We start from the raw sequence: 57671 nt of genomic DNA on the forward strand, positions 1-57671 counted from the left end.
CTAAATCAACTTTTCCTAACTCCCAACAAACATCAATATCTCCAGGATTTTCTTTTGAAGTTGAAAAACTACCATCTAAATATATAGTTTCACAACCAGCTCTTTTTAAACTTACAATTGCCTGTTCAAGACCAAAAACTAATTCAATCCTTTTATCTGAAAAGCACAATTTTTCTTTAATTTCTTCCATTGTGGCCCAATGGACACCTGAAGGCAAAACTCCGTTAGATTGAAAATTTGGTATCAAACAATAAATTAGTTGTGTTATTATATACACAAAGATAATGATGTGTTTTGAATAAGCAATGTAAAACTCTCTATTTAACATCACTTTATTCAATATCAAAAAACAATACAATCACAGTTTGTTGATTGGAAATAAGTTTTAGAATCCGTTTTGTTTAACACAAAACGGATTTTTTTGTGTAATCTAAAATGTAATAGATTTAATACTTGTTTTTTGGTCAAAACCAATTTATTCTATAAATTTACTAGGAATTTAAATAAAAATGTAGTTATGATTTGCAACAACATACTCGAAACAATTGGTAATACACCCCATGTAAAAATAAACAAACTATTTGGAGAAAAAACTTCGGTTTGGATGAAATTAGAACGTACCAACCCGGGGGCAAGTATTAAAGATCGTATTGCCTTAGCCATGATTGAAGATGCCGAGCAAAAGGGAATTTTACATCAAGGTACCACAATCATTGAAGCCACATCAGGAAATACTGGTATTGGGCTTGCCATGGTTGCAGCAGTAAAAGGCTACCGAATTATTCTCGTTATGCCAGAATCGATGTCAATAGAAAGACGATTACTGATGAGTATCTATGGTGCAGAATTTGTGCTCACTCCTCGCGAAAAAGGCATGAAAGGCGCTATCGAAAAAGCGCAAGAACTAGTCAAGGAAATCTCTAATTCTTGGTCACCGCTACAATTTGAAAATCCTGCAAATATAGAAGTGCACAAGCAAAAAACCGCACAAGAAATCATCAATGACTTTCCAAACGGAATTGACTATCTCATCACTGGAGTAGGCACTGGCGGGCATATTACAGGCTGTGCCGAAATTCTAAAACAACACTTTCCCAATCTAAAAGTATTTGCGGTAGAACCCGAAGCTTCTCCTGTAATTAGTGGCGGTGCGCCAAGTCCACACCCTATTCAAGGGATTGGTGCTGGTTTTATACCCACCAATTTACACACTGAAATACTAGATGGCACCATACAAGTGAGCAAAGACGAGGCCTTTTCTTATTCACAAAGAGCCGCTAAAGAAGAAGGAATCCTATTAGGCATTTCATCTGGTGCCTCTTTAGCCGCTGTAGCCATAAAACTAAGCGAAATCCCAGAAGGGGCAACGGTACTTACTTTTTGCTACGACACCGGGGAACGCTATTTGAGCATCGAAGGATTGTTTGAATAACAATTACCTACTAAGAATTAAAAACAAAATAGTTTTCTATTTTTTATTAATTGCTCGCAAAGCCGCAAAGTCGCAAAGAAAGCACTGTGAATACTGCGCCTTAGCGCCTTAGCGAGAAAATTGTTTAGTAAATTGCAAGTAAAATCTTGTAAGTCAAAATCAGAATTAAATAGAATAATTTATATTGCCAGCAACTTACAATACTTTGAATAAAAACAAAAATTAACCTCTATGTGGTAAAAAAAGTTTAAACAAATAAAAAAACCTGACAACTTTACAATTGTCAGGTTTTGCATTTTTATAAGAGAGCCTTAAACGCCTTTCAACGCCTCAATCAACAAATTTACTTCTTCTTGAGTAGATAAATGACTGAACGATATTCGCAAACTTGGTTTTTTCAAATCCTCTTCCGAGAGCATTTCAGCCAACACATGCGAAGGCTTCACACTTCCCGACTGACAAGCACTTCCTCTCGAAACAAAAATCCCTTTCATATCCAAATAAAACAAAATCATCGCCGTTTTATCCGCTGCAAAAGGCAATTGTACATTCAAAATCGGATAAAAAGTAGCACTTCCATTTTCTCTCACTCCAGGAAAGTGCAACGCTAATTGTTCCAAACAATACTGTTTTAGAGCACTGATTTGCTGCTGTTCTGCTTCTAAATTAGCATAAGAAATCTCCAAAGCCTTTGCCATTCCTGCAATTTGATGAATTGCTTCCGTTCCAGAACGCAGTCCTTTTTCTTGCTCGCCACCAAAAAACAAAGGCTGCAAACCCGAATTTTTTCGAATAAAAGCAAAACCAACCCCTTTTGGGCCGTGAAATTTATGAGCGCTGCTCACTATAAAATCAATAGGGACTTTTTGCAAATCCAAAATCGCTTTTCCTACAGATTGCACCGTATCCGAGTGAAACAACGCATGATGCTCTTGACAAATTTGTGATACACGTTCCAAATCCAAAATCACGCCCGTTTCGTTGTTCACATGCATCAAACTCACCAACGTTTTTTCTGTAGATTCAGAAAGAAGACTCACTAAATGCGTCAAATCAAGTACACCATCAGCCGAATTTTCTATATATTCCACTTGAATACCAAACTCCTTTTGCAATTCCAAAATAGGATACAAAACGGCATGATGTTCCATTTGGCTCGAAATAATTCGCCTCACTTTCAAATCCTTCACTGCCGAACGCAACATCCAATTATTGGCCTCTGTCCCACCCGATGTAAACAAAATCTCTTGCGCCGTAGCGTTCAAAGCCTTGGCAATACTCTTTCTAGACAGTTCCAAAATACTTTTGGCGTGACGCCCCAAACTATGCGTAGACGACGGATTTCCGTAATCTTGCGCCATACAATCCACCATCACCTGAATCACTTCGGGACGCAGCGCAGTTGTAGAAGCATTGTCGAGATATACTTTTTTCATAATTAAATACTATTCATTTTTATTTGGGCGTGCCCCGCCTGATCCTTCGACAAGCTCAGTAGTCGGGTCGGGCATCCGTTCCCGCTTTTTTTAGAGCCAAAAAAGTCTCTAAAAAAGAGCTCCACTTCTACCCTCACGCAAACCCTGCAAAACCAAACGTTCTTTACAGGAAATTCGCTTTTAAAATTTTCGCCACAAACAACACTAAAATACACTAATTTACAACGGTTTTTTATTGAACGAATACTTAAGATCTATAAAATTTGTGCCATTCCATTTTAAAATTTATAAAAAATTAGTGACTATTTGTGCTATTCGTGGCTTTTTTTTAAATGCGAATGCCTTGCGTTCTTTAGGCAACCCATCGTTTTTCTTTTGATTTTTTCAATAATTCCAAAATGACTTTCTTATTAAAAATCACAACAGAAATCAAAATCAGTACATACGAAAAGAGATGAATTCCGGTTATTTGCTCTTTGAAATACAAAAAGGCAATAGCAAAATTAATCATCGGATTGATATACATCAAAATTCCAACTGTCGCCGAAGGAATTCCTTTTAGGGCAAATAGATTTAAAAACAAAGGAATAATGGTGAAAACGATTACAATACACAATAAACAGCCATAAAACAAAGGCGTTGTAGGCAACGGACCACTATAAATAGGATAAAATGGCAAAATCAGTAATGCAATAAATAGCAGTTGCATATTGAGTACCAAAAGTTTATCCATTTGATTGTTTTTCCGTTGGCTCACCAAATATAAAGCATACGTTGTCGCTACCAATAAGCTATAAAAAATATCATGTAAATCATTCATCGATAACAACAAACAACTCACCACGCTTAAGGATACCGCAAACCATTGCGACTTGGAAAGGGTTTCTTTTAAAAGGAAAAAGGCGAAAACAGTCGTTAATATCGGGCAAATTAAGTACGCCAAGGAACCCGCTTTTACACTCACATGATTGACAACATAAATAAAAATAAACCAATTCGAAGCCAATATCAAACTTCCTCCTAGCGTCAACCACAGTATAGTTTTCTTAACCTTGGGTTCAAAATTTTGAAAAAGAAACCAATTCGCTCGAATTACCCTTTTTCTAAAAACCACATTCAAAAGTGTTAATAGAAAAACACTCAGAAATACACGATAAAATAGAATATCTAAAGAAGGGAAATCAGCAATAGGTTTAAGAGCTAAACTGAAAAAGCCCCAAATGAAAAAGGCTGTAAATGCAGCCAAAAAATAATTGTTTTGTTTCATTTTATCTAAAATAGTAGTGCAAAGGTAACAATTTCATAGTGTCAAATTTTCATGCTTTTAAAAACAAACTAGATTAACAGCAATTTAGAAACTTCTATGAAGTAGAAACAAATTAAAAATTCTATTTTTGCTTAAAATAAAGTAAAAATGAAACGAGTATTTGGAATCCTATTCTTAGTAGTAATGGGGATTAGTTGTGATGACGGCAATCTGATTTATGAAGAATTTGACTTTAATGACGGTACAGTTGCCGCGTGTACCAACAATAAAATTCTATACAAACTAAAAGAAAAAGAAGCACTAATTCTTGAACTTCCTCAATTAGAATTCCCTAATGAAAGTAAGGTACAAACTATTACTATCTCTGGCGCTAATCGATTAGTGTACCGATTCTACAATGGCAAAATTGCAGCAGACAACATCTGTGAAACAATTCCCCCAGCTACTCCTTTGGTAACTGATCAGTGGATTGCTGAAGGTGGTGTGGTAGAAATTACCTCTAAACCAGAGAAAAAGATTGATCCAACCAATAACAGTTCCAGAATTACAGGTTACAATCATTCTATTATTTTTAAAAATATTACTTTTTTAAAATCCGATGGCACTAAGCAGTCATATCCAGAATTAATTTTTGGAGATTACAAAACCACAGTGACCTCATTACCCTTTGCATTTACACAAGCCTTGAATCAATGTAGCAATTCAAAGCAAATTTATAATTTCATCAACAGTGAAGCTCTAACGTTAAATAATGTTGACCCCACTTTGATAAAGAACGAAATAACCCCCTTAAACACACCTAGAAAAGGGCTTATTGGTACTAGCACCAACCGTTTAGTATACCAATCTTTTAGTGGCATTTTATCCAATGATTATTTCTGTAATGCAAGTACTCCCATCCTACCGACCATCCTTCAAGAATGGAAAGCCGCAGCAGGAATTGCCAACGTGGAAGGTATCATTGAAGTAACCACTACCAGTTTTGGCAACGCCTTCAAGCACACGATAGTGTTGAAAAAAGTTAAAATGACGAGAGGGAGCGATGATTTTCTATTAGGCGACAACTATAGCTACGGAGAATTAATCACGAATTAATCCCCTATTCTTCAAGCATAAAAAAGGTCAATTCAGGAGTGAATTGACCTTTTTTTTTAGGATAGCTTCCTGGATCTCAATTTGAACCTAATTTTGGCTAAAGCCTTTTAAAACCTTCCAATTTTAATCCCTCCAACTAAAGTTGGAGGCAATTGATGTCTAAAAAAACAGGAGAGGTACAAGAAAACAATTTTGGATTTTTATTGGATTATGAGTTGCTCACTGTGTGGCCCAAATACGGAATTGAGTGGCTTGCTTGAAGTTTACGCTGTACCCCACCGCAATATTAGCATCGAGGTTGTAAAAGGTTGTAAGTTAGTTTTTGCCATCGGCGGCAGTTGTTTCCATTTTGGAAATAACTGCATTTTCGGCTAACTCTCCACTTTCAAAAATATTTTTTAAATGCTTGCTTATAGCAGGCACAGCAACCCCAAACAACTGTGCGATTAACTTTTGGGTGAGCCAAAAGTTCTCGTCTTTGAACGTTACATTTAAGTTTACTTTTCCCTCTTGATTTTGATAAATAAGTATTTCGCCTGTATTCATAATTGCCGTATTTTACTACTGCAAGATACACTTTCCACTCAAAGTAAACCAAAAACTTGTGTTTCGCAGGGAGAATGGAAGTTTTTTTTTTGTGGATTGATACTTATTAGGATTAAATCAAATGCCTTACCATTATCTTCTTGAACTTCTTACCAAAACCTAATATTGGGTATGCTTTTTTATAGGATGGGATTAAATTTATCATTCATTATTGTGCGGATTAAAATCCGTTGCTTTCTTGCAAAACAGTTGTTATAAGCTGCCCTTCTGTCTCTCGTGGTTGTTTCGGTCATTGTTTGTCTGTCGTTGTGTGTTTGCTTGGTAGCTCTTTTGCATTTTTTAGCTTGGGTTTGTGCGTTGGTAAAAATGCAAATATTCTACCAAAAGCGTTGGGTTACCAATTTAATATTTTCTTATAAATTCCAATTACTTTAAAATCTATTAATTCGTCTTCAAAGAGTTCAATATCTTCAAAAGAATCATCATCACTTAACGGTTTTAGTGTAATAGATTTATGATGATAAGTCTCTTCAGTAACAACTTTAACACTATTGTATTCTTTAATAGTAAAACCTGAGCCATAATTACCATCTTGAATATTTGTACATTGTACCAGAACAATTTCACCATTTCGGCTGCCAGCGATGTTATTATATTCTTCAAAAAGACAGAAGGAGCCATTTGGTATTTTTTTATTCATAGATTCACCAATTACTTGAGCAATAAAATAACCTTCACGAGGGCTAACTTGCATTGGCAATTCTGCCCAACTAAATTCATCATAAAATTGAGGATCAGTAAAATTAGTTGCAGCAATTTTGTAGTCAACAAATGGAATAGCATTTACATATGGCTTGACAGATTCAAAAGGAATTATTCTAGGCGTATTAGCTTTTGAATCATTACTTAAAGTCAAATTTGTATTGCCAACTAAGTGCAATTTTAAATATTTTTTCAAGTTCTCATTACAAGCATAAATATAAACTCCTTTAATACCTCTGTAAAGAACTGTTTTATAAATATTTAATATAAATGCTTTTAGTTCATTGATGTCCGTTACTCCGTTTTTACCATACTTATCAAAATACTTTGTTTTATCAATTACAATTTCATTACGAATTGGATCATAATCTATTTCTAACCCAAAAATGATTGCTGCGTAATTTAAGTCATACCCTTGTGTCGTATGAATACAACCAATTTGTTCAAAAGCGTTATCAGATGTAATCCAATCATTGTAAGTTTTATTCCATTGAAAATCCATGCCATCAATACTAATATCAATTGCATTTAAGTCTAGATTTTCTTTTCTTTTAGGGTCTGATTTCCATTCCCAAGAATACCCTGCAATCATTCTACAAAGGCCATTTTCTTTCTCTTTAATTTTTAATTTGTTGTAGAGGGATCTGAAAGAATCGAAATATTCCAATTCAAAATCTGAAGGTAACTCAGGTTTTTTATTTACACTACAGTTTAAAAGACTGTCGATAAAATTAATGTAATCGTTTCCTCCTTTAGTTCGCATTTGAGATTTGAGACTTAGCTTTAAAGTATCTGGCTTATTTTGAAGTGCAGTAAATTTAAATTCATCTATATCAGAAGGTTTTACTGATTGTGCAGCATCATAAAAGAAAATTTGATTACGACTATTGGCTATTATCCAATCCAATTCTGTTCCATCATCTCCTAGATTTAATAACTCGTTTTTTTTCTTGAATTCTCCTCTCCAACTAATATTTCGATATTGTCTAAGTCGATGTGCTTCATCTACAATTAACAAATCATATTTATGACCTAATTTAAAAGTTTCCGAGGGTGACATAACCATTTGTTTTTTCAGACCGGGAACATTATTAAACACTTTTTTGATGGTTTCTCTTAATGGAGTCATAGCAATCACAAAACCAATCCTCGCTTTAGGATATTTTTTTTGGAATTCTTTGATTAAACTAATTTCATAAATATCATCCTCTTTAATATCAGCATCCTCAATGTCATTTACATCACTTACCAATAATTTCATAAGGTATGTTGCCAAAATTGTTTTTCCCGTACCTGCACTTCCGCTTACAAAAATTGAATTGCCTTGTGATTTGTTTATGTTAGTGAGTATTTCTAAAACTGACTTATATTGATCATCATTCAGTGCCTTGAAGGGTGAGTACTTGAATAGTTCAGAATTTTCAATTTCCGCAAGTGACTTTGAAACAATTTTTTTTTCAATTAACTTTTCCCAAACTGTATAAAATAAATTTTTATATAAATCTTGTTGATAATAATTGTGATTTTGATGCCCAAGATTTAAATTTTCAGTTGTAAAAGTACCTTCTGCGTTGATGTATTGTATAAGTCTTGATTCTAAGTCTAGCGTAGCTGATTTATTAAATTTATCGCTACCAATTATATTAACTGTTTGAAAAAGATTCGCCTTTTTGGGATTTGCTAAGTGGTTCTTTAATCTTAGAGATGCATTATTTGATTCGCCTATATATGCTTTATTTACGCCTTCATTTTTCAAAAAATATACAAGAGGCCACTGGTTTTTGACCCATTGATTTGTTTCAATTTCCTTTAATGATTGAAGGTTAAAAGGAAATGGCTTTGATACCTGAATTGATAATTCAAAATCTTTATAGTTCATCATACTTTTTAGCTGTTCCCTTAGACTTATCTATAGGATATTTTTCACCATTTCTTTTAATCTTATCCAAAACAATCTCCTTTACATCAAAATTGTATTTTTCTGCTAGCAAAAAAGCATAGGCAAAAACATCCGCTAATTCTTCTTTAATTTTTTCTCTATTTGCCTCTTCTGGGTTTTTCCAAAGAAATAATTCCAGTAACTCACCTGCTTCAATATTTACAGCTAGTGCCAAATCTTTAGCATTATGAAATTGTTCCCAATCTCTTTCGTTTCTGAACTTGATAAGCTCCTGAATAATTATTTGAAAGTCCGTCATTTTACTTAGTATTATACATCGACAAGGCTAATTTGTACTCAGCTTCAAAAGGTAATTGTAACTGCGAAACCATTTCTGGAATAGCAATAGACCAACTCACAAAATAGTAGGCTAAAATTTGATATCCAGAAAACTCTTTATTGGGTATAGCACTTAATTTGTAATTTTTAACATTTGGATCATAGCCCTGTGTGCCCTGCATTGCTATTTCAAAAGCAATTTTTTTGATGTCTTCTTTTGACTTTCCTTCAAAGAATTCTAAAGCGCCTACCATGAACATCACAACGGCACTGTTTAAACCTAGTGCTTCTTGATGCTCCAAAAAGGTTTTCATTTTTTTCTCCTTAACAGGATCTTTTTCGTCTGAGCCAAAAGGATTTTTCTCTAAATCATGAATAAAATCATCAATATTGCTTCGCTTTCTGTATTGATTTTCTCCTATTAACTCAAAGTAGTCGCTTAGTTTCAAATCATCAGCCCAATGTTGAACTAGTTCATATTCTTCAGCCGGTTGTTTGTCATCTTTGTATTCCAAAAACTCTTCATAAAACTTATTTGCGGTTTCAAGCTCTATTTTGGAAGCTTTAAATTCACTAATAAAATCTATTGCATATAGATTTTTTAATTGCATAGCTCCCACAAGGTTATAAATTTTGTTACAAGAAACTAATTCAGAAGGAGTGATTTCTAAAACCTGTTTGTCTGTAACCGCCCTTAACCCATCTTGCACAATAGTTAACAAGGAAACAAACTGATAAGGTCTTAGCTCAGGATATTTGCTATGCAAAAAGTCTTCTATAAATAAGTCAATAGGAGCATTAAAAATTAAAGAATTGATTCCAGAAAACAAACCTGTAGTATAACCATTTATAGCTTCAACTGAAATTCCTTTTTGCTTTAGCTTATTAATAGATTTTTCTATTTTCTTTAAAAAAATATTTTTATGCTGTTGTGTCGTTGTGTACAATAAATTTTTCTCTAGAGCTTGAGCCTCTAAAACAAAATCTAAATGCACCAATTCATGCATAAGCAAATGCTCAAATCCAAGAACTGCATCTTTATACTTAATAACGTGCTTTGCTCTGTCGTAATTTTCGGCAAACTCGATTTTGGCTACTGTGGCTATAGTATCATCCTTCACAATATCAATTGCAATACCACCTTTTTGCTCAAGCAATACTCGATATTGTTTAAAAATAGTATTACCTATTTCTTGTTGAAAAATCGTATTCGATACATTATATGCTTCTTCGATACCTTTATTATAGAAGAAATCATTTTTTTTAGAACATTTTGAAGTTTCTATAAATCTTTCAAAAGCTATTAGAAAATCATCTTCTTCGCTTGCAATTAACCCTAAAGCGTAAAGAGTATTAGGATAACTAGCATCTAAGGTCAACGCTTTGTTAAAATATTTTTTAGCTTCCGAAAATTTATTTTGTTGAAGTAAATTAGCTCCTATATTATTAATAGTTATATTATCATTAGGATTTACAATCAAAGCCTGATCGTAATACTTCATTGCCGTATCAATATCATTCTTAAACTTTGCGAAGATATTTCCCATCATCAATAAGGCCCAATGATTTTTGGGATTCCAGCGTAGGGCATCAATTAAGCTATTGATGGCGTCGTCTTGCTGACCTTGGTCTGAGAGGATTTGTCCCATAATTCGGTGAAATTCCGAATTCGTAGGATTGTTAGCGATAAGATGTTGTAGAATGGGTTTTGCTTCTTGGTACTGACCTTTTTCACAAAGCGCCACCGTTTTTCGGTAATCTGATTCTTGGGCAAGTATTGATGAAGTGTCTATTTCAATAATAACCCAATCGTCGGTAATTGAAACTTTTGGGGGAAAAGGCCCAAAAGCATAGAATTTTTTTAACTCGTTGATTAATAAGGTATTACCCCCCCCCGTACTATTTGAGGAAAAAGAGCATACAAGAAATCGTCAATTTTATGGATGATTTGCATGAAAAGAAGTGCTTTTGATAAGTAAAACAAACTCAAAAAATGAGCTGAACGCAAATCTAACAAAAAATATGATACGAGTAGAAAAGCATCAAGGGTTTTGAAAGATTAATTGCAAAACTATAGCTATCCAATACTACCCTATTTTTCCTTCAACGTCAGCATGACAAACGAGGTAAGATAAATAAGGTCTGCAGAATAACTCAAGCGACCCCTATTTTTTTTCTCTTTTGTTTTCGAACCAAAAATAAGCTGTTGACAATATTAATTGTCGTATTTAATTCCGATTTCGACTTACACTATTTCACTAGTAATTTACCGATCAATAGTCTCGCTAAGACACAAAAGCGCAGTATTCACAGCGCTTTCTTTTCGACTTTGCGAGAAATTAATATAAAGTATGACACTATTTTATTCTAATTACTTAGTACCGCTAATCCTTTATAAATGAAGAGGTTTTGATTTTTCAGCAGACCCTGATTACTCATTTTCTTCATAATAGTATGAATAATCGATGCCTTTCATATAGATTTCTCGGCTGTTAATATCATTGGTAAGTGCTGTTTTAAGCAGAGCTTGTAAAACGCTACTATCTACCGCACTTATAACCATGGCATTCATGTAATTGCTTTTGCTTATTTTGCTCCAATCTACGCATTTTTCCATCAGGAGCTAAAAATTTCAACTGGGTAGTAGCACTAACCACTTGGCTGTTTTCTTTCTTTAGCTTAGCTTTGAGGTATTTCCAATAGTTGCGCGTTCTGCTATAGTCGCTCTGATTAGTGAGCACCGCTACAATGTCCAAAACGCTAAACCACCATTTGGCATTTTTATCATCCCAAACGGCACGTACTTCGCGATCATCAAAAAAACGTATGGAAACCTTGTTCATAATAGTTAATTATTAATGTTTACCCGTTGGGTGAAATTCAAAAAAAATAAAAAGCCTCACCACACTTCGATGCCTCAGTGCAGGCTATAGCCATAGAATAATAGCAAATGAACATAGAAACAAACAAAAATAGTACTATTTTTCACAACAGATGAGCTATGTGAATAGTAAAACGTCTATTAGTTTCTCTTAAAAACAACAAATGCTATGATTCTAGCCTGCACTGAGGCATCGAAGTGTGGTAAAAAACAATTTCACCCAACTGCAGGGTAATTTTTTTGTACTTTATAAGAAGATGATCACGGAAATAACGTTCGGTAAATTCCATTTTGGCCACCACAGCTATGTAGTCATCCTTTTCTATTTCGATATTGGTACCGACTTCGGGTTCTAGTTGGCTACGATATATTAACATTGCTTTTTCGCCTTCGAATTCTTCGGGAAGACTTGTAGCCCATTCGATTGCTTGTTGCAAAGCATTTTGGTATAATCGGTCATAGGTAATTCGCACATCATCATTGGTTTTTGCGACTAATTTTCAGTCATGCTCATTATCAAAGGAAAAAACTCAACGTAATCGTTTATAGGTCAATTTTTTCATTACATTTTTCAAATAAGCGGCGGGTCGAAATACAAGATTTGCTTTTTTAATATTGGCCTTACCTAAATCGTCAGGCGTAGCTGCGGGCGTGCCTTGCAAGGTAATTTGAAAGGTACCTAAGTTATCAATTCTTACAATTTTCCCTTGCGTCAGAGCATCCCCTACCACTTGTGTCATAGCAATAATCACCGCGTAGCAATCTGCACGACTGAGCGTGGATTGTGAGGCTACCGTCGTAGCTAAATCGTCTAAGGTTATCTCCCCATTATGTACTGCACAGGGATAATAATTAGTTTGTGGAGGTACCACCAAATTATTTTTTTTGGGCACCATTTTGAACTGTATTGACATAGAAATAAAGGAATAAGGTTGTTTTTTTGAAGTAGTCCTTACAAATTTATGGTTTTAAAAGGAAGATAAAAAAAATTTCCCTACATCTTTTGATAAAAAGATGTAGGGAAATTAGCTTTTTTCTGTACAGCACTTTCTTGAAAGCTGTACAGAAATTTAAAAAAGAAACAGGACTGAGCGAATTTAAGGCAGGGTTGCTTCGATAAAAGCGTACTGCTTATTGGTATTTCTGAATCGCTTTTAAATATAAATCCTCGTATAAGGGCAATACATTTTTGATATCAAATTTGGTAGCAACGGTTAAGGCATTTTCTTTAAAAAGCGCTAAAGTAGCATCATTCTTTAAAATTTTAATCGCATTTTGAGCCATCTCATCGACGTTCCCTACTTCACTCAAAAAACCTGAAAAACCATCAAAATTTACTTCAGGTAGCCCTCCAGAATTACTTGATATAACAGGTACACCGCTAGCCATAGCCTCTAAAGCTACTAAACCAAAACTTTCAGTTTGCGAAGGAAGCAAGAACAAATCAGTCAAGCACAAGATTTTATCAATTTCATTGCTATTTCCAAAAAAAATCACTTTTTCATGAATTCCTAATTCATAACATAAGCGCTCTGCTATTTCTTTTTCAGGTCCATCACCTACCATCATCAACTTGGAAGGAATTTCTAATTGAATCTTATGAAAAATTTTGATAACGTCAGGAATGCGCTTTACGGCTCTAAAATTGCTGATATGTGTAATTATTCTTTCATTGGGTTTAGCCATGACTGTACGATGACAAGGAACATTTGGATCTTTCTTTTCCTTATTCAAATCAATAAAATTGGGGATTACTTGAATCTCATTTTTTATAGAAAATAATGTAAGGGTATCGGCTTTCAAACTTTCGGAAACAGAAGTGACGAAATCTGATTTATTAATACTAAAAGTAACCGCAGGCTTGTAAAATGGATGATTCCCAACTAAAGTTATATCAGTGCCATGAAGCGTGGTAACCATCGGAATATTAATGCCCTCATCTTTTAGCATTTGTTTCGCCATATAGCCCGCATAGGCATGTGGTATCGCATAATGTACATGAAGCACCTCAATTTTATAAAGCTTTACCATATCCACTAGTTTACTGGAAAGTGCCAATTCATAAGGTTGATAATGAAATAAAGGATATTCAGGAACGTTTACTTGATGGTAATGAACATTCGGATTTAAAAGCGCCAAACGGACCGGCTGACTGTAGGTGATAAAATGAATTTCATGACCTCTTCTGGCCAATTCTAACCCCAGTTCTGTGGCAACAACACCACTTCCACCAAATGTTGGATAACAAACAATCGCTATTTTCATGTAATTATATTAGTAGGACGAAATTACTTAAAAATGACTAACTAAAAGTTAATAAAAAGTAAAAATCAATTAGAGGATTTCCTTCTTTTTTGTCTTTTGTAGCCACGTATTAATTTTATAGCTAAGATATGCTGATCCACTGCCTATTAGTGCTCCTGCCATTACATCTGTGGGATAATGAACCCCTAAATGCATTCTTGAATACCCAACAGCGGTTGCCCAACCAAATGACGGCACAATTACATACCATTTAGGATAGGCCATACTCAAAGAAGTAGCGGTGGCAAAAGCAATAGACGTATGTCCTGATGGCATTGAATATCCTCCGGCAGTAGTCAGTTTTTGAATTTCAGGATACGTAACAAAGGGGCGTTCTCTCTTTATCGCTTCTTTCAACGCAATGGTAATAAATACCGAGGCTGCTACAGATTCTCCAATAAACAAAGCCTCTTTTTTCAATTTTGGGTCATTATTGATTAATCCAACCGCATAAAGTGTCAAGGGGGTGCCAATACTGACAACGGCATAGCTGTGTGTGATAGTTTTAAACGTTGCATCTAAATTCTCATTTCTATATAAATTAGCTGAACGTAAGGTGTTTATATCGAAATTTTGTGGAAATACAGTTGTAGAAAATAATAAAAAAAGGAAAAGAAAGAATCGTGTCATTTGAAAAGTTGAATTGGGTTTAAAATAAAAAAAAACTAGATATAAATCTAGTTTTTGTAAATATTAGAAGAATCTTCCGTGCCAACTATCTGCAGCGGGAACTTCCCATGATTCATTAAATTCTTGAATAGTATTGACTAAATTATTAAAAACAATAGTGTTCTCAGTCACCGCTTTATCTTTGACCATTTTTTTAAAATCAATCAAAGTTTTATGTGCGATATGTTCTCCTAACTTAAACGTTACATTCATTTTATCTAACAAATCTACATTGTATTTTTTTTCCAAACCTTGAATAAATTCTACGGAACTATCAATGGAACAACCTGTAGCTGCTTGCACTTCTTGATCGACTGCAATAATAATAAATCGATTGTATTTCAATAAATAAGAGCATACCAAACTTGTACCATGAGCAGCCCAATCATTCAAAAACGATTGCAAAGCCTCTTCGATCTCGATAATTTCTGCATCAGAAAATTTTCTATTGGATTGGTAGATCCAAATTTTAGAATCTTCGGGTAAATCTTCAAACGGGTGGTACATAATTTTTTTATTTTATTCGTTATAAGTCTTGAGCATTAGCTATTAGTTCAGCGATATCTAATACTTTCACTTCCCCTTCTTTTTCTTTGTTTTTGATGCCATCAGTTAGCATGGTATTGCAAAATGGACATCCCGTAGCTATAATGTTAGGTTGTGTTTCTAAAGCATCTTCTGTACGTTCAATATTAATTTCCTTATTTCCTTCTTCAGCATCCTTAAACATTTGCGCTCCGCCGGCTCCACAACACAATCCATTAGCTTTGGAGCGTTTCATTTCTACTAACTCCGCATCTAATTTTTGAATTAAATCTCTTGGAGCTTCATACACTTTATTAGCTCTTCCCAAATAGCAAGGGTCATGAAAAGTAATTTTCTTTCCCTTAAAGTTGCCACCTTCAATAGTTAATCGGCCATCATCAAGTAAGGATTTCAAAAATTCTGTATGATGAACGACTTCGTACATTCCTCCTAATTCCGGATATTCATTTTTTAAAGTATTAAAGCAATGTGGACAAGCGGTTACAATTTTTTTAGCTTCGTATGCATTTAAAACCTCAATATTCATCATGGCCTGCATTTGAAATAAAAATTCATTACCAGCTCTTTTAGCCGGATCTCCTGTGCAACTTTCTTCTGCTCCTAAAACAGCAAAGGAAACATTGGAACGATTTAAAATACGCACGAAAGCTTTTGTGATTTTTTTAGCTCTATCGTCAAAACTTCCTGCACATCCTACCCAAAACAAAACTTCAGGTTGTTTTCCTTGTGCAAGCATCTCGGCCATTGTTGGTACGATTAAATTTTCTGACATAAAAATTCTTTTTTATTGTTGCAATAAAATGGTTTTAAATTTTAAAGCCATCTATTTTTGATTAATGATTATTTGGTACTAGTATTAGTGCTCGTTTTTCCAATTCAAACGGTCTTGTTGATTGTATTGCCAAGGTGCTCCATTGTTTTCAATATTGGTCATCATAGCATTTAATGGCATTGGAGCGGCACTTTGCTCCATGACTAAATACCTACGCATGTCCATAATAATAGATAACGGACTGATATTTACCGGACATTCCTCAACACATGCATTACATGAAGTACAAGCCCACAGTTCTTCTGCAGTAATATAATTATTCAAAAGAGAAATAGAGTCAGGAACAAATACACCTTTATTTTTGTCGATATTTTTTCCCACTTCTTCCAAACGATCTCTTGTATCCATCATAATCTTACGTGGAGAAAGTTTTTTCCCGGTTTGATTTGCAGGACAAGAAGACGTACAACGCCCGCATTCCGTACAAGTGTAGGCATTCATCAATTGAACCCAATTCAAATCCATTACATCACTTGCGCCAAACTTTGAAGGAACAACATTTTCTGTAGTAGGCGCAGCAAATGGATCTGCATTAGGATCCATCATCAATTTAACTTCATTGGTTACAGCTGCTAAATTGTCAAATTGTCCTTGTGGCTTTAAATTAGCAAAATAAGTATTTGGAAAAGCTAGAATAATATGGAGATGTTTTGAATAATACAAATAATTCATAAATATCAATATTCCTACAATGTGTAACCACCAAAATAGCTCAGATAAAACCATCACTAATTCATTTGACATCCCATTAAATATTGGAGCAATAAATTGACTTACAGGAAATGACCCTGCTTTGATAAAATGAGAAAATCCGCCAGGAACTTGTTGTAAATGAAGATCTGATGCATTCATTAACAAGAATAAAGACATTAAAACTACCTCAAAATACAAGATGTAATTGGCATCATTTTTTGGATACCCCTTCAAATCCGAACTAAGAAATCGATTGAGTTTTATAATATTTCTTCGGGTCCAAAATGCTACTACTGCTAAAAGAACCAAAACAGCTAAAATTTCGAAAGAACCAATCAAGAAATTATAGCCACTTCCTAGAAAAGCAAAAACACGGTGTGTTCCAAAAAGTCCATCAATAATGATCTCTAAAAGCTCAATGTTAATAATGATAAATCCTAAATATACGATGATATGTAAAATGCCTGCAACGGGTCTTTTTACCATTTTTGATTGTCCTAAGGCAATCATTGCCATGTTTTTCCAACGCTCTTTAGGATTGTCACTTCGATCGATAGCAGTTCCTAAATTAATGTTGCGAATAATCTTTTTTACGTTACTAAAAAAGTAGCCAAATCCTGCAAAAAGGAGTATGGCAAATAAAACATTGTCTAAAAAATTCATAAGTAGTTAGTTTTTGGCTTTTGATAGTGAATCTAATTCTGGAGCAATATAGGGTTTATTTTTCTTTCCAAAAACGGAAACATTGACATATCGAGTAGGATGTAAACGTACGTCTTGTAGCAATAGTTCCAATTCTTTTGACGTTTTAGCTAAATTAGTATAAAGGGCTTCGTCTTTCAATAATTTACCCATTGTTCCTTTGCCAGACTCCAAATTAGCCATAATTTTATCTACATTGGCTAAGGTTTTATTTAATTCAGCCACCGTTTTTCCAAGATTTGCTTTTTGTAAAGAATCGGATATTTTTGAAAAATTTGCAGACACTTTATTGAAATTAGTCACCACACCTTTTATCTGATTTTTATTTTCATCTAATAACCCATTCACACTAGCCGATGCTTTGTGAAATTGCGTCATGGTTTTGTTTAATTCTGATAAACTATTTTTTAAGTCGGCTTGTCCTTTTTGATCCAAAACGTTATTGATACCTGAAAGCATCAAATCGGCATTAGTTAATAATTTTTCAATTTTTTCTTGTAGAGGCACTAATTTTTGCCCCATACTTGCGGTTAATCCAAGTTCGACAGCACCTTTTATAGAAGCACCGTTTTCAAGTAACACTTTGTCTTTTAGATTCGGGCGAATCGCAATTTGCTTTCCACCGATTAGTCCGGGTTCATAAATAACGGCTTCACTTGACTTTGATATAGGAAAATCTGTATTTACTTGTAATTCAACCATCAGCTTACCGCTATTAGGATCAATAGTAATGGCAGCAACTTTACCAATAGACAACCCGTTTAAAGTTACGGCCGAGGAAGGCATAATACCTTCTACATTTTCATATTCTACATAATACGTTTGGTAATTAGTAAAAAGATCTCGTCCTTTTAAAAAACTATATCCCCAAATAAATAATAAAATAGCAGTGATTACTATTATAGCCGTTTTGATTTCTTTTGTTAGTTTCAAAATATAAGATTTTGCGCAAAAATAAAATAAAATAATGAACTAGTGGATTTATTTGATAGCTTCTTGTACACTAATTTTTTTTCCATCCTTGAAAGCAATCAGAAAGGCAGAAGTAAATCCTTTCGACTTAGCTAGTTTTAAGTTTTCTTTGGCTTGATTATAATCTGGGGTTTCTCCGTAAAAATATTTATACAGATTATTTTCTTTTTCAACTGAAATTGTATCTAGTCCTTTGAAATTTTTAGGTGCCAACTCTAGATCAATATAACTCGCTGATATTTGAATTTTAAAAACCGTGCCCGATACCATTTTAGGACTCTCTTTAATTATCGGACTTTCAACCTTTTTAGGTTCCGCTTTTTTTTCTTCAGGAATAGAGTTTTCAGAAAAACTGCCAAAAAAATCATTTTTGTAATTAATTATCGCTTTAGCAATGGCTTGTGCAATTTCGTTTTGTCCATTTTCAGAAGCTAACACAGCACCTTCAGCTGGATTAGAAATAAATCCCATTTCTATCAATACTCTCGGCATATAAGCTCTATGTAATACTAAAAACCCCGCCTGTTTAACGCCTCCGCCACGAATCCTTTTTCCTAATTTCTCAAATTCATTTTCCACATTTGATGCCAGTGAAATGCTGTTTTCTAAATACTCCTCTTGCATCAGTGTCATTCCAATTAATGATTCTGGAGAATTTGGATCATAGCCTTCGTATTTTTGTTTGTAATCTTTCTCAAGGGTAATTACAGCATTTTCTTTTCTTGCCACATCTAAATTTGACGCGGATTTAGTCACCCCCATTACATAAGTTTCCGTACCATCCGCAACGGTGTTTTTGTTCGCATTACAATGGATAGAGACAAAAATGGTTGCTTTGGCTTTGTTGGCTATGTTAGCTCGTTCATTTAATTCAATAAAAACATCCGTTTTACGAGTATAAATGGTCTCTATTTGTTTCGTATCTTCTAATATTTTTCCGACTTTTAAAACTACGGACAAGGCTACATCCTTCTCTATTCGCCCATTATATTTTGCCCCAGTATCATGTCCACCATGTCCTGCATCGAGAGCTACTCTAAACGCACTAGTCTGACTATAAGAAAATAATGAAAGAAAAAGGAAAGAGGAACTCAGCATTACTTTTATAGAAATCTTGATATTCATAAGTTTTAAAATTAATTTTATTAAGGGACTACAGCTATAATATTGTTAATTGATTATTTTTGCAAAAAAATATATGTAAGTTTGAAGTCTCAAAAAGCGATCCATCATTTTTACAAAAATAGCATTTAAACCTTTGCGTACAAACATATTTAATATCGTTTTAATTTCTTTACTCGTTTTGTCAGGAACAAATAGTACCTACTCTCAAGATATAAAGAAAAAATCTACTCCTATTCCCTCAAAAACTTCTGAAAGAAAACAGAGAAAAGAAAAACAAAATGCACCCATAGCAACAATCGAAACGGATACAGTTCAAAAAGATACTGTAAAGGTGAAAAAAGCGTTTTTAGAAGGAAAAGTAAATTATCGTGCCCAAAAGTATGCTAAGGTAGATCAAAAGAAGAAATTAATCACGCTTTATGACAAAGCCGAATTGTATTACCAAGACATTGAATTAAAATCAGGCTTGATTGTAATGGATTACGAAAAAGAAGAAGTGTATGCTGGGAGAATTAAAGACTCTACTGGAAAGCTTACACAATATCCTATTTTTAAACAAGGAGCCAATGTTGTTGAACCCGATTCGATTCGTTTCAATTTCAAAACTAAAAAAGCGTTGATCTGGAATTCCAGATCCGATCAAGGCGAATTTAAAATAAAGGCCGCTATCACAAAAAAAGAAAACGATTCGGTTTATTTTTTAAAAGGGGCTCGTTTTACCACTTCAAAAAACATTGATAATCCTGAGTATTATTTTCAAACGAATAAAGTCAAATTTATCCCAGGAAAAAAAGTAATTACGGGGTTAACCAATATGGTTATCGCTGATGTACCCACTCCGATAGCCCTGCCCTTTGCCTATTTTCCAATGAGTAAAGAAACTAGTGTTTCTGGTATCATTTTACCTAGTTATAACGATTCTAATGCTCGCGGTTTTTCTTTACAAAATTTCGGATATTATTTTGCATTAAGCGATCATTATGATTTAACCGTTTTGGGCGATTATTATACCAATGGAAGTTATGGAATGCGTTTTGAGTCAAGTTATGCTAAAAGATATAATTATAGAGGAAATTTCAACTTTAGATTTGAAAATTTAATTAATAGTGAACGAGGATATCCTGATTATTCTAAACAAACAATATACAATCTTCAATGGTCACATTCCAAAGATGGTAAATCTAATCCAAATTCAAGTTTTTCTGCTTCAGTCAACTTAGGAAGCAGTAAATACTTTCAACAATCTATAAATGTTCAGAATTTAGGATCAAATTTAAACAACACCTTAAGTTCTTCTATTTCGTACTCAAAAACATTTAATTCTGTTCCACAAGTTAGAATGTCATTATCCGCTACTCATACTCAAAATACCCAAACGAGCGAAATCAATATGACATTACCAACCCTTCAATTAAGCGTGGATCGAATTTTTCCATTTGCCAAAGGTGATGGAATCAAAAAAGGGTTTATAAAAAACATTAATTTACAATACAACTTAAACGGAAGAAACAGTTTTGTAACTAATGATTCCTTATTCTTCAAGCCTGAAATGTTTAAAAATGCTCAAGTGGGAATGCAGCACAGTATTCCTATTAGTACCAACTTTAAAATTTTTAAATATTTTAGTGCATCCGCCTCGGCCAATTATGAAGAAGTATGGTATTTAAAAACGATAAACCGATATTTTGACACAAATAGTAATAAAGTAGTAGATGAAACGGTCAATGGTTTTGATGCATTCAGAACTTATTCGCTTTCAAGTAGTATTGGTACTACAATATATGGAACTTTCAATTTTGGCGATGATAAGAAAATCAAATCTATACGACACGTAATGAGACCTTCTATTTCTTACGGATATACACCAAGTTTTGAAAAATACTACGATACCTATGCTGCCGATGCAAGTGGAAAAATGATCAAACAGTATACTAGATTTGAAGGAGGTATTTATGGGGCTCCTGGTTTAAACAACTCTAATTCCATTGGATTTGATTTGAGTAACACTTTTGAAGCAAAAGTGACTGATAGTGATAGTACCAAAGTAGAACCCAAAAAAATCATGCTGTTAAACAACTTTAATTTGTCAACAAGTTATGATTTAAATGCTGACGGTAAAACAACACTCGCCTGGTCACCAGTTAGAGTAAGTGGAGGAACTCAACTGTTTAAAGACAAAATGCAAGTCAACTTTGGCGCAACATTAGATCCTTATGCAATTGATAATAATGGCAATCGTATCAATATATACAACATAAACAATGGCGGAAGTTTGTTTAGGATGACTAGCGCCAACATGACATTGAATTATTCCATTGCAAGTAGTGATTTTGATAAATCGAGTGACAAGGATAGCCAAGTTAAAAGAAATGGCGGAAGAGAAGACGATTTGTTTGGAAAAAGTCAAGATGTTTTAAATCAGAAGAGTCAATTTAAAGAGACAGATGAAAATCAGGGTGAAGATGTAATCACTACCTTTTTTAGATCAAAATTACCTTGGGACATGACTTTTGCCTATTCTTTAACTTACGGTAATGCGAATCGCGAAAGAAAAATTATCAATAATTCGATTATGATTTCTGCAAACGCAGATTTAACTCCAAAATGGAAAGCTGGGATATCTACAGGTTATGATTTTGTGCAAAAAGGAATCACTTTTACTCAAATTAGATTTGAAAGAGATTTGCTAAGTTGGAGAATGGATTTCAACTGGACACCCTTTGGAGAATATTCTAACTGGAATTTTTTCATAGGAATAAAATCAGGTGTTTTAAGCGATATTAAATGGAACAAAAGAAGAGTTAACGACAAAACAGTAAAATAATCATAGATTTTAAAAACAATGAAAAAAGTAATATTTACGGAACAGGCCCCTGCTCCAATTGGTCCTTACAATCAAGCTATACTTAAAGGCGATACTCTTTACACCTCTGGACAAATTGCCATTAACCCATCAACGGGTGCACTTGTAATTGACACTATCGAAAATGAAACCGAACAAGTGATGCAAAATATGAAAGCTGTTTTAGAAGCGGCAGGAATGACTTTTGAAAACGTGCTAAAAACAAGTATATTCATTTCGAACATGAATGATTTTGCTGCGATTAATCAAGTTTATGGTTCTTATTTTAACGAAAAAACCGCTCCAGCTCGTGAAACGGTTCAAGTGGCATGTCTGCCAAAAAATGTAAATGTAGAAATCTCTATGATTGCAATGCTATAGCATTTAAAAGCAATTGTGCGGTTGCGGCATTAGTAGCTAAAGGTACATTGTGTACATCACAAACTCGAATTAGCATGTTGATATCTGCTTCATGTGGGTGGCTAGATAATGGATCTTTAAAAAAAAGGACCATTTTCGTTTTCCCTTCACCCACTCTACCCGCAATTTGAGCATCACCTCCTAAAGGTCCAGATAGCATTCTGCGAACTTTAAAACCTTCGGCTTCTGCTTTACCACCGGTAGTTCCTGTAGCAATCAAACTAATATTTTGAGAAGTAAGCAATACTTTATTTTTGATTAAAAATTCAACTAATTCCTGCTTTTTGCCATCATGCGCAATTATAGCTATTTCCATAATTAATTATTAGCTACATGATAAGCAATTAAACCATCAATTGGTCTACGTAGCACGTTACCTAATTTTAATTCATATTTATCAAAAACTACTTGTAATTCATCTTTTAAATAAAAAGCAATTGATCCAACAAAATGCACAGGTACTTCTTGATGATTCTCATATTGTTTGATATAATTTTTCACAAAAGATTTCATCCCTTTGTAAATAATTTTTTTACAAAATTCACTTTCTTTATGTTTGATTAAAAACTTTGCAAATGTTGCCAAATATGCATTTGGATTAGGTTCTTTATATAATTTATTTTTGATAAAATCAGGATCAACATTATAGTCTTTCTCAAACTCTACAGCTAATTCTTTTGGCATTTTATTGAAATAATACTTTCTGATTAATTCTTTACCAAACACATTACCACTACAATCATCCATAATAATGTAACCCAATGATTGCACTTTTTGGTGTAATTTTTTACCATCAAAAAAACTACAATTTGATCCCGTTCCTAGGATGCTCACGATAGCTTCTTCCCCTTTTGGAGTAGTAGCATACACTGCTGCATAAGTATCTTCTTGAACACTTACAATCGCATTTGGAAAATATTCTTGAAAGGCTTGTGTTAGTAATTGAATCATTCTTGCTGTACCACATCCCGCTCCATAAAAGAACAAATGAGTGGCTGCATTTTTATTCTGCAAAATATCAAAACGATCGTTTAATCGATCTACTATTTCTTTCTCATTTAAAATTTCAGGATTTAATCCTAAAGTTTGTGTGGTAAAAAGCACTTTACCTTTATCATCAATCGCAATCCAATCTGCTTTTGTAGAACCACTGTCAACAATTAATTTCATACAGTTTTTTGTTTTTAAATTTATAATAGATACAAAACACACTAGGAAAATGTACTAGTGTGTTTTGTAAAAATAGAAAAACTTTCGAAAATTTGAGATTTTCGAAAGTTTAATTTTATTTTTTTTTATTTTAAACCTGAAATATGAACAGATAAATCAATCAATTTGCTTGAATAACCATATTCGTTATCATACCAAGAAACTAATTTAAAGAAGGTTGAATTTAATCCGATTCCAGCATTTGCATCAATGATAGAAGTTCTTTTATCAGAAATGAAATCTTGAGAAACTACTGCATCTTCAGTAAAACCTAAAACACCTTTCATTGTTGTTTCAGAAGCAGTTTTTAAAGCAGCCATAATTTCCTCGTATGAAGTTTCCTTAGCAACTTTTACAGTTAAATCTACTACGGATACATCGGCAGTTGGAACACGGAAAGCCATACCTGTTAATTTCCCATTCAATGCAGGTATTACTTTTCCAACCGCTTTTGCAGCACCAGTTGAAGAAGGGATGATATTGATTGCAGCAGCACGACCGCCTCTCCAATCTTTTCTTGATGGCCCGTCAGCAGTCATTTGTGTGGATGTAGTAGCGTGTACCGTAGTCATTAAAGCTTCCACAATTCCGAAATTATCATTGATAACTTTTGCTAAAGGTGCTAAACAGTTAGTAGTACAAGATGCGTTAGAAACAATTACATCAGACGCTTTAGCTTCTGTATGATTTACTCCCATTACAAACATAGGTGCATCAGCAGATGGAGCAGAAATGATTACTTTCTTAGCGCCACCTTTAATATGTTCATTAGCAGTTTCTAAAGTGGTAAAAATACCTGTACATTCAGCAACTACATCAACATCAACTTCATTCCATTTTAAATCTGCTGGATTTCTTTCTGCGGTTATACGAATATTTCTACCGTTAACGAATAATTTTCCTTCTTTTACTTCAACAGTTCCATCAAAACGGCCGTGAACTGAATCATATTTAAGTAAATAAGCTAAATGATCTACATCTAATAAGTCATTGATTGCAACAACTTCAACATTATCTCTATTGAAAGATTCTCTAAATACAATTCTTCCAATTCTACCAAAACCGTTTATTCCTAATTTTACTTTTGACATGTTTACTAAATTTAAATTAATTTTTTTTTCTTTAGGTTATATTTTTTTTTAAATGGACATTATATCAGAAACACGAAGTAATTCCTTGTTGATTTCAGTATGTCCCTTGATCGCTTGTTCAAGTGGTGTAAGCTCAATCTTATCATTTAGCAATCCCACCATTAAGTTGGATTTACCTTCTAGTATAGATTCAACAGCTTTTACCCCTAATCTACTAGCTAATACTCTATCAAAACATGAGGGCGCTCCTCCTCGTTGCATGTGTCCTAAAACCGATACACGCACATCGTATTCTGGAAAATTAGATTCAACATAATCTTTCAATTCAAAAACATTTTTACCTGTTTTATCCCCTTCAGCGATTACAACGATACTAGAAGTTTTACCGGTTGTTTTACTTTTTTTCAATGATTCTAAGAGACGCTCTAAACCTAAATCTTCTTCAGGAATCAAAATCTCTTCAGCGCCTGCACCTATGCCCGCATTTAAAGCGATATGTCCGGCATCCCTTCCCATTACTTCAACTAAAAATAATCGATTGTGGGAGCTTGCAGTATCTCTAATTTTATCAATTACTTCTACAACAGTATTTAAAGCCGTATCATATCCTAGTGTATGACTTGTACCATAAATATCATTATCAATAGTCCCTGGAATTCCAATCACAGGAAAATCATATTCGGTGTTAAATATCAAACCTCCAGTAAAAGATCCGTCGCCACCAATGACGATAAGTGCATCTATACCTTCTTTTACTAAATTTTCGTGAGCTAGTTTACGCCCTTCAGGCGTTCTAAATTCTTGAGATCTAGCTGATTTTAAAAATGTTCCCCCTTTGTTAATGATATTATTAACACTTCGAGGTCCCAATTCTTTAAAGTCGCCTTCAATCATTCCTTGATATCCTCTATAAATTCCAACACACCCTATATTGTGATAGGCACAGGTTCGAACTACAGAACGAATTGCAGCATTCATACCAGGCGAATCTCCTCCGGATGTTAGTACTCCTATTTTTTTAATTGTTTTTGACATTTTCTAAATATTTATATGTAAATTTAAGGAACATTGATAACTTTTAATAATTTCTTATAATATTTTTAATATTTTCCCTTAAATTCAAACGTTTTCGTTGATAAGTTTTCATTTTTCAATAAATAAATGCATATATTTTAAAAATACAGCAGTTATTTGTTATATTTTTATATAATTACTAATTTTTACTTTTGCTTTCCTTTCATTTTTCTTTAAGAAATGTTCACCGAAGTGTAGCCATGCAGCAATTAAAAAACCCGCTAGATTTGAACTAACGGGTTGATAATGTGATGCTATTTCAGAAGCTATTCTTCTTCCGGAACTATACCTTCTTGATTGTTTTTTGGTTTTTCTTTAGGTGGCTTTTTTGATTTATTAAAATTGATGTAATCAGGGGGCAAGGCTGAATCATGAATGACTTCTGATGAATTTGAGGAAACTACTAGTTTGTGACGTTTGAAAATTTGCGCAACAAATTCCTTAAAAGTATCAAAATCTAGGTCGTAAGAAATACCTACTCCTTGCGTATATCCAATTCCTTGACCGATATAATTAATATCATTTTCTTTATTAAACAATCTCAAATTGAAATTTCCTGTTTCATTCACTCGATACAAGATTTCTACGTCTCCGACAATAGCAGATTCATTCACTCCGCCGAAAGGTACCCCTACTTTTCCATTAAATGTAATGCGTTCATTTAACTTAGAGGATACAGTTGCAACGAATCGCCCATCTGTTTCACGTCCTACCCTTCTATCGGCAGTGATGACGTTTACACCTACTTTAAATTTATCATCTTTTGATTGAATTAAATCTCCCAAAAGTCCTGAAGCCGTCTCAAATAAACTTGAAGAAAAATCAGATTGACTAATCCCTTCGGTGCTTAAAAAACTACCTGATGATAGTAAATATAAGGCCTGTGTATAACGAGTATCTTTGTCGTTTAGTTTGTATTGAATCTCTGATTCTAAAACAGAACTAACCGTGGGAAACAAAATAGTAAAATCAGGTTCGGGTCGCGCTAAATCTCCTCTTATTCCCACGACTACTTCCACCGGTACTTTTGAATTCAATGAAGAATTCTCTAATAAAACGGATGGATTTGCAGAAGTTTTATAAACAGCTTCTAAATTCAATTGCGCTTTCATCGGATTGCCTTCCCAAATGATAGAGCCTCCTTTTTTAACGGCAAATTTTTTATCGATAAGCCCTCCATATTTAAAGTTGTAAGTTCCTTCATAAGCCTGAAAATCTCCCCACATATTAAATTTTCCTAAGGTATTAATTTTGAACAAAAGCGACCCATACCCCTTCCCTTTCATTCCGTGGCCGGTGTTTCTATCAAGTATGACTTCTACTTCTGCATCGGGATTAATATCAAAATCAAACTCTAATTCTAAGCCGTTATAATCTTTGATTTTTTCAACAATACCAAATTTATTGTTGCTTTTTTCTTTAGCTGTAATAAAATGTATAAACCCATTTTCACTTACGCTTTCAGCATTATTAATGGGGATTTTTACCGAAGTGCCTTTTTCAGATTTAGCAACAACCTTAATAAATAAAGCATCAACAGGGCCTTTCACTTGAGCAGATCCATCTATAAAAGCTGTCCCAAAATAGGCTGCATCATCGCTATCTTTGGTATCTAATGCCAAAAATCGCTTAGAATCAATCTTTAAATCTAATTTCCAATCTGAAAATTGGTTGTGCTCTACAATCCCATTCAATAGTCCTGTAGTTTTATATTTTGTATCGAAAATAGCATTATTTCTGAATAAAAATTTCTCATTAGAAAGATCCACAATCGTCTTGTCATTTAACTCATAATCGACATTTAAATAAGGAATGTTGATCCCCGCACCTTCTAGATATAAACGTCCATTTATGTCAGGTTTTGAAGTAGTACCTTGCACTTTTGTATTACCAGAAACTAATCCCCTGATATTACTTAAGACATCACCAGCTACCGGTGTTAAGAACGCTAAATTGAATTTATCAAGTTTAATATCTAAATCTAGTACCGTCTCATTATTGACAATCTCAAAATTACCCGAAGTACTAAACGATTCAAAATTGTCATTTTCAAGATGCGATTGTAACTCAAATTTTTTAAAACTTTGATCTCCTTTTATGTCTAAAGAGAGGTTACCAAAAAAAACATTATTTACTCTTAATCGATCAACAAAAACTGCAGCTGTAGGTTTGTAAACCAATCCCTCTTGCTCAAAATTAACTTGACCACTTATATTTCCATTAAACTCAAACTTTTTATTAACAGGTGTGATTTTCTTTAAATCAACATTTTTAAAATTAAGATGTAAATCTTTATACGTTGTGCCCTTTATTAAACCACTTAAATCGATTTCCTGACTTTCATGTGTTAGGACAATATCATTTATGGCAAAATTTTGAAGTTTTTTGTCAAAAATTATTTGATTGTTTTGAGTATCATTTGCATTGATATTCCAAGTATACTCTTTAAATTTTAATTCTGATTTTGAAAATCCCAAAACATTATTATTGTTTTTATCAATAGTATGAAACAAATTCAAATTATAAATATCTTCACCATTATTTCCGCCTTTAAATTCCGTTCTGATTTTTAAAGAATCTTTCATGGTTACATTAATCAAACTAAAATCTCTGATTTTATAAAATCCTGTTTTAATACTATCTAATTCAATATAGGCATTGTAAAGCGGATTATTATTATCTACCGCAACTCTAATATTGTCCAAAGTAGTTCCAGAGGCTTGAATCGTATTTGATAAAAAATTCATTTTAAAAGCATTTTTATCAGCATCGATATTTCCTTTAATTTTCAAACCCTCCTTCATACTTATCGCCGGAAAAACGGCTTCTACAATTTTATCGTGAATGGTCAAATCAAATTTCAAATATTGTCCTTTATCCACTTTTATCGGCTTATAATTACCATAGAGACTACCTAATGAATTCTGAACAAGGGCATATAGCTGATTGAACTTATATTTACCCACCACTTGTCCTTCCCCTACATCTGTTGAAGCAAGCGTTATCGTTCTGACTTTGGCTTCATCGAATTCTGAAGACAACTGTATGTCATCAAAGGAATAGCTATTTTTGGTGTTTTGATAATTGACATTGCTAACCAATACGTTCCCGTAAATGTTATCAATTGAATTGCCAACAGCTTCCACTTTAATTTGTCCCTTGAAGTTAGAAATTTTTTCGCTGTCGAAATGAAGCTGATGTAAATGGGCTTTTTCTATATCAATATCAAAATCATACCGATTTTGCGTCCCACTTAAATCTACAATTCCTTCAAAATTCATTTCTAAATTTGGATCATTTACTGCCAATTTTCCTTTATAGAAAGGCATTTTAAAGAGTCCATCCAAACTTATATTCTGAAAAGTGTAATTGTTATAATTAAAACTAGAGACCGAACCAGAAACATTTGTATGTAAGCTTTTATTAGTGAAACCTACACCATCCACTTGTATGTTTGCATCTGTTTTTCCTATTGTTTTTTGGTCCAAAAGCACTCCTAAATCAAATCCACTAAGCGTAATGTTTCCTTTGTATTTCGCTTTTTGCGATTGGTTCATATTTAAAATAACAATGTCTGAAGCAACATCGCCAATATCAGTTTTCATTTTAAAAGTGGCTGAAATATTTTGCCTAGTCAGTTCTGTTGAGCCCAAAAATGCAACATTCCCCAATTTTTTTAATTCTAAAGGAAGAGTTTTACCTAAAACGTTTGGTAAAATTGTAACTAAATTATCATAGCTAGTCAGTAAGGATTGAAATTCTCCCTTCATAAAAAATTGCTGACCAGGTGATGGAAAAAGATTTCTAAAATTTAAAGTTCCCTTTATTTTTGATCCTTTATCATCATAAAGAAGCAGATTAGTGAGCTTCAAATTATTCAATGTTCCATTAATTCTTGATTTGGCAACAAAATTTAAATTACGACCTAATTCATTGTAAAAAAAGCGAATATCGTTAGATGCAACTTTTGCTGATCGCAAAGTAATATCAAAATGTACTTTATTATTAAAATCTGAAAAATCTTCAATTTTATAGTGAAGCGCTACATCACCTCTAAGTATGGATTCCTTGGTAGCAAGATCTAAATTTCGAATTTGTATCTGTTTTTTGTTGTAACTGAATTTACCACTTAACTTCTTCACAAAAACACCTCTATGATCCTTAAACGTTAATTGATTGATATTGGTTTGAACTTCAGGTCCTAAAATTTTAAAATCACTAATCTGCGCATATAGCTTCGTAAAATCGACATCTTTAGGAATCGCTCTATTTTCATCTGTCAAGATAAAATGCCCATTAGAAATGAAAGCTTCTCTTGCGGTCATCAAAAATGGTTTTGTAGCGGGTTTGCCCGTTTCGAAAGCCTCAATAAAGACATCTAGATTCGTGTTTTTTTCTTTTTTATAGGTCTTTAAATTAAATAAAACCCCCTCCAATCGAATGGAGTTAAAAACCAAATCACCCTCAATAATTTTTTTAATACCAATAATATCGGTCTTAATTCGATTTGCGAAGATTAATGTATCTTTGTGATGATCCGTGATTAGCACTTTCTTTAATTTTACACCTCCAAAAACAGAAATTGCTACTTCATCCACTACTATAGAAGTGCCATAGGAAGTGTTAATTTCAGTCATCAATTCCTTTGCTATTCTGGTTTGTACAACAGGAAATGAAAGCAAAAGTCCGAGTACTAAAATCAGAAGTAATAAAGCTAAAAGAAAGCGAAAAAGTATTTTTTTTATTTTTTTGATAATCTGAAAATTAAAATTACTTGATGGAACAAACACTGATTAATTATAGAAATCCAAAGACTTCAACGGACTTTTCATAAAAATTAGCTAATTTTGACCAAGCTGTAAAATTAAACCTTTTTGCATGCATTTATCAAATAAATTTCAAAATTAGTCTACTTTTTATGCAAAATAAAAATGTCTATATCCTTGCTATAGAAAGCTCTTGTGATGACACGGCCGCTGCAGTGCTTATTAATAACAAAGTCATTTCAAATGTTGTTGCCAATCAACTCATTCATAATCAATATGGAGGTGTTGTACCCGAATTGGCTTCTAGGGCACATCAACAAAATATCGTTCCCGTTGTAGACGCGGCTTTAAAAAAAGCAGGAATTACTAAGCAACAGCTCTCTGCTATAGCCTTCACTCAAGGTCCAGGATTAATGGGGTCTTTACTAGTGGGAAGTTCTTTTGCAAAATCGATGGCTGCTGCTCTTCAAATTCCATTAATTGCAGTAAATCATATGCATGCTCATATCTTGGCACACTTTATTGAAGAAGAAGGATTTGAGCAACCTGAATTTCCTTTTTTAGCGCTAACTATCAGTGGAGGTCACACCCAAATTGTTCGTGTAGACGGCTTTTTTGACATGACGATTATTGGAGAAACTACAGATGATGCCGTAGGAGAAGCATTTGATAAAAGCGCCAAAATTCTAGGATTGCCTTATCCAGGAGGACCTTTAGTAGATAAATTAGCTCAAACAGGAAATCCTAAAGCTTTTTCATTTACAAAGCCTAAAGTACCTGGATTAGACTTCAGTTTTTCGGGATTGAAAACGGCCATTCTTTATTTTGTTCAAAAAAATGTAAAAGAGAACAGTAACTTCATTGAGGAAAATAAAAATGATATTTGTGCTTCCATTCAAGATACTATTATCAGCATTTTGATGGATAAAATGAAACTTGCGGTGCAAGAAACAGGTATAAAACAAATAGCAATTGGTGGAGGCGTATCTGCTAATTCAGGCATAAGATCCACTTTAAAAAGTGCAGAAACTAAGTATGGATGGAAAACATTTATTCCAAAATTTGAATACACCACAGATAATGCTGCCATGATTGGAATAGTAGGTTATCAAAAATATTTATCAAACCATTTTGAAACAGCCTCGGTAGTATCAAAAGCTAGAATTACTTTTTAAGATGCAATTATTTTACAATTCAACTATTGAAATCACTTCCACTTCATTTATTTTTGATAAAGAAGAGAGCAAACACATTATTAAAGTATTGCGTAAAAAAGATGGTGACATTCTGCATGTTACCAATGGTTTAGGATTTTTATTTACTACAAAAATTACTTTAGCTTCTGATACTAAATGTACTGTTGAAATTATCTCTTTTGAAGAAAAAAAACCTTCACCACACCCCTTACATTTAGCAGTTGCCCCTACTAAAATGAATGATCGCTATGAATGGTTTTTGGAAAAAGCAACCGAAATTGGAATCCAAGAAATCACGCCAATAATTTGTGATCGATCAGAAAGAAAAGTAATCAATAAAGAACGATTTGAAAGAATAATTTTGACTGCGATGAAACAATGTAATCAATTTTATTTACCCAAACTTAACGATGCTGTTTCTTATAAAGAATTCATAAAGCAACATCAAGAAGGCGCTTTATTTATTGCTCATTGTGAAGAAACGGATAAAAAAACATTGAAGGATTCTTTAGAAATCAACACTAAAACAACAATCCTAATTGGTCCGGAAGGCGATTTTTCTGAAAATGAAATTCAGTTGGCAATTTCTAATAAGTATAGCCCTGTAAGTTTGGGCAACACGAGGCTTCGAACAGAAACGGCTGCCGTTGTAGCCTGCCATAGTGTAATGTTACTAAATGAATAAATGTAAAGCAAATTCCAAAATTTTGATAAATGATTAGATTTTTTTTATTCTTGCTGTTTTTTGTTTCTTTCGGAAATTATGCTCAAGAAATCGCGTTATTGAAATACAATGGGGGTGGCGATTGGTATGCGAATCCGACCTCACTGCCAAATTTAATTCGTTTTTGTAATACTACGATTGCTACTAAAATTAAAGCAAAGCCCTCCACAGTAACCCCTGATAGTCCAGATTTATTTTCATATCCTTACATACACGCCACTGGGCATGGAAATATTGTTTTTAATGCATCTGAAATTGAAAATATGCGAAAATATTTGGAGTCAGGTGGCTTCCTTCATATAGACGACAATTACGGCATGGATCAATACATTAGAAAAGAAATTAAGAAACTTTTTCCAAATCAGAATTTAATAGAAATTCCATCAAGCCATAGTATATTTCAAAAACCTTTTGCTTTTGCGAATGGCTTACCCAAAATTCATGAACATGATGGTAAAAGACCACAAGCTTTTGGAATTTTTATCAATAATAGATTAACCCTTCTATACACGTATGAATGTGACTTGGGTGATGGTTGGGAAGATGAAGAAGTTCACAATGATCCTTCGGAAGTACATCAAAAAGCCCTAAAAATGGGTGCTAACATCATTCATTACGCATTTAATAATTAAAACCCCTTTTCATGCAATTAACCCATGAATCTTTTCCCTTTACAAGCAAAGGATTTCCAATATATTTAATATGTGACGCTATTCACTTTCAGCCGAATATTGGATCTTTATTTAGAATAAGTGAAGCTTTTGGTGTAGAGAAAATAATATTCATAGGTATTGAAAACCAAATGAATCCTAGAAAAATCAATAAAACATCAAGAAATACTCACCTTCATGTTTCTTATGAATTGAACGACTCAAAAGAAGCTGTTTTAGCATTTTTAAAAGATAATCAATTTGAAATCATCGCTTTAGAAATTACATCAACAAGCAAGTCGCTTCATCAATGCATACTCCCTAAAAACAAAAAAATAGCTTTAGTAATTGGAAATGAAATAGACGGAATTTCTCCATTATTTTTGAAGCATAGCAATCAAACACTGCATATTGACATGTTTGGAAAAAACAGCAGCATGAATGTAGTTCAAGCTACTGGGATCGCACTTTATGAAATTACAAATCAAATTGATTCTATTTAATGGTGATACAAATAACTAATAATTAAATACTTACATGTAAAATTAACATTTCAAAATTGGATTCTAAAAATAAATGTTATAAAATTGTTAATTAATACAACTAACTGTTTTACAAAATTTTAAAACCAAAAATCATGAAAAAATTTTTAGTAATCCCTCTTTTTATACTAGCACTTTTCTCCTGTCAAAATGAAGAAACAATAAATTCAAATACTGAAAGTCAAACTCTCAAAAGAAGAATTTGTGCTTCACAAGAAGTGCTTCAAGCACAGTTAGCTGCTGATCCTACCTTAGCAATGCGGATGAATCAAATTGAAGAATTTACCCAAAAAGTAAAATTAACTCAAAAGTTAGTCAATGGAAAAGTTGTTATCCCAGTTGTAGTTAATGTTCTATATCGGACGGCTACAGAAAATATTTCAGACACTCAAATTCAATCACAAATTGATGTTTTAAATCAAGATTTTACTGCTACAAATTCTGATTTTTCAAGCACTCCTTCATTATTTACTGATGTTGCCGCTACTATTGGTATTACTTTTGAACTGGTCAAAATTAATCGTAAAGCTACGACCAAATCTTCTTGGGGTACTAAAGACGCTATGAAAAAAAACAATCAGGGTGGAATTGCTCCAACCTCTCCTAGTACAACTTTAAATATCTGGGCTTGTACTATTGGTGGAGGAATTTTAGGTTATGCTCAATTTCCTGGAGGTGCGGCAGCCACTGACGGAGTGGTTATTGATTCAAAATATTTTGGGGTAAGTAGTAATTCTGGAATAAGTTACCCTTATAATTTGGGAAGAACAGCTACCCATGAAGTTGGACATTGGATGAACCTTAGACATATTTGGGGAGATACTAACTGTGGGAGTGATCTGGTAACAGATACTCCAACGCATAATGAAGCGAATTTTGGAGTGCCTATTTATCCTCATTTAAGTACCTGTGCAGGAACACCTGTAGAGATGACGATGAACTACATGGATTATACAGACGATAGAGGGATGTATATGTTTACCAATGGACAAAAAGCAAGAATTAACGCTATTTTTGTAAGCGGCGGTGCAAGATCAAGTTTTGGAATTTAACCAACATACAATTAATTTATAAAGAGAACTCGCTAGCCTTAGCGAGTTTTTTTTTATAATTTTACCAAAAACAAAAAAAATATGATTACCTCAAAAATAATTGGAAATGGAATTATAAGAGCACTGCTAATTGTGCTCCTCTCTGTGGCAGGGGTATATTTTTTATATCAAATTCAATCTGTTTTAATCTACCTTATTGTATCCTTATTGCTGACTTTGATTGGAAATCCTTTTTTGGATTTTTTCAAAAAAAAATTAAAATTCTCCCATACTTTTGCCACAATACTCACCCTATTTATTTTTGTTATTTTAATTTTTGGTGTGATTATACTTTTTGTCCCATTGATAACCTCCCAAAGTCAAAATCTCTCGCTATTAAACACTAAAGAAATTGAAAAAAATGCATTAGAAATTTTCAATCAAATCAATGTTTTTTTAGAAAGTCACCATATTAATTCAAGAAAATTTTTTAATAGTGCTTCTATAAGTTCAAAACTTAACTTTGGTATTATTCCAAATTTTTTAAACTCAATTTTAGGAACCATTAGTAGTTTCGGAATGGGATTGGCCTCAGTATTATTTATAACTTTTTTCTTTTTAAAAGACAGAGTACTATTTATCGTTGGTGCGAAAAAACTCATTCCTGATAGCCATGAAGAACAAATTTTAAATTCTTTATCGAAAATTAACCACTTACTCTCTCGCTATTTTATTGGATTATTACTGCAGCTATTCATCGTATTTATTCTTTATCTAGTTGTATTATTTATTTTTGGAATTCCAAATGCTATAATTATTGCTTTTTTATGTGCAGTTTTAAATGTCATTCCATATATAGGCCCACTTATAGCTTCGGTTTTGGCTGGTATTCTTACTTTACTAAGCCATTTAGGTGATGATTTTCAAACAGAATCATTACCTGCAACACTATATGTATTAATTGGTTTTTGGGTTGTTCAAATTATTGACAACAATCTTTCTCAGCCCATTATTTTCTCAAAAAGTGTCAGCTCTCATCCCTTAGAAATTTTTTTAGTAATTCTTATTGCTGGCTTTTTATTTGGCATACTTGGCATGGTGGTCGCTGTCCCTTTATATACCATTCTGAAAGTTATTGGCAAAGAGTTTTTCCCAGAAAACAAACTAATCCAACTGTTAACTAAAGATATTTAACCTTGAATTTTAAAATCCTAAATACAGCTATTCAAAATTTTATCGATATTCATCTCAATCATAAAACTGCTCAATTAGCTTTACAAAAGAATCCTTTTCCTGATGTCGCTTGGCTCGATGTTTTGGAACAAATTGAAAGTAAAAATAAAGCCCAAGAAAAGTTGCCCACATGGTTTTCATGTGCTAGTATTGTATATCCTTCAAAAATCTCAATTGAACAAACCTCCTCTGAAAGTACCGCTTTTTACAAATCAAAACTAGTATCTGGAGATGCATTGATAGATTTAACAGGCGGCTTTGGGGTGGATGATTATTACTTTTCAAAAAAGATTAAAAAAATTGTTCATTGCGAGATTAATAATTCTCTTTCTGAAATTACAGCCCATAATTTCAAACAATTGAATGCAATAAATATTGAATGTCATTCAGGCAACAGTACGGAAATTCTAATGCATTTGAATCAGAATTGGGATTGGATTTATATTGATCCCTCAAGAAGAAATGAAAGCAAAGGTAAAGTCTTTATGTTACAAGATTGTCTTCCTAACGTTCCAGAAAATTTAGACTTTTATTTTACAAAAACTAAATGTATTTTGATTAAAACAGCACCTTTACTTGATTTGACAGCAGGTTTATCAGAATTAAAAAATGTCAAAACAATTCATATAGTAGCCGTAAATAATGAGGTTAAAGAATTATTATGGGAACTTCACAAAGATTTTAACGAATCTGCTTCAATTATTGCTGTTAATATTTCAAAAGACAAAGAAGATGTTTTTATTTTACCAAAAACGGATGAAAATCCAACTTTTGGTATGCCTGAGGAATATTTGTATGAACCCAATAATGCTATCATGAAATCAGGAGGGTTTGATGCAGTTAGTGTTGTTTTTAAACTTAATAAATTACATGTAAATTCACACTTATATACTCATTCGCAACTCGTTGATTTCCCAGGCAGACGCTTTAGAATTATCAAAAAACTCAATTACAATAAATTAGAACTAAAAAAGGAATTAGTTTCACAAAAAGCAAACGTCACAGTTAGGAATTTTCCCGAAAGTGTGGACACTATCAGAAAAAAATGGAAAATAAAAGAAGGAGGTGATACCTATTGTTTTTTTACCACAGATCTAAATAATAATAAAATTGTATTAATTTGCACGAAAATATAAGTCATGATAAAATATCTTTTCGTTACCCTCTTTACAGTAATTAGTTTTACATTATCAGCTCAAAAAAATTGCGAGTACAGCACAAATGTTACCGATTCATTAGGTAGTTACAAAGTGACTAAAGAATATTTAATTAGTGAAAAAAACTTTGCCGGAACCGCTAGTTATATTTTTTTTTCATTGGCACTCACAGATGGAGTACCTACTTTGAATATACAATTAATTCAAAAGAGTAAAGCTTTCATGAAAGCCAACTGTTTTGACAAAAACTCTAAGCTATATTTACAATTAAATGATGGTAGTATCATTTCATTAATTCATAAAGATCAAGAAAACTGCGGCACATTATTAAGAGACGATAAAGGGTTTGATAACCGGGTTACCAGTGGAGAATTCTATTTTGTAAAAGATGGATTTGAAAAATTAAAAAATTCTCCCCTATCAATTATGAGAATAAAATACTTGACTGATATTGAGGATTATGTAGTAAAAAAAGAGTTCATTTCAGAATTAGATGGAAAAACTTACGAACCAGAAAGCTACTTCATTAAGCATATTTCTTGTATCGAAAATTAATTACATTTCCATTTTACATTAGCAACTTTATCACCTGTTGCAGCTACCAAGTTATAATGCCACCATTCAGAATCAATAGCTGTAAAACCATTCTTAAGCATTATTTTTCTTAACAAATTACGATTATCCATAATTTCTTTATTAGAAAAGGGATAATCGTGACTTGCTTCTTTTCCAAAAAAATCAAAAGGAGTTCCCATATCAACTTCCTTTCCGTCAATTGTAACAAGAGTTATATCTACTGCTCCTCCTCTGTTATGAATAGACCCTTTAGCAGGATTGGCTACATATTTCGGATCTGAAACAATAGTCCACATCTTTTTTTGTACATCTAAAGGTCGGTAACAATCATACAATTTAATTCTATACCCTTTTTTAAGAAATTTATTATTGGCTTTTAGTAATGCTTTTACTGTTTTGAATCGTAAAAAACATTCTGCACAATCATATACATTTGATTTCAAAAAATTATCCGTTGTGGCATATTTCATATCATATATAAAATCGGCACTAAAATCTTTCAAATTCACAAAGGTAGAATCTGTATAATCAATAGAATTTTTGTAGTTACTTGATGCATTATTTGACTGAGCCAACAATGAAACAGAAAGAAACAAAAGAGAAATACTTAATAAAAAAGCTAAGCGCATAAATTATTTTTTTTTATAAATGTAAATAATTAAAACAAAAAAAAGGCTTATAAACAAAAAAACGATACTAAAAATAGTATCGTTTCTTGTGAACGCAGAAGGATTCGAACCTTCGACCGCCTGCTTAGAAGGCAGGTGCTCTATCCAGCTGAGCTATGCGTCCATTGTTGTCGGGGTGGCAGGATTCGAACCTGCGACCTCCTGCTCCCAAAGCAGGCGCGATAACCGGGCTACGCTACACCCCGTGGTGCAAAAATTGCGGAGAGACAGGGACTCGAACCCTGGCGACGGTTACCCGTCGACAGATTAGCAATCTGCTCCATTACCGCTCTGGCACCTCTCCTTTAAAACAAATAAACTTGTTTCGTTTTGCGGTTGCAAATTTAAGACATGTTTACGTTTCTCACAACTATTTTTACTCTTTTTTTTAAATAAAAATGATTTTTTACACAAACCACTTAGCAATCAATTATATAGATTTCACAAATAATCATCAATGAAGCATTTTCGCATATTATTTAAAAATTACATAAAAAAATAACAAAAAAGTTTAAATTTGCTACATAAATCAATATATTTTATAATTTATGAACAAGAAAGTAGTTATTGTATCAGCAGTAAGAACTCCTATTGGTAGTTTTATGGGAGGTCTCTCTAGTATTACAGCTCCAAAGCTTGGGGCAATTGCAATTAAAGGAGCTCTTGAAAAAATAAATCTTGACGGAAAATTAGTCGACGAAGTATTTATGGGCAATGTTATTCAAGCTGGAGTTGGGCAAGCGCCTGCAAGACAAGCTGCTTTGTTTGCTGGACTTTCGAATGAAGTAGCATGTACTACAATTAATAAGGTCTGTGCCTCAGGGATGAAAGCTGTCATGTTAGCCGCTCAAGCTATTCAATGTGGAGATGCTTCTATTGTTGTTGCGGGTGGTATGGAAAACATGAGCTTAATTCCTCATTATATGCATCTTCGTTCAGGAGTAAAATTCGGGCCAACTACCATGGTGGATGGCATGCAAAAAGACGGACTTACAGATGCTTACGATAATACCGCTATGGGTGTAAGTGCAGATTTTTGTGCTCAAGAGTATTCTATTACTAGAGAGCAACAAGATGAATTTGCTGTAGCATCTTATTTGCGTTCAAAAAAAGCTTGGGATAGCGGGAAATTTGACGATGAGATTGTTCCTGTAGTTGTACCTCAAAGAAAAGGTGATCCAATTATCATTTCGAAAGACGAAGAATTTACTAATGTTGCTATCGATAAAATCCCAACTTTAAATCCTGTTTTTACAAAAGAAGGAACAGTAACTGCTGCTAATGCGTCTACTATAAATGATGGCGCTGCTGCCCTAGTCCTAATGAGTGAGGAAAAAGCAACTGAACTCGGATTACAGCCTCTTGCTTATATTAGAGGATATGCTGATGCAGCACAAGAACCAAAATGGTTTACCACTAGTCCTGCTAAAGCCTTGCCAAAAGCACTTGAAAAAAGTGGTCTTACAATTGATGAAGTCGATTTCTTTGAATTCAATGAGGCTTTTGCAGTAGTAGGATTAGCCAATTCAAGAATTTTGAATTTAGATGCCTCAAAAGTGAACGTAAATGGTGGCGCGGTATCACTTGGACATCCCCTTGGCTGTTCAGGAGCCAGGATTATAGTAACCTTACTCAATGTACTAGATCAAAATAGCAGTAAAATTGGTGCGGCAGCAATTTGTAATGGTGGTGGAGGCGCTTCAGCTATTGTAATTGAAAAAATATAACCTTGTGTAAACAATCCTCAAATTTAATTTAATGTACGGTATCTGTAATTTAGCTATAATTCCTCAACGATTTGAACCAAGCGATAAAAGTGAAATTGTTTCCCAAGTGCTCTTTGGAGAACATTTTGAGATTATTGACACTCATAATCAGTGGTCAAAAATACGTTCGCATTTCGACCAATACGAAGGGTGGGTTGACAGCAAACAATATCAATTAATTTCAGAAAGTCAATTTCATCAACTTTCAAAAGCAGTTTGCATCATGAATGCGGATTTAGTTGAAAATGTAGTCGACTCCAACAATTCTTTAATACCAATTCCTTTAGGAGCAAATCTCTCTTTTTTAAATTTTGATGACATTAACACTCAAAAATTTTGTTTTGAAGGCACGAAGATTAGCGGAATTAAAGAGAAGGAAGCTTTAATTAAAACTGCATACATGTATCTTAATGCTCCCTATTTATGGGGTGGAAAAACACCATTCGGAATAGATTGTTCTGGTTTCACTCAAATGGTGTATAAAATTAATGGTCATGCATTATTACGAGATGCCTCACAGCAAGCTTTACAGGGAACTACTCTAAGCTTCATTGAAGAAAGCGAACCTGGTGACTTGGCTTTTTTTGACAATGAAGAGGGCAAAATTACTCATGTGGGTATTATCATGGCAGACAATTATATCATTCATGCCTCTGGAAAAATAAGAATTGACCGTCTAGACCATCAAGGAATTTTTAACATGGAAACCAAAAAACACACGCATCAACTTAGAGTTATTAAAAAGATACTATAATTTTTTTTTAATACTAATACATAAAGCCATTTAAGTAATCTTTTGCTCCAATAACAGCAAAGTAAAATGGAAATACCATGATTATTCAAGGAAGGTTTCTTTAAAGTAGCAACTTTACTGAAACCTTCTTTTTTTTAAGCTATTTTTTGATAACTACTTCTGTCTTCCCTTCAACACCTCGACTACATCATTTAACTGAAAACCTTTGGCTTGCAATAAAATTAAGTAGTGAAAAAGTAAATCGGCGCTTTCGCTCAAGAACAACTCATCGTTATCATCTTTGGCTTCAATAACCACTTCAACTGCTTCCTCGCCTACTTTTTGAGCAATTTTGTTAATGCCTTTTTCAAATAAAGAAGCCACATAACTCTTTTCTGAATCCGAATTTTCGCGTCTTGATTTTATAGTAGCTTCAAGTTCTGAAATAAAGCCGTAATTATCTGAATTGGCTTCTTGCCAACAAGTATCAGCACCCGTATGACAAGTAGGCCCCACTGGTTTTGCTTGAATCAATAAGGTGTCGCCATCGCAATCATTTTTGATGGAAACCAATTCTAAAAAATTGCCACTTTCTTCTCCTTTGGTCCATAAACGTTGTTTCGAACGGCTAAAGAAAGTTACTTTTTGAGTCTCGATGGTTTTTTGAAGCGATTCTTCGTTCATATAGCCCAACATCAAAACATTTTTGGTTTCAGCATCTTGAATGATGGCTGGAATTAAACCGTGAGCACTTTTTATATCTACATTCATTTTTGTTAGTATTAAGTATTGAGAATTAAGTAGTAAGACTAAATTCTGACTTCTATAGTATTATTTTTGAGTTCTTTTTTTAAAGTTTTAATCTCTATTTCTTTGAAATGAAATACGCTAGCCGCCAAAGCCGCATCCGCTTTTCCATCTATAAAGGTATCCACAAAATGCTGAATATTTCCAGCGCCACCTGAGGCAATTATCGGAATATTGACCAATTGTGATAGCTGAGCTAAAGCTTCGTTGGCAAAACCATTTTTGGTACCATCGTGATTCATTGATGTGAACAATATCTCTCCTGCACCGCGTTGTTCTACTTCTTTCGCCCAATCAAACAATCGGATTTCCGTTGGTACCTTCCCTCCTACCAAATGCACCATCCATTCGCCTTCTATTTGTTTGGCATCGATGGCTACTACGACACATTGGCTGCCGAATTTCTGCGCCAAATCATTAATCAATTGCGGATTTTTTACTGCCGAAGAATTGATAGACACTTTATCAGCACCATTTTGCAGCAATACTTCCACATCTTCCACTGATGAAATTCCACCCCCCACAGTAAAGGGAATATTGATGGTAGCCGCCACTTTTCGCACCAAGTCAATCAAAGTGCTTCGTCGTTCCTCGGTAGCTGAAATGTCCAAAAACACCAATTCATCTGCCCCTTCATCGGAATAGATTTTGGCCAATTCTACTGGGTCACCAGCATCGCGCAAATCGACAAAATTCACCCCTTTTACGGTTCGTCCGTTTTTAATATCTAAGCAAGGTATTATTCTTTTTGTTAACATTATTTGAAGTTAGAAATTAGAAGTTAGAAATTAGAAGTTAGAAATTAGAAGTTAGAAATTAGAAGTTAGAAATTAGAAGTTAGAAATTAGAAATTAGAGGTTAGAAGTTCTTACGAGAGAAAATCATTTTAATTTATTTTTTGCTGTATTTATTGAAGCTACTATTATTGCGACCAATTCATTCGCTTCTTTACATAATCTTTTCATTTCATCTTTTACATTAACATCATCTAAATCATATAAATCTAGCAGAATTTCAAGAAAAAAATGGCTTTCATCAGCTTCCTCTTCTACTATTTTTAATTTATTTATAAAATCAGCTGTAGACTTACCTCTTTGAGAGGCTCTGTAGTTTGCTCCTACAGAACTTGAAGATCTTATTAACTGATTAACATATGCATTATATTCTCTGGAGTGAGGAAAATTTCTACATAATTTACCGCAATCAATTGCAAATTTTTTAGTCCTTGTTTTTAAATCTTGAACCATAATTTAAAGTTAGAAGTTAGAGGTTAGAAGTTAGAAGTTAGAGGTTAGAAGTTAGAAGTTAGAAACTAGAAATTAGAAGTTAGAAACAATAGGTTGAGGCTTATAGGTTAGAAATTAGAGGTTAGAAATACGAAGTTAATAATAAGAATAATTTTCTGTTACGGAATTTAAAAGTTCTTATTTCAAACTTTTTTTACTTCTACTCTCTAACTTCTAATTTCTAACTTTCATTCACTTCTACTCTCTAACTTCTTATTTCTAACTTTCCTCCACTTCTACCCTCTAACTTCGTATTTCTAACCTTGAATAATATAGTATTCAAGTTGTTTCAGCGTGATTCTCCCTTCATAAATCGCTTTTCCGATAATGGTTCCTTCACATCCAAGTTCGGCTAATTTAGGCAATTCATCAAAAGTAGAAATTCCTCCAGAAGCAATCAATTTTATCCCTTGGGCTTGTTCCAGTATTTTTTGGTACAAATCAAAACTCGGACCTTCTAGCATTCCATCTTTGGCAATGTCGGTACAAATCACGTACTGAATACCTTTGCTTTGATAATCTTGTATAAACGGAATCAAATCCTCATTCGAATCCTCTAACCAACCAGAAACAGCCACTTTTTCGTTATTGGCATCAGCTCCTAAAATAATTTTATCAGAACCGTATTCTGCAATCCATTTCTCAAAAATGGCTCGGTTTTTTACGGCTATACTTCCTCCAGTAATTTGGTTGGCACCACTTTCGAAAGCAATTTTTAAGTCGGCATCGGATTTCAAACCACCACCAAAATCAATTTTCAATTTAGTTTTAGTAGCTATTTGCTCCAAGATTTTATAGTTAACAATTTGACTTGACTTGGCTCCATCCAAATCCACTAAGTGCAAATACTCAATTCCGTGTGCCTCGAATGATTTAGCGACTTCCAGTGGATTTTCATTATAAATAATTTTGGTATCGTAGTCACCTTTGGACAAACGCACACATTTTCCTTCGATGATATCTATTGCGGGTATTATTCTCATTTTATTTTATTAAAAGATTTAATAATTGAAAAATTTAAAGATTTCTGCTTTTTTTTAATCTTTAAATTTTTCAATCTTATAATTTTAAAAAGTTGTTTAAAATTTGCTCTCCAACATCACCGCTCTTTTCAGGATGAAATTGTGTTCCGAAGAAATTGTCTTTCTCTAAAGCCGATGAATACTCTAATTCATAGTCTGTTGTCGCAATGGTTTCCTTGCAAAGCGGCGCATAAAAACTATGCACCAAATACATATATTCATTCTCAGCAATGCCTTTGAACAAATCCGATTTTAGATTATAAATCGTATTCCAACCCATTTGTGGCACTTTCACCTTGGAAGAAAATTTGACCACATCCACATCAAAAATTCCCAAACCTTTTGTATTCCCTTCTTCAGAGGATTGACACATCAACTGCATCCCCAAACAAATACCCAAAACAGGTTGCTTCAAGGTTGGAATCAACGTATCCAGTCCGCTTTCTTGTAGCATTTTCATTGCATAACTCGCCTCGCCCACGCCGGGAAAAATGACTTTATCTGCTGCTTTTATTTCCTCAGGATTGTTACTCAAAACTGCTTTATATCCCAATCGTTCTATGGCAAACATAATGCTTTGAATGTTTCCTGCGCCGTAATTTATGATTACTATTTTCATTATTTTAAGTTAGATATCAGAAGTTAGATATCAGAAGTTAGATGTCAGAAGTTAGATGTCAGAAGTTAGATGTCAGAAGTTTCTAATTTCCCACTTCTAACCACCCATTTATTTTAAAGCATTCCCTTCGTACTTGGTAAAATCATTTTCTCTGTATCGCGTTTCACAGCTACTTTTATAGCTTTAGCGAAAGCCTTAAAAATCGCTTCGATTTTGTGGTGTTCATTGGTGCCTTCCGCTTTGATGTTGATGTTCGCTTTTGCCCCGTCAGAAAAGGATTTGAAGAAGTGATAAAACATCTCAGTTGGCATTTTACCTACCATTTCACGCTTGAATTCAGCTTCCCAAACCAACCAATTTCTTCCGCCAAAATCAATTGCCACTTGTGACAAACAATCGTCCATTGGTAAACAAAAACCATAGCGTTCAATCCCTAATTTATTGCCTAAAGCTTTAGCAAAAACTTCTCCCAATGCAATAGCCGTATCTTCAATAGTGTGGTGCTCGTCTACTTCCAAATCGCCTTTTACCGAGATTTCTAAATCCATTTGCCCGTGACGAGCAATTTGGTCCAACATATGGTCAAAAAAAGCAATTCCAGTATCGATTTTGCTTTTTCCTGTCCCATCCAAATTTAACTGAATGGTAATGTCGGTTTCGTTCGTTTTTCTAGCAATACTAGCCGAACGAGCTTCTAATTTCAAAAACTCATAAATCGCTTTCCAATCGGTAGTTTGCAAAGCAATTACGGCGTCTAATTCCTCTTTTTTACTAGACAATTCTGCGGCTCCCAACCCTTCTTCTTGCTTCAAGAAAATGGCTTTGGCTCCTAGGTTTTTGGCTAATTCTACATCGGTCAAGCGGTCGCCCAACACAAAAGAATTCGCTAAATCATAATTCGGATTGTTAATGTACTTGGTCAACATTCCCGTTCTAGGCTTACGCGTTGGCGCATTGTCTTCAGGAAACGAGCGGTCCACAAAAATATCATCAAACAAAACGCCTTCGTTTTCAAAAGCTCTCAAAATAAAATTTTGCGTAGGCCAAAACGTATCTTCAGGAAAACTAGCGGTTCCCAAACCATCCTGATTGGTAACCATCGCTAATTCGTAGTCCAATTCTTTGGCGATTTTTGCCATATATTGAAACGCCTTTGGGTAAAATTCTAATTTGCTCAAACTGTCCAACTGATACCCTTCTGGTTCTAAAACTAGTGTTCCGTCACGGTCTATAAAAAGTACTTTTTTCATCTTGTTTTATATTGTTTATTTGGGCGTGCCCCACCAGATACTTCGACAAGCTCAGTAGGTGGGTCGGGCTTCCGTTCCCGCTTTTTTGTAACTCCGTTCCTCCGTTACAAAAAGAGCTCCACTACATCCCTCACGCAATTTACGGTTCTCTACTACTAAATGGCTAATAAAGCTTCTATCAATTTCTTATTTTCTATTTCTGTACCAATCGTCAATCGCAAGCAATTGTCGCAAAGTGGTTGCGTAGTTCTGTTACGAATCACGATGCCTTTGGCAATTAACTCATCGTATCTTTTGTTCGCATCATCCACTTTAATCAATACAAAATTCGCTTCTGTAGGATAGACAACTTCAACAAAATTTACTTTAAGTAATGCTTTAAGTAAAAGCTCTCTTTGTGCAATAATAGAAGCAATTTCTAAATCAATTTTAGTTGGTTGTTGCAAACGTTCAATCGCTCTTTGCTGCGTTAATTCATTAACATTGTAAGGCGGTTTGATTTTATTCAACACCCCAATAATAGCTTCTGAAGCATAGCAAATTCCAAGTCGAATCCCTGCCAATCCGTAGGCTTTAGACAAGGTTTGTGTAATGATCAAATTAGGATATGCATCCAATTCGTTGACCCAACTCGCTTTTGTAGAGAAGTCAATATAGGCTTCATCAATAACTACTAATCCATTGAAATTATTCAACAAATACACCACACTTTCGTCCGAAAATGAGTTACCCGTTGGGTTATTCGGTGAACAGAGAAAGATGATTTTGGTATTAGCGTCAACCGCTTCCAAAATGGCTTCTACATTTGGTTGAAATTCATTGGTCAACAACACTTCTTTGTTGGTAACATCATTCAAATTGGCCAAAACATTATACATTCCGTAGGTTGGTGGTAATGTAATTATATTATCTGTTTTAGGTTCACAAAACCCTCTAAACAATAAATCTAATACCTCGTCGCTACCGTTTCCAAGTAGGATTTGTTTCTTTTGCAAGCCTTTATTTTGCCCTAAAATCGATTTTACCGATTGTTGCTGTGGGTCTGGATAGCGATTTACACCATTTTCAAACGGATTTTCATTCGCATCCAAGAAAATCATTTGGGCAGTGTCAAAATCTTCAAATTCGTCACGTGCGGAAGAATAAGGTTTCATTGCCTTGACATTGTCTCTAATTAAATTATTTACATCGAAATTCATTGTTTGTGTATTTTAATTATCTTTGTGTTATCAAAGTACGTTTTGGACGTAAGGAGTAGGTGAAATTGAGCATAACTCGTTGATATTTAAACCAACTATTTTAGGATAGTTGGTTTTCTTTTATACATTGTTGTCATACAAAGTTCCTTTCTTCCTTTTCTAACTTCCTCTACATAATAAAAAGTATCTTTTATAATTGCTTCATAAAGTATTAAATCATTCCCAATTTTATTTTTTGAAACATGGATAATATTTTGTGATTTTACAATAATTGGAACTAATTCAAAATCTTCTTCTGTAATAGCTATTTGACCTCTTTTTGCTTCTATATTCACATTTCCATGGTTTTTCAGCGTATGATTTATTCCAAATTTATCTATTATTCGTATAAAACCAATTAATTTAAAACCTGTTTTAAGTTCCAAAATTTCAGCTTCTATTTCATCAATAATACTAATTTGAAGCTTTGAATTGATTGGATTTTTACTATTTATAGCAAATTCAACTAATTGTTTTATTTCATTTTTCACTACTCAAATTATCTGGTTATTCGTTATTTTACAATCTAAGTTAAAGGCTTACAAGCCTTTAGAAGCCTCGAAGGAATGTAGTCGAAGCGTCACCGCATTTTTATGGGCTTGCAATCCTTCAGCCTCTGCCATTAGTTCAATTGCAGGACCAATGTTTTGGATGCCCTCAGCTGTAATTTTTTGAAACGTCATCGATTTCAAGAAACTATCCAAATTGACACCACTATAATTTTTAGCATAACCATTGGTTGGCAACGTATGGTTGGTTCCTGAAGCATAGTCTCCCGCACTTTCTGGGGTGTAATTTCCAATAAAAACTGACCCTGCGTTACCAATATTATTTACATAAAAATCTTCGTTTTTAGCGCAAATAATGAAATGTTCAGGCCCGTATTCGTCAATCAAGTCCAAAGCAATCTGATCATTTTCAACATAAATCAATTTTGAGTTTTCAATAGCTTTTGTTGCAATGGCTTTTCTTGGTAACACATCCAATTGCGTTTGGATTTCAGTTTCAACCGCGTCAATTAATTCTTTTGAAGTCGAAACTAAAATCACTTGACTGTCGGTACCGTGTTCCGCTTGTGATAATAAATCAGAAGCTACAAAAGCTGGAACGGCTGTATCATCAGCTACGATTAATAATTCAGAAGGACCTGCAGGCATGTCTATAGCAACCCCAAACTGAGTCGCTAATTGTTTGGCTACCGTAACAAATTGATTTCCTGGTCCGAAAATTTTATACACTTTCGGAATTTCAGCTGTGCCAAAAGTCAATCCTGCAATGGCTTGAATGCCACCAACCTTCAAAATTTTAGTTACCCCACACAATTGAGCGGCATACAAAATGGCTGGATTGATTTTTCCTTTTTTATCTGGAGGTGAACACAACACAATTTCCTTGCAACCCGCAATATTTGCTGGAACAGCCAACATCAAAACAGTCGAAAATAATGGAGCTGTTCCGCCTGGAATATACAACCCAATCTTTTGAATCGGGCGTTTTTCTTGCCAACAAGCAACTCCTGGAGTGGTTTCTACGCTAACACGAGTCGTTTTTTGAGCGGTATGGAATTTTTCGATATTGGATTTTGCCAATTGAATCGCGTCTTTCAATTCTTGCGGAATTGATGCGATGGCTTCATTGATTTCTTCTGGAGTAACTTCAAGATTGGCTACGGCTACGCCATCAAAAAGAGAAGTGTATTTGGTAATGGCTTCGTCGCCCTTTTTTTGCACTTCTTTGAAAATTTCTTTTACAGTAGCTTCTATATCATCTACTGTTTTCGTGGGTCTTTCTAAGAGGATTGACCACGTTTCGGGTTTTGGATTGTATATTTTGTTCATTTTTATATTTTTAGTAAAATTCCAATTTTTAAAATTCCAAATTCCAATCGCTAAAATTTGGAATTTGGTTTTTCAGTATTGAAATTTAAAATTTTATAGCACCATTTTCTCAATTGGGCAAACCAAAATTCCTTCGGCGCCAACTTCTTTTAATTGATCGATGACTTCCCAAAACGTATCTTTATCTATAACCGAGTGCACACTACTCCATCCTTCTTGAGCCAATGGCAATACAGTCAAACTTCTCAATACAGGAAGAATTTTACCCACAGCATCGATTTTATCATTGGGAATATTCATCAAAATATATTTGGATCTTCTGGCTCGCAACACTGATTCGATTCTGAATTTTAAGGTGTCGATGATCTTTTGAGATTCCTTACTTACTTTGGGTGAAACGGCTAAAACCGCTTCACTTTTGAAAATCACTTCTACTTCTTTCAGATTGTTTTTAAACAACGTACTGCCACTAGAAACAATATCAACAATAGCATCGGCTAAACCTATGTTCGGAGCAATTTCTACTGATCCTGAAATTTGGTGAATATCAACGGTAACGCCTTTGGAATTGAAAAAATCAATCACGGTATTGGGATAAGAAGTAGCGATTCGCATGCCTTCTAAATCTTTTACAGAAGTATAATTAAAAGCTTTAGGAACGGCTACCGAAACTTTGCATTTTGAAAAACCTAACTTTTGAATTACTTCAATGTTTTTTCCTTTTTCGACTAACAAATTATCGCCTACGATAGCAATGTCTACTACGCCATCGATAAGATATTGAGGAATATCAGAATTTCTCAAGTACAATACTTCAAGTGGAAAATTGGAGGCTTCTGCTTTTAATTGATCGATACCATTGTCTATTGATATTCCGGCATCTTTAAGGATTTGGATGCTATCTTCGTTTAATCGTCCTGATTTTTGGATAGCAATTTTTAGTGTACTCATTTTAGTTTTTTGTTTAGATTGATTAAATTTGAGTACAACTAAGAAGGTATAAAAAAACCCGTTTGATGTACTCAAACGGGTTTTAAAATATGATGATTTACAAACATACCATTAACACATCGCTTGAGAGCAATAATGTAAATGATGATGATGTAATTGAATTGCGAACATTGTATTCTTTTTTTATTTTGAATTGCAAATATAAAATAAAAGTTTTTAAAACTACAACTTTTTGAATTCTTTTTTTTGAGTATGGTATGTAATACCTTTAAATTACTACGATAAATAAAGTTTTTTAGCAAATCCTTTTAAAAAAAATGAACACCTTTTAATTGCCTTTACAACAAAAAAAGGTGTTCAATTCAATAAATAATTAGTACATTATTATACTCATCAATTTAAAATAGGTTCAAGTTGTGGTCCTGAAGCTACTAAGCGTTTTCCTTCTTCAGTATTCGTATATTGACTAAAATAGTTAATATATCGAGAGGCCAAATCTTGTGCTTTCTCTTCCCATTCTTCAGTATTTTTATAGCTATTTCTTGGATCTAAAATCCCTTCACTAATATTAGGCAATTCTGTTGGGATTGTTAAATTTAAATAGGGCACATGCTTTGTATTTACCTCATCTATTTCTCCGCTGATAATTGCATCGATGATCGCACGAGTGTTTTTTAAGGAAATTCTTTTCCCGGTTCCATTCCATCCTGTATTTACCAAATAAGCTTTAGCGCCATGTTCTTTCATTTTTGAAATCAAAGTTTTAGAATACATGGTAGGATGTAAAGTCAAGAAAGCTTCTCCAAATGCCGGTGAGAAAGAAGGTTCAGGTGCAGTAATACCTCTTTCTGTGCCAGCCAATTTAGAGGTGTACCCGCACAAGAAGTGGTATTGCGCTTGATCTTCATCTAAGATGGAAACTGGGGGCAATACACCAAAGGCATCCGCAGATAAATAAATAATTTTCTTGGCATGTCCTGCTTTTGAAGGTAACACAATTTTGTTGATGTGATAAATTGGATAAGAAACTCTTGAATTTTCAGTAATAGAATGATCGTGATAATCGATTTCACCATATTCATCTACAATTACATTTTCTAGCAATGCATCTCTTTTGATGGCTCTCCAAATATCTGGTTCATTGTTTTCACTGAGATCAATTACTTTTGCATAACAGCCTCCTTCATAATTAAATACCCCATTAGTATCCCATCCATGTTCGTCATCACCAATTAAATAGCGTTTTGGATCAGCAGATAAAGTAGTTTTTCCAGTTCCTGAAAGGCCAAAGAAAATGGCAACATCTCCTTCTTCCCCAACGTTTGCAGAACAATGCATCGAAGCCATGCCTTTTAGTGGAAGATAATAATTCATCATGGCAAACATTCCTTTTTTCATTTCTCCACCATACCACGTACCACCAATAATTTGAATTTTTTCGGTTAAATTGAAGACTACAAAGTTCTCAGAATTGAGTCCTTGTTCTTTCCAATTGGGATTTGTGGCTTTTGAACCATTCATTACGACGAAGTCAGGTTTGCCAAAATTTTCGATTTCATGAATCGAAGGTCGAATAAACATATTAGTTACGAAATGAGCCTGCCAAGCCACTTCCATCACAAATCGAACTTTTAAGCGAGTATCAGGATTTGTGCCGCAAAAAGCATCCACGACATATAATCTTGGAGAAGTAGACAATTGTTGTAATGTCAATGATTTTAGTTCATTCCAAATAGCTTTAGTAGTTGGATAATTTGGCGTACTTATTCCACTTTCTTTATCCCAACATATAGTATCTTTTGTGATTTCGTCTTTTACAATATAGCGATCTTTTGGAGATCGTCCTGTGAAAACACCTGTTTTAACCGCAACCGCTCCAGTATCCGTTATGGCTCCTTTTTCAAATCCTTTTCTTCGGTGTGACACTTCAGCTTGATATAATTCTTCATAAGTAGGATTATAGACTACTTCATGATACCCTGTGATCCCTAAATCATGTAATTCCTGAATAATTTTAATGTTTTTCATATTCTATTGATTTAAATATTTTTTAACCCGAATTATAGTAAACAATTTCTTTTAATACACTCAAATTTAAAACTGTTTTTTTGGATTTGAACTGATAAATATCATGAAAACGAAAAAAAACGATAACGATTTAGCACTTTTTTGCAATCGGATGAAAGTCGGTTTACGCAATCGTTTTCATAACAAATTTAAAGTTTTTTTTAAGAAAAATGTTGATTTACTGATTTTTATCATGCATCTTACTATTAATATTGAGTTCTTTTACATAGCTTAAAAAAAGTAATAATTAAATTTCAGTAGTATGTTTGAATGGTTAAAATTCTTGTTTACTCCGACAGAAGAACCGGAGTTGGCGCAATCCTTAATTGTATTGTTTTTAACAATTAGTATCGGTTTTTTTGCCGGGAGATTGAAAATCGGAAAAATATCACTAGGCGTCTCTGCTGTGATGTTTGTGGGTTTGTTTTTAGGTCATTTGGGTTTTAGCATGAATCCTGATTTAATTCAATTTATAAGAGAATTTGGGCTTATTTTATTTGTTTATGGTATTGGTATACAAGTTGGTCCTACTTTCTTTTCTTCTTTCAAAAAAGAAGGTTTAGTATTTAATGGCCTAGCTGTAAGTACAGTGTTTCTTGGTGGTTTTATTGCTTATTTAATACATCTTTTTGCTAATGTAAAAATTGAAAATGCTGTAGGTTTAATGTCTGGTTCTGTAACCAATACTCCTGGATTAGGAGCTGCAAAAACAACCTTAATTGAAATTCAAAAGCAATTAAATTTACCCACAGATCACTTCTCTGATCCAGCTATTGCCTATGCAATTACCTATCCAATTGGGGTTTTTGGTATTATTCTGCTTATAATTTTGGCTAAAAGCTTCCTGAAAATTGATTTACAGAAGGAAGTAAAAATGCTAAAAGAAAAAAATAAAGAGCATGAAAATGTTATTGTACGTCAGAAATGTAGAGTCACAAAGTCTGGAATTATAGGTAAAACATTCAAACAAGTATTTAAGGAAAATAATATTGAGAATGTAATTATTTCAAGACAAAAACAAAGTGGTAGTAAAGTTGTTTATTCTCCTTCATTGGAATCAATCATTCATGATAAAGATGTATTGATGGTGGTGGCCAAACAAAAGGATATTGACAGTTTTATTCATGTGGTTGGTAAAGCTTCTACCGATTTATTCATTGAATCAGAAGATGATGTAACGACAAGAATTTTAAGTGTTACACACAAAACAGCCATTCACAAAACATTGGCCGAATTGGATTTATACAATCAATATGATGTGAAAGTTACTCGTGTTATTCGTTCTGGATTAGAAATTTTAGCACAACCTTCATTGGAATTATTCTATGGCGATACTTTGATGGTTGTTGGTAATAAAGAAGCTATTCAAGAAGCCGAAAAAATCATTGGAAATTCTAAAAAAATATTGCTAGAACCCGATTTTCTTTCTTTGTTTGGCGGTTTAATTTTTGGATTAATCATTGGTTCTATTCCAATTGTGATTCCTTCATTACCCGTTCCTTTAAAATTAGGTTTGGCAGCTGGTCCTCTTTTAGCAGCTTTGTTTATTAGTAGATATGGTGGTGTTGGTGTGATTCACTCGTATATCAACAACGGAGCCATTCACTTCATGAAAGATCTTGGAATTTGTATGTTCTTTGCCGCAGTTGGAATCAAAGCGGGGCACGGTTTTTATGAAAACTTTGTAGCAAACAATGGTTGGATGTGGATTTACTACGGCTGTTTTATCACTTTCATTCCCCTAACTCTTTTGGTACTTATCAGTCGTTTTGTTTTCAAGCTAAATTTTTATCAAATGGTTGGAATTATGAGTGGTTCTTATACAGATCCTGCAGCTTTGGCTTTTAGCACCAAATACTTAGATTCTGATATCCCTAATCAATCGTATGCTACCGTTTATCCTCTAGTAACTATTAGTCGAATTCTGGTCGCACAATTGCTTATTTTACTCTTTGCTAGTTAATCCAAATCTATTTATTTCAATTTCAATAAAAAAGGATGTCAAACTAATGACATCCTTTTTTTCGTTAGTATACAATTAAAATTAATCCTTGTCTTCCATTTGAACATCAGCTGGAACCGCTACCGTCCTTATCTCTGTATGACGAATTTCTCCACCTGTTGTTCCTGTTCTTTGTCCTAAAAATACAGCTACCGAAGCAATAATAACTGCTAGATAAGTCACCAAAACTGATTTTGCAGATTTTTTATAATTCAAATACAAACCAATTACGGAAGTTAGTCCCAAAACATACAATGCGATAGCCAATTTTTCTGCCATTTCTTCGTGTTCATGAATGATATCGTGACCAATGTTAGGCATATCTTCTACCAATTCCTCTGCTCCTTCTCCAGTTGCCATACTCACTGCAGCAAAAATAGCCGCAATAATGAACAGAAAAAACGCTGTATTCTTTACCGAATTGTTCTTCAAAAACAACCCAACTACTAAAATTCCTAATCCTAAAATCGTCCCGATAATAGGAAAATGGTTCACCACTAGGTGCAAATGTGCTTCATTCATAAGTTTTATTTTTAAGTTAAATTTTTTATTCTGCTAAATCAAAAACGCCTTTGGTCAAAATTTTAGTAGAAGCGTTGATGGAAGTATTTGGAAGTATTTCACTAAAATCCTCATTTTGTTCTCCTAAAGATACAGCTAATTTCTTGAAGGCATACTCATTTTTATTGGTTACCAAAGTAAAAACGTAATACTTGTTGTTTTCTTTAATAATAGCTTCTGTAGGTACCGCTAACCCTTTTTTAGTGTCAAAAACAATGGCCGCTTCTACAAACATACCCGTAAGTAATCTTTGCTTGGATTCGTCTTCTAAATGCCCGTGAACATTAATAGTTCTGTCATTTCCTTCAATTGATTTCCCTACCAAATGCACTTCGGCATTGAACACTTCCTTAGTCGCTTCGGGAACGGTAAATTTGATTTTTTGGCCTTTAGTTACTTTCAAAATATCTTTTTCAAACACAGCTAATTCTAAATGCAAGTGGTCTGTATCTACAATTTCCAAAATCACATCTTCAGGATTCATAAGCATTCCTACATTGGCATTCATAATCACAATATCACCAGAAATAGGAGCGTAAATAGTTATTACCGAGGTGAATTTGCCTTTCTCCACCTGAATAGGGCTAATGTGCATCAAAATTAGCTTTTGTTTCAAACTCTGATAGGTTGCCATCGCTCTTTTGTACTCGCTTTCCGCTTTGAAATAGTTCTTTTGAGAGGTGATTTTTTCATCATACAAAGTTTTTTGTCGAACAAATTCAGATTTAAGGTATTTTAATTGCTCTGCTACTTCTAAATATTCTTTTTGAATATCAATAAATGCTGTATTTTCAAGAGTTAACAAAGCTTGACCTTTACGAACTCTGTCACCCACCAAAAGTTGGGTGCTTTTTACATAACCACCAATAAAAGTGGTGACTTTTGCCCTGTTTTGAGGCGGTACATCAATCTTGCCAGATACTCTTATGGTTTCGTCAAAATCTTTCATTATGGGGCTGCTAATCACCATTCCTGCGGATTGAAATTGAGCCTGAGTGACTCTAACCAAACCATCATCTTCTGTTGTTGTTGGTGGTGTAGTTTCTTCTTTTTTACAGCTTATAAAAAGCAGTGTAAAAACTAATATATACAGTTGTTTTTTCATATTGATAAACTAATAATTAAGATAGTGTAACTCTAATTGATTGCTGTTGAATTGTAACACAGCTTCTACATATTCTATTTTTATCGCTACAGCATTTTCTAAACTTTGAATGTATTGAAAAAAGTCAATTTCTCCATTTTTATAGCTGCTATTCGCTACTTTAATGATTTCCTCAGATAATTTTTTCCCAGTGGCGTTGTAATAATTGATGCTTTCTTGGTACTTGGCAATTTCATTTTGCTGCTGACGAATAAATTGGGTCATTTTTTGTTCTTGATTAAGCTTTTGCTCTTCCCAACTTTGTGATTCTAGTTGGGCTACTTTGGTTTTGGAAACATTACCTGAAAACAAAATTGGAACCGCAATACCCACTTGAAAACCATACAAAGATTGTGACAAACCGTTATTTCTTCCTTGAAAATATTCCAAATTCAAATCGGGTAACCAATGCTGTTTTTGCAAGCTAACCTGCGATTTATACATTTTGCTAATACTCTCTAAATAAGTAGTATGAATAGCTTTATTTGATGTAGTATCCAAAGTAGGTATTGGTACTAACTCTTTCTCTAAAATGCTTATTTTTTCATCGGATTGCACCAAAGCTTGCAAGGATTCATATTGTGCTTTTTTCGCAAAATTGATTTGCGTGAGCTTGGTTTTAATCTGTCTGTATTTCGATTGAGCCGTAATTTTTTCTAAATAATTGGTTTCGCCTAATTCAAAACGACGATCACTGGCTTTAGAAAAATTTTGGTACAAACTATCTAAATAAGTGTACAAACGTTCTTGATGTTGCCAATAGACGATTTGCTCATAGGTTTTGGCTACTTGTAATGAAAGTTTGTTTTTTTGAAGCTCAAAATTGGCTTTCTCTTTCTCAAATTCTGAGGTATTCGCTTTCTTTTGGACGCCATAAACAGTAGGAAACAAAAACCGTTGTTGTACTCCAAAAACTTTCAGCGGTAGATTATTCAAAGCCAAATTATTTTGATCGTACGAATAATACACATTAGTTTTTTCGAAGGTAAAACTGCTTTTGATGTTCTCTTGCATTTTATTGACTTGCAATGCCGCAGCCTTGATACCTTTGTTGTTTTCAAGGGCTTTGGCTATTAAGACCTCACGTGACATCGATGTGTTTTGGGCAAATCCAAAACTACACACCAACAAAAGTAAAATAAGAGTAAGATGCTTTTTGCCTTTTTTCAATTTGGGTCTTTTGAATTCTTTTGAATCGAAGACTTTAAACAGAATCGGCAATACAATTAAGGTCAAAACCGTAGCTGTAAAAAGCCCACCAATTACTACGGTCGCCAAAGGACGTTGTACCTCTGCCCCTGCCGATGATGAAATCGCCATTGGTAAAAAACCTAAAGCGGCTGCAGCGGCTGTCAATAAGACAGGTCGTAAACGATCGGTAGTTCCTTTTAAAATTAAGGCATTCATATCGGTCATTCCTTGATGTTTTAGTTCTTTAAAATGTTCAATCAGTACAATACCATTCAATACTGCGATACCAAAAAGGGCAATGAAACCAACCCCTGCCGAAATACTAAAAGGCAAATCACGTAGCCACAAAAATAATATTCCTCCAACGGCAGATAACGGAATCGCTGAATACACCATCAAAGCTTCTTTCATTGAGCCAAAAGCAAAATACAACAGAATAAATATCAAAAGTAAAGCGATAGGAACTGCAATAAGTAATCGAGCTTTGGCACTTTCTAAATTTTCGAATTGTCCGCCGTATTGTACATAATACCCCGC

52 protein-coding genes, 3 tRNA genes and 1 pseudogene (2 of these 56 running past the window's edge) are annotated in these 57671 nt (G+C 33.8%); 15 read left to right on the forward strand and 41 right to left on the reverse strand.

Annotated features, from left to right (window positions below; all coding sequences use genetic code 11):
• Positions 1-328 carry the 5' portion of a DUF6932 family protein gene (locus ACSVH7_RS11400; RefSeq protein WP_438066823.1) on the reverse strand. The gene continues 188 nt to the left of window position 1, outside the view, so only the first 328 of its 516 coding nucleotides appear in the window; the start codon lies at positions 326-328; its stop codon lies beyond the left edge, outside the window.
• A 189-nt stretch (positions 329-517) separates the two neighbouring features.
• Between ACSVH7_RS11400 and cysK the strand changes: the two genes are divergently transcribed.
• Positions 518-1432, forward strand: coding sequence for a cysteine synthase A (gene cysK, locus ACSVH7_RS11405; protein WP_438066824.1), 915 nt, complete (start codon positions 518-520; stop codon positions 1430-1432).
• Between the two features lie 311 nt (positions 1433-1743).
• Here cysK and ACSVH7_RS11410 read toward each other — a convergent pair whose 3' ends face one another.
• The gene (locus ACSVH7_RS11410; RefSeq protein WP_438066825.1) at positions 1744-2868 is read right to left on the reverse strand and encodes a cysteine desulfurase family protein; all 1125 of its coding nucleotides are present in this window, start codon (positions 2866-2868) and stop codon (positions 1744-1746) included.
• A 352-nt stretch (positions 2869-3220) separates the two neighbouring features.
• Positions 3221-4135: an EamA family transporter gene (locus ACSVH7_RS11415; RefSeq protein WP_438066826.1), complete on the reverse strand. Its 915-nt coding sequence runs from the start codon at positions 4133-4135 to the stop codon at positions 3221-3223.
• Between the two features lie 147 nt (positions 4136-4282).
• Between ACSVH7_RS11415 and ACSVH7_RS11420 the strand changes: the two genes are divergently transcribed.
• Positions 4283-5230 (forward strand): hypothetical protein, encoded by a 948-nt coding sequence (locus ACSVH7_RS11420; protein WP_438066827.1) that lies wholly within the window; start codon positions 4283-4285, stop codon positions 5228-5230.
• A 219-nt stretch (positions 5231-5449) separates the two neighbouring features.
• Here ACSVH7_RS11420 and ACSVH7_RS11425 read toward each other — a convergent pair.
• The 15 genes and pseudogenes from ACSVH7_RS11425 to ACSVH7_RS11495 form a co-directional block, all read right to left on the reverse strand.
• Positions 5450-5530: pseudogene (locus ACSVH7_RS11425) on the reverse strand (hypothetical protein); the annotation flags it as partial.
• A 15-nt stretch (positions 5531-5545) separates the two neighbouring features.
• Positions 5546-5776, reverse strand: coding sequence for a hypothetical protein (locus ACSVH7_RS11430; RefSeq protein ID WP_438066828.1), 231 nt, complete (start codon positions 5774-5776; stop codon positions 5546-5548).
• Positions 5777-6170: 394 nt separating this feature from the next.
• Entirely contained in the window at positions 6171-8420 is a 2250-nt protein-coding gene (locus ACSVH7_RS11435; RefSeq protein WP_438066829.1) for a DNA/RNA helicase domain-containing protein, read from the reverse strand.
• Positions 8407-8736, reverse strand: a complete 330-nt coding sequence (locus tag ACSVH7_RS11440) for a nucleotide pyrophosphohydrolase (RefSeq protein ID WP_438066830.1) — start codon at positions 8734-8736, stop codon at positions 8407-8409. Before ACSVH7_RS11440 ends, ACSVH7_RS11435 begins: the two co-directional genes overlap by 14 nt.
• A 1-nt stretch (position 8737) precedes the next feature.
• Complete coding sequence (locus tag ACSVH7_RS11445) at positions 8738-10306, reverse strand: tetratricopeptide repeat protein (protein WP_438066831.1); 1569 nt, start codon at positions 10304-10306, stop codon at positions 8738-8740.
• Positions 10307-11296: 990 nt separating this feature from the next.
• Positions 11297-11599 (reverse strand): hypothetical protein, encoded by a 303-nt coding sequence (locus tag ACSVH7_RS11450; protein ID WP_438066832.1) that lies wholly within the window; start codon positions 11597-11599, stop codon positions 11297-11299.
• A 205-nt stretch (positions 11600-11804) separates the two neighbouring features.
• Entirely contained in the window at positions 11805-12110 is a 306-nt protein-coding gene (locus ACSVH7_RS11455; protein ID WP_438066833.1) for a hypothetical protein, read from the reverse strand.
• A gap of 57 nt (positions 12111-12167) precedes the next feature.
• Positions 12168-12551, reverse strand: a complete 384-nt coding sequence (locus ACSVH7_RS11460) for an HU family DNA-binding protein (RefSeq protein ID WP_438066834.1) — start codon at positions 12549-12551, stop codon at positions 12168-12170.
• Positions 12552-12768: 217 nt separating this feature from the next.
• On the reverse strand, positions 12769-13902 hold the full coding sequence (bshA, locus tag ACSVH7_RS11465) for an N-acetyl-alpha-D-glucosaminyl L-malate synthase BshA (protein WP_438066835.1): 1134 nt from the start codon (positions 13900-13902) through the stop codon (positions 12769-12771).
• Between the two features lie 69 nt (positions 13903-13971).
• Positions 13972-14571 carry a phosphatase PAP2 family protein gene (locus ACSVH7_RS11470; RefSeq protein ID WP_438066836.1) on the reverse strand — a complete coding sequence of 200 codons (600 nt, stop codon included), beginning with the start codon at positions 14569-14571 and terminating at the stop codon, positions 13972-13974.
• A gap of 63 nt (positions 14572-14634) precedes the next feature.
• The gene (locus tag ACSVH7_RS11475) at positions 14635-15117 is read right to left on the reverse strand and encodes an ABC transporter ATPase (RefSeq protein ID WP_438066837.1); all 483 of its coding nucleotides are present in this window, start codon (positions 15115-15117) and stop codon (positions 14635-14637) included.
• A gap of 19 nt (positions 15118-15136) precedes the next feature.
• Positions 15137-15928 carry a (Fe-S)-binding protein gene (locus ACSVH7_RS11480; RefSeq protein WP_438066838.1) on the reverse strand — a complete coding sequence of 264 codons (792 nt, stop codon included), beginning with the start codon at positions 15926-15928 and terminating at the stop codon, positions 15137-15139.
• Between the two features lie 84 nt (positions 15929-16012).
• Positions 16013-17344 (reverse strand): 4Fe-4S dicluster domain-containing protein, encoded by a 1332-nt coding sequence (locus tag ACSVH7_RS11485; RefSeq protein WP_438066839.1) that lies wholly within the window; start codon positions 17342-17344, stop codon positions 16013-16015.
• A 6-nt stretch (positions 17345-17350) separates the two neighbouring features.
• Complete coding sequence (locus ACSVH7_RS11490; protein WP_438066840.1) at positions 17351-18316, reverse strand: MlaD family protein; 966 nt, start codon at positions 18314-18316, stop codon at positions 17351-17353.
• Between the two features lie 48 nt (positions 18317-18364).
• On the reverse strand, positions 18365-19480 hold the full coding sequence (locus tag ACSVH7_RS11495) for an N-acetylmuramoyl-L-alanine amidase family protein (protein WP_438066841.1): 1116 nt from the start codon (positions 19478-19480) through the stop codon (positions 18365-18367).
• Positions 19481-19613: 133 nt separating this feature from the next.
• Between ACSVH7_RS11495 and ACSVH7_RS11500 the strand changes: the two genes are divergently transcribed.
• Together ACSVH7_RS11500 and ACSVH7_RS11505 are read left to right on the forward strand one after the other, a co-directional pair.
• A complete protein-coding gene (locus ACSVH7_RS11500) occupies positions 19614-22304 on the forward strand; it encodes a putative LPS assembly protein LptD (RefSeq protein ID WP_438066842.1) in 2691 nt (896 codons plus the stop codon).
• A gap of 18 nt (positions 22305-22322) precedes the next feature.
• Positions 22323-22703, forward strand: a complete 381-nt coding sequence (locus ACSVH7_RS11505) for a RidA family protein (RefSeq protein ID WP_438066843.1) — start codon at positions 22323-22325, stop codon at positions 22701-22703.
• On the opposite strand, the gene ACSVH7_RS11510 is transcribed toward ACSVH7_RS11505, so the two are convergent.
• From ACSVH7_RS11510 to ACSVH7_RS11530, 5 genes are all read right to left on the reverse strand, one after another.
• A complete protein-coding gene (locus ACSVH7_RS11510) occupies positions 22684-23058 on the reverse strand; it encodes a methylglyoxal synthase (protein ID WP_438066844.1) in 375 nt (124 codons plus the stop codon). The two genes, ACSVH7_RS11505 and ACSVH7_RS11510, sit on opposite strands and share 20 nt — an antisense overlap.
• Before the next feature lie 2 nt (positions 23059-23060).
• On the reverse strand, positions 23061-23912 hold the full coding sequence (locus ACSVH7_RS11515; RefSeq protein WP_438066845.1) for an N-acetylglucosamine kinase: 852 nt from the start codon (positions 23910-23912) through the stop codon (positions 23061-23063).
• A gap of 125 nt (positions 23913-24037) precedes the next feature.
• Positions 24038-25042, reverse strand: a complete 1005-nt coding sequence (gap, locus tag ACSVH7_RS11520; protein ID WP_438066846.1) for a type I glyceraldehyde-3-phosphate dehydrogenase — start codon at positions 25040-25042, stop codon at positions 24038-24040.
• A 48-nt stretch (positions 25043-25090) separates the two neighbouring features.
• Positions 25091-26077 carry a 6-phosphofructokinase gene (gene pfkA, locus ACSVH7_RS11525; RefSeq protein ID WP_438066847.1) on the reverse strand — a complete coding sequence of 329 codons (987 nt, stop codon included), beginning with the start codon at positions 26075-26077 and terminating at the stop codon, positions 25091-25093.
• Positions 26078-26382: 305 nt separating this feature from the next.
• A complete protein-coding gene (locus tag ACSVH7_RS11530) occupies positions 26383-30753 on the reverse strand; it encodes a translocation/assembly module TamB domain-containing protein (protein ID WP_438066848.1) in 4371 nt (1456 codons plus the stop codon).
• A 281-nt stretch (positions 30754-31034) separates the two neighbouring features.
• Here ACSVH7_RS11530 and tsaD point away from each other — a divergent pair, with 281 nt between their 5' ends.
• The 8 genes from tsaD to ACSVH7_RS11570 all read left to right on the forward strand — a co-directional run bounded on the left by tsaD (position 31035) and on the right by ACSVH7_RS11570 (position 37970).
• Positions 31035-32057 (forward strand): tRNA (adenosine(37)-N6)-threonylcarbamoyltransferase complex transferase subunit TsaD, encoded by a 1023-nt coding sequence (gene tsaD, locus ACSVH7_RS11535; protein WP_438066849.1) that lies wholly within the window; start codon positions 31035-31037, stop codon positions 32055-32057.
• Between the two features lies 1 nt (position 32058).
• Positions 32059-32763: a 16S rRNA (uracil(1498)-N(3))-methyltransferase gene (locus tag ACSVH7_RS11540; RefSeq protein WP_438066850.1), complete on the forward strand. Its 705-nt coding sequence runs from the start codon at positions 32059-32061 to the stop codon at positions 32761-32763.
• Positions 32764-32792: 29 nt separating this feature from the next.
• Positions 32793-33434 (forward strand): DUF4159 domain-containing protein, encoded by a 642-nt coding sequence (locus ACSVH7_RS11545; protein ID WP_438066851.1) that lies wholly within the window; start codon positions 32793-32795, stop codon positions 33432-33434.
• An 11-nt stretch (positions 33435-33445) separates the two neighbouring features.
• On the forward strand, positions 33446-33955 hold the full coding sequence (locus tag ACSVH7_RS11550) for a TrmH family RNA methyltransferase (protein WP_438066852.1): 510 nt from the start codon (positions 33446-33448) through the stop codon (positions 33953-33955).
• Positions 33956-34089: 134 nt separating this feature from the next.
• Positions 34090-35046, forward strand: a complete 957-nt coding sequence (locus ACSVH7_RS11555) for a zinc metalloprotease (RefSeq protein WP_438066853.1) — start codon at positions 34090-34092, stop codon at positions 35044-35046.
• 81 nt (positions 35047-35127) lie between these two features.
• Positions 35128-36219: an AI-2E family transporter gene (locus tag ACSVH7_RS11560; RefSeq protein ID WP_438066854.1), complete on the forward strand. Its 1092-nt coding sequence runs from the start codon at positions 35128-35130 to the stop codon at positions 36217-36219.
• Positions 36220-36221: 2 nt separating this feature from the next.
• Positions 36222-37394: a THUMP-like domain-containing protein gene (locus ACSVH7_RS11565; protein WP_438066855.1), complete on the forward strand. Its 1173-nt coding sequence runs from the start codon at positions 36222-36224 to the stop codon at positions 37392-37394.
• 3 nt (positions 37395-37397) lie between these two features.
• Entirely contained in the window at positions 37398-37970 is a 573-nt protein-coding gene (locus tag ACSVH7_RS11570) for a hypothetical protein (protein ID WP_438066856.1), read from the forward strand.
• On the opposite strand, the gene ACSVH7_RS11575 is transcribed toward ACSVH7_RS11570, so the two are convergent.
• The 4 genes from ACSVH7_RS11575 to ACSVH7_RS11590 form a co-directional block, all read right to left on the reverse strand.
• On the reverse strand, positions 37967-38620 hold the full coding sequence (locus ACSVH7_RS11575; RefSeq protein ID WP_438066857.1) for a M15 family metallopeptidase: 654 nt from the start codon (positions 38618-38620) through the stop codon (positions 37967-37969). The genes ACSVH7_RS11570 and ACSVH7_RS11575 overlap by 4 nt on opposite strands.
• A gap of 89 nt (positions 38621-38709) precedes the next feature.
• A tRNA-Arg gene (locus ACSVH7_RS11580) sits at positions 38710-38783 on the reverse strand.
• 7 nt (positions 38784-38790) lie between these two features.
• Positions 38791-38865, reverse strand: a tRNA-Pro gene (locus tag ACSVH7_RS11585).
• A gap of 14 nt (positions 38866-38879) precedes the next feature.
• A tRNA-Ser gene (locus ACSVH7_RS11590) sits at positions 38880-38963 on the reverse strand.
• A gap of 244 nt (positions 38964-39207) precedes the next feature.
• Between ACSVH7_RS11590 and ACSVH7_RS11595 the strand changes: the two genes are divergently transcribed.
• Together ACSVH7_RS11595 and ACSVH7_RS11600 are read left to right on the forward strand one after the other, a co-directional pair.
• On the forward strand, positions 39208-40386 hold the full coding sequence (locus ACSVH7_RS11595; RefSeq protein WP_438066858.1) for an acetyl-CoA C-acyltransferase: 1179 nt from the start codon (positions 39208-39210) through the stop codon (positions 40384-40386).
• A 31-nt stretch (positions 40387-40417) separates the two neighbouring features.
• Entirely contained in the window at positions 40418-41179 is a 762-nt protein-coding gene (locus ACSVH7_RS11600; RefSeq protein ID WP_438066859.1) for an NlpC/P60 family protein, read from the forward strand.
• Between the two features lie 153 nt (positions 41180-41332).
• Here ACSVH7_RS11600 and hisIE read toward each other — a convergent pair whose 3' ends face one another.
• The 11 genes from hisIE to pckA form a co-directional block, all read right to left on the reverse strand.
• On the reverse strand, positions 41333-41929 hold the full coding sequence (gene hisIE / locus ACSVH7_RS11605; protein WP_438066860.1) for a bifunctional phosphoribosyl-AMP cyclohydrolase/phosphoribosyl-ATP diphosphatase HisIE: 597 nt from the start codon (positions 41927-41929) through the stop codon (positions 41333-41335).
• Between the two features lie 38 nt (positions 41930-41967).
• Positions 41968-42723, reverse strand: a complete 756-nt coding sequence (hisF, locus tag ACSVH7_RS11610; protein ID WP_438066861.1) for an imidazole glycerol phosphate synthase subunit HisF — start codon at positions 42721-42723, stop codon at positions 41968-41970.
• Positions 42724-42846: 123 nt separating this feature from the next.
• Entirely contained in the window at positions 42847-43212 is a 366-nt protein-coding gene (locus tag ACSVH7_RS11615) for a four helix bundle protein (RefSeq protein WP_438066862.1), read from the reverse strand.
• Between the two features lie 296 nt (positions 43213-43508).
• The gene (gene hisA, locus ACSVH7_RS11620; RefSeq protein WP_438066863.1) at positions 43509-44234 is read right to left on the reverse strand and encodes a 1-(5-phosphoribosyl)-5-[(5-phosphoribosylamino)methylideneamino]imidazole-4-carboxamide isomerase; all 726 of its coding nucleotides are present in this window, start codon (positions 44232-44234) and stop codon (positions 43509-43511) included.
• A gap of 76 nt (positions 44235-44310) precedes the next feature.
• Positions 44311-44892, reverse strand: coding sequence for an imidazole glycerol phosphate synthase subunit HisH (gene hisH, locus ACSVH7_RS11625; RefSeq protein WP_438066864.1), 582 nt, complete (start codon positions 44890-44892; stop codon positions 44311-44313).
• A gap of 113 nt (positions 44893-45005) precedes the next feature.
• Positions 45006-46142 carry a bifunctional histidinol-phosphatase/imidazoleglycerol-phosphate dehydratase HisB gene (gene hisB / locus ACSVH7_RS11630; protein ID WP_438066865.1) on the reverse strand — a complete coding sequence of 379 codons (1137 nt, stop codon included), beginning with the start codon at positions 46140-46142 and terminating at the stop codon, positions 45006-45008.
• Positions 46143-46297: 155 nt separating this feature from the next.
• Positions 46298-47341: a histidinol-phosphate transaminase gene (gene hisC, locus ACSVH7_RS11635; RefSeq protein WP_438066866.1), complete on the reverse strand. Its 1044-nt coding sequence runs from the start codon at positions 47339-47341 to the stop codon at positions 46298-46300.
• Between the two features lie 95 nt (positions 47342-47436).
• Complete coding sequence (locus ACSVH7_RS11640) at positions 47437-47871, reverse strand: hypothetical protein (protein ID WP_438066867.1); 435 nt, start codon at positions 47869-47871, stop codon at positions 47437-47439.
• Positions 47872-47919: 48 nt separating this feature from the next.
• The gene (gene hisD, locus ACSVH7_RS11645; RefSeq protein ID WP_438066868.1) at positions 47920-49218 is read right to left on the reverse strand and encodes a histidinol dehydrogenase; all 1299 of its coding nucleotides are present in this window, start codon (positions 49216-49218) and stop codon (positions 47920-47922) included.
• 93 nt (positions 49219-49311) lie between these two features.
• Positions 49312-50169, reverse strand: coding sequence for an ATP phosphoribosyltransferase (gene hisG, locus ACSVH7_RS11650; protein WP_438066869.1), 858 nt, complete (start codon positions 50167-50169; stop codon positions 49312-49314).
• 393 nt (positions 50170-50562) lie between these two features.
• Positions 50563-52197, reverse strand: a complete 1635-nt coding sequence (pckA, locus tag ACSVH7_RS11655) for a phosphoenolpyruvate carboxykinase (ATP) (RefSeq protein ID WP_438066870.1) — start codon at positions 52195-52197, stop codon at positions 50563-50565.
• A gap of 301 nt (positions 52198-52498) precedes the next feature.
• Between pckA and ACSVH7_RS11660 the strand changes: the two genes are divergently transcribed.
• On the forward strand, positions 52499-54199 hold the full coding sequence (locus tag ACSVH7_RS11660; RefSeq protein ID WP_438066871.1) for a putative transporter: 1701 nt from the start codon (positions 52499-52501) through the stop codon (positions 54197-54199).
• An 81-nt stretch (positions 54200-54280) separates the two neighbouring features.
• Here the strand turns inward: ACSVH7_RS11660 and ACSVH7_RS11665 are convergent, their stop codons facing one another.
• The 3 genes in view from ACSVH7_RS11665 to ACSVH7_RS11675 are tightly spaced (at most 25 nt apart) and all read right to left on the reverse strand, a layout consistent with a single transcriptional unit that may run on beyond the window.
• A complete protein-coding gene (locus ACSVH7_RS11665) occupies positions 54281-54760 on the reverse strand; it encodes a DUF2231 domain-containing protein (protein ID WP_438066872.1) in 480 nt (159 codons plus the stop codon).
• 25 nt (positions 54761-54785) lie between these two features.
• Positions 54786-55904, reverse strand: coding sequence for an efflux RND transporter periplasmic adaptor subunit (locus tag ACSVH7_RS11670; protein WP_438066873.1), 1119 nt, complete (start codon positions 55902-55904; stop codon positions 54786-54788).
• Positions 55905-55913: 9 nt separating this feature from the next.
• A protein-coding gene (locus ACSVH7_RS11675; RefSeq protein WP_438066874.1) for a CusA/CzcA family heavy metal efflux RND transporter crosses the window boundary here: on the reverse strand, positions 55914-57671 show its 3' end. Its footprint extends 2577 nt past the window's final position; only the last 1758 of its 4335 coding nucleotides appear in the window; its start codon lies beyond the right edge, outside the window; it ends in the stop codon at positions 55914-55916.

The organism is Flavobacterium sp. TSSA_36, assembly GCF_051547165.1.
GTDB lineage: Bacteria > Bacteroidota > Bacteroidia > Flavobacteriales > Flavobacteriaceae > Flavobacterium.

What these genes read in the sequence shown, in the direction of transcription:
- ACSVH7_RS11515 (WP_438066845.1), bottom strand. Translation starts at nt 23,912, where the DNA reads ATGAAATTAATTGTTGACAGTGGTTCTACAAAAGCAGATTGGATTGCG.
- ACSVH7_RS11420 (WP_438066827.1), top strand. Translation starts at nt 4,283, where the DNA reads ATGAAACGAGTATTTGGAATCCTATTCTTAGTAGTAATGGGGATTAGT.
- hisG (WP_438066869.1), bottom strand. Translation starts at nt 50,169, where the DNA reads ATGAGTACACTAAAAATTGCTATCCAAAAATCAGGACGATTAAACGAA.
- ACSVH7_RS11495 (WP_438066841.1), bottom strand. Translation starts at nt 19,480, where the DNA reads ATGAATATCAAGATTTCTATAAAAGTAATGCTGAGTTCCTCTTTCCTT.
- ACSVH7_RS11480 (WP_438066838.1), bottom strand. Translation starts at nt 15,928, where the DNA reads ATGTCAGAAAATTTAATCGTACCAACAATGGCCGAGATGCTTGCACAA.
- ACSVH7_RS11665 (WP_438066872.1), bottom strand. Translation starts at nt 54,760, where the DNA reads ATGAATGAAGCACATTTGCACCTAGTGGTGAACCATTTTCCTATTATC.
- ACSVH7_RS11470 (WP_438066836.1), bottom strand. Translation starts at nt 14,571, where the DNA reads ATGACACGATTCTTTCTTTTCCTTTTTTTATTATTTTCTACAACTGTA.
- ACSVH7_RS11600 (WP_438066859.1), top strand. Translation starts at nt 40,418, where the DNA reads ATGTACGGTATCTGTAATTTAGCTATAATTCCTCAACGATTTGAACCA.
- ACSVH7_RS11560 (WP_438066854.1), top strand. Translation starts at nt 35,128, where the DNA reads ATGATTACCTCAAAAATAATTGGAAATGGAATTATAAGAGCACTGCTA.
- ACSVH7_RS11415 (WP_438066826.1), bottom strand. Translation starts at nt 4,135, where the DNA reads ATGAAACAAAACAATTATTTTTTGGCTGCATTTACAGCCTTTTTCATT.
- ACSVH7_RS11485 (WP_438066839.1), bottom strand. Translation starts at nt 17,344, where the DNA reads ATGAATTTTTTAGACAATGTTTTATTTGCCATACTCCTTTTTGCAGGA.
- ACSVH7_RS11440 (WP_438066830.1), bottom strand. Translation starts at nt 8,736, where the DNA reads ATGACGGACTTTCAAATAATTATTCAGGAGCTTATCAAGTTCAGAAAC.
- ACSVH7_RS11555 (WP_438066853.1), top strand. Translation starts at nt 34,090, where the DNA reads ATGAAAAAATTTTTAGTAATCCCTCTTTTTATACTAGCACTTTTCTCC.
- ACSVH7_RS11595 (WP_438066858.1), top strand. Translation starts at nt 39,208, where the DNA reads ATGAACAAGAAAGTAGTTATTGTATCAGCAGTAAGAACTCCTATTGGT.
- hisB (WP_438066865.1), bottom strand. Translation starts at nt 46,142, where the DNA reads ATGAAAAAAGTACTTTTTATAGACCGTGACGGAACACTAGTTTTAGAA.
- hisD (WP_438066868.1), bottom strand. Translation starts at nt 49,218, where the DNA reads ATGAACAAAATATACAATCCAAAACCCGAAACGTGGTCAATCCTCTTA.
- ACSVH7_RS11460 (WP_438066834.1), bottom strand. Translation starts at nt 12,551, where the DNA reads ATGTCAATACAGTTCAAAATGGTGCCCAAAAAAAATAATTTGGTGGTA.
- hisH (WP_438066864.1), bottom strand. Translation starts at nt 44,892, where the DNA reads ATGAAAATAGTAATCATAAATTACGGCGCAGGAAACATTCAAAGCATT.
- ACSVH7_RS11475 (WP_438066837.1), bottom strand. Translation starts at nt 15,117, where the DNA reads ATGTACCACCCGTTTGAAGATTTACCCGAAGATTCTAAAATTTGGATC.
- pckA (WP_438066870.1), bottom strand. Translation starts at nt 52,197, where the DNA reads ATGAAAAACATTAAAATTATTCAGGAATTACATGATTTAGGGATCACA.
- ACSVH7_RS11670 (WP_438066873.1), bottom strand. Translation starts at nt 55,904, where the DNA reads ATGAAAAAACAACTGTATATATTAGTTTTTACACTGCTTTTTATAAGC.
- ACSVH7_RS11545 (WP_438066851.1), top strand. Translation starts at nt 32,793, where the DNA reads ATGATTAGATTTTTTTTATTCTTGCTGTTTTTTGTTTCTTTCGGAAAT.
- cysK (WP_438066824.1), top strand. Translation starts at nt 518, where the DNA reads ATGATTTGCAACAACATACTCGAAACAATTGGTAATACACCCCATGTA.
- pfkA (WP_438066847.1), bottom strand. Translation starts at nt 26,077, where the DNA reads ATGTCAAAAACAATTAAAAAAATAGGAGTACTAACATCCGGAGGAGAT.
- ACSVH7_RS11430 (WP_438066828.1), bottom strand. Translation starts at nt 5,776, where the DNA reads ATGAATACAGGCGAAATACTTATTTATCAAAATCAAGAGGGAAAAGTA.
- ACSVH7_RS11410 (WP_438066825.1), bottom strand. Translation starts at nt 2,868, where the DNA reads ATGAAAAAAGTATATCTCGACAATGCTTCTACAACTGCGCTGCGTCCC.
- bshA (WP_438066835.1), bottom strand. Translation starts at nt 13,902, where the DNA reads ATGAAAATAGCGATTGTTTGTTATCCAACATTTGGTGGAAGTGGTGTT.
- ACSVH7_RS11450 (WP_438066832.1), bottom strand. Translation starts at nt 11,599, where the DNA reads ATGAACAAGGTTTCCATACGTTTTTTTGATGATCGCGAAGTACGTGCC.
- ACSVH7_RS11510 (WP_438066844.1), bottom strand. Translation starts at nt 23,058, where the DNA reads ATGGAAATAGCTATAATTGCGCATGATGGCAAAAAGCAGGAATTAGTT.
- ACSVH7_RS11660 (WP_438066871.1), top strand. Translation starts at nt 52,499, where the DNA reads ATGTTTGAATGGTTAAAATTCTTGTTTACTCCGACAGAAGAACCGGAG.
- ACSVH7_RS11505 (WP_438066843.1), top strand. Translation starts at nt 22,323, where the DNA reads ATGAAAAAAGTAATATTTACGGAACAGGCCCCTGCTCCAATTGGTCCT.
- ACSVH7_RS11445 (WP_438066831.1), bottom strand. Translation starts at nt 10,306, where the DNA reads ATGATGGGAAATATCTTCGCAAAGTTTAAGAATGATATTGATACGGCA.
- ACSVH7_RS11550 (WP_438066852.1), top strand. Translation starts at nt 33,446, where the DNA reads ATGCAATTAACCCATGAATCTTTTCCCTTTACAAGCAAAGGATTTCCA.
- gap (WP_438066846.1), bottom strand. Translation starts at nt 25,042, where the DNA reads ATGTCAAAAGTAAAATTAGGAATAAACGGTTTTGGTAGAATTGGAAGA.
- tsaD (WP_438066849.1), top strand. Translation starts at nt 31,035, where the DNA reads ATGCAAAATAAAAATGTCTATATCCTTGCTATAGAAAGCTCTTGTGAT.
- ACSVH7_RS11435 (WP_438066829.1), bottom strand. Translation starts at nt 8,420, where the DNA reads ATGATGAACTATAAAGATTTTGAATTATCAATTCAGGTATCAAAGCCA.
- ACSVH7_RS11575 (WP_438066857.1), bottom strand. Translation starts at nt 38,620, where the DNA reads ATGCGCTTAGCTTTTTTATTAAGTATTTCTCTTTTGTTTCTTTCTGTT.
- hisIE (WP_438066860.1), bottom strand. Translation starts at nt 41,929, where the DNA reads ATGAATGTAGATATAAAAAGTGCTCACGGTTTAATTCCAGCCATCATT.
- ACSVH7_RS11530 (WP_438066848.1), bottom strand. Translation starts at nt 30,753, where the DNA reads ATGACTGAAATTAACACTTCCTATGGCACTTCTATAGTAGTGGATGAA.
- hisC (WP_438066866.1), bottom strand. Translation starts at nt 47,341, where the DNA reads ATGAATTTCGATGTAAATAATTTAATTAGAGACAATGTCAAGGCAATG.
- hisF (WP_438066861.1), bottom strand. Translation starts at nt 42,723, where the DNA reads ATGTTAACAAAAAGAATAATACCTTGCTTAGATATTAAAAACGGACGA.
- ACSVH7_RS11615 (WP_438066862.1), bottom strand. Translation starts at nt 43,212, where the DNA reads ATGGTTCAAGATTTAAAAACAAGGACTAAAAAATTTGCAATTGATTGC.
- ACSVH7_RS11570 (WP_438066856.1), top strand. Translation starts at nt 37,398, where the DNA reads ATGATAAAATATCTTTTCGTTACCCTCTTTACAGTAATTAGTTTTACA.
- ACSVH7_RS11540 (WP_438066850.1), top strand. Translation starts at nt 32,059, where the DNA reads ATGCAATTATTTTACAATTCAACTATTGAAATCACTTCCACTTCATTT.
- hisA (WP_438066863.1), bottom strand. Translation starts at nt 44,234, where the DNA reads ATGAGAATAATACCCGCAATAGATATCATCGAAGGAAAATGTGTGCGT.